The following is a 47,769-nucleotide window of genomic DNA, read 5'->3' as shown; positions in this document are numbered from 1 at the left end:
GCTTCAAGGGATTATGCAAATATAGTTTCCTGAGCTGAAAAAAACTAATATTGCGGCCTGGTAGTTCAGTTGGTTAGAATGCCAGCCTGTCACGCTGGAGGTCGAGGGTTCGAGTCCCTTCCAGGTCGCCATTAAAAGCATCAATGTGCTGGTGTAGCTCAATTGGTAGAGCAACTGACTTGTAATCAGTAGGTTGGGGGTTCAAGTCCTCTCACCAGCTCCAAAAAAATATTGACAAATCAAGAAATTATATTATAATATATTAAGTATCTGATTTGGAAATATGAGCGAAAAGCAAAGGCTTGATGGTTACGCGGGTGTAGCTCAGTGGTAGAGCCCTGGCCTTCCAAGCCAGTCGCGAGGGTTCGATTCCCTTCACCCGCTCCAAGAAAAATTTTATTTAATTATGGTGGATATAGCTCAGCTGGTTAGAGCACCGGATTGTGGTTCCGGGGGTCGTGGGTTCGAATCCCATTATCCACCCCATTTTCAAATTTGTGGCGCCATAGCCAAGTGGTAAGGCAGAGGACTGCAACTCCTTCACCCCCAGTTCAAATCTGGGTGGCGCCTCCAACTGTACTTTCGCACCCTTAGCTCAGTTGGATAGAGTGTCTGACTACGAATCAGAAGGTCGCGAGTTCGAATCTTGCAGGGTGCACCATAGTACAACCTTTGAAACAGAGAGCTTATAGCTCTTTTTTTATTTTTTGTAAAACCCCAAAAAATACTCAAAAATGCAAAAATGGGAACTAAATGGGAACTAATCAAAAAAACGAGATAAAGATCCCGTTTTTATATATTATCTCATTACTATTTGTATAATTGCAGAAAATTTCAGCCATTAAGTTAGTTGTAGATATTTCAGTTAATTACGTCAACAATTATGGATTATCCTTCTGATCAGAGCTCCATAAATTGCTATATTTAGCTTTTTCTCCATTTCGCCATGGTTCTGCACTCCTTAAGCATTAAACAAGTGTATTTGGCACTGGAATATATTAATGCTTATAAAATATCTACCTTCAAATATCGCAAAGCACATCTTTTGCTAGGTGAAATTATAGAAAGCTACTTTTCGAATTAGAAGTGACGAAAAGTAGCTTTCATTGCTTTTATTTTGATTTAAGATAGAGTACCGGGTAGTTAAATATTTGAAAATTGGTTTACGTGGCGTATACTTAGAAAATATTTTGTGATAAAAATTACAAAAGAAGCCTTGAAATACAATATACAGAGGAGTAAAATAGTATATGTGCAAATAAAAATAATGCTAATGAATTGAAGGGGTTTGATACATTAGTGCAGCGGGGGTAAGAAAATGAATGCAGAAAACGGATGTGACAATAGATTGAGATAGGTGCAGTTATCGTGGGATAGCTGTATTTTTGGTGAAAAATATTTTTTTGTTATGTGGTTTTTAGTTTCTATAAATTGTTTTGAGAAATTGAACGATTGTCGTTGTTTTTTTATGTGTAATTGATATAATTAGACAGTATGATTAGCTTTTAATTTGAGAAATTAAAGAGGTGCTAAATGGATGTAAGTTACAAAAGATTATGGAAACTTATTATTGATAAAGACATGACCAATGTGCAAGTAAGAAGAACTGCAGAAATAAGCCCTGCAACATTTACGAAACTGAAGAAAAACGAGACGGTTTCTATGGATATACTATTGAAACTATGTAAAGTGCTAGAGTGTCAATTTGAAGACATTGTTGAAATAGTAAGGGAAGAAGGCGAGGTCAAGCTATGATAGAAAAGTATAGTTCTGGACTTGTGGCAGAATCTTTTTGGTTTGTAGAATTCAAACAATTTATTAAATTGAGGGTTGAAGGAAGGTCATGGGATGAAATAAAGAAATTATGCCTAGAGGACAATTTGCTAGGAATATCTAAGCCGTATAGAGCCAAAAGAATATTTGGATACCTGAAGAATAGAGTGGAAGCATTGGATAATGGGATTTTAGATTTGTTTCTAAGCAGTGATTTAACAACGCAGAAGATTATAACTTTGATAGGTGCAGCAAAAGTCAATAGATTGTTTTTTGAATTTCTATATGAGGACTACCGAGAGAAGAATATCCTGGGGATTGAAGTTCTAACACCGAGTGATATCAATATTTTCTTCAAGAAGAAGCAAGAGCAAAGTGAAGACATTGCCGAGTGGACAGATGTAACCCTGAAAAGATTGAGAAGTACATATATGAATTTCTTAGTAGATGCAGGATTACTTACAGTTGTTGACAAGCAGCGAAAGATTACACCTCCCATATTGGATGTAGCACTTGAGAATTACCTGAAGGATAGTGGTGAAACAAATATGGTAAAAGCTCTAACGGGGGTAAGTTAATGTGAATAAACTAGAAGCTAGATTAAATAAATTAGAGGATAAAATCAAACAACCAAACTTCAGAAAGAATAAGGGCTTAGGCAATGAGGTTGGGTATTATGTGTTTGATTATCCTGCTGAATATGAGTTGCTTGTGCGTGAACGTGTTAAGTATTTGTCGAATAAGTATGAGAAAGGTATTCATGACTTCCATTTGGTTGTATTCGATTTATATGATTTGATTATGGACTTGCTGGAACAAGAAGGATTCATAGAGCTTTGTCAAGAGTTTGAGAAAACCAAGGGATTTCCTGAAATCACCAAGGCTGTTAATGAGATGCTTCGTATGGAGGAAGATAATCAGAATAACGAAGTACTGGCCCATATTAAGAAGAACACACCACCAGACTCGGTTGTCTTCTTAACCGGAGTGGGTAAGTGCTTTCCGATGCTTAGATCACATAAGGTACTCAATAATTTACATCAGTTTATTGATGATGTACCGGTAGTCATGTTTTTTCCGGGGCAATATGATGGACAGTCACTTGTACTGTTTTCCGAGATAAAAGATGACAATTATTACAGAGCGTTCAAAATAGTAGATTGAGAGGTAAAGGGTATATGTTAGTACAAAAGATGTTTCACAAACCGATTGATAGAGATATAAAAGGCGTTATTAAGGTAGGACAAGGCGATGATGAAAATGTTAAACAAGAACTGGAAGAATACGTTGTAACCAGGGAGCTGAACAAGCACTTTACAGATTTCTTCTCTAGTTATAAAAAAGGTATCGTTGGACATACTGACAAGATGGGAGTCTGGATATCAGGTTTCTTTGGAAGTGGTAAGTCTCACTTCTTGAAAATATTATCATACTTACTGGAAAACCGTGTAGTTGAAGGGAAATCTGCTGTTGATTATTTTATTGATGACCGCAAGATTAAAGATGAAATGGTTCTCGCAGATATGAAGCTGGCAGGAAATACATCCAGTGATGTCATCCTGTTTAACATAGATTCCAAGAGCGGCATGAGTGATACGCAGAATAACAAGGAAGCAATTCTTTCTGTATTTCTTAAAGTGTTTAACCAGCACTTAGGGTATTATGGTGCAAACCCCTTCCTGGCAGACTTGGAAAGACATTTAAGTGAAGAAGGTAAGTACGAAGACTTCAAGGATGCCTTCGCAAGCATTAGAGGTAAAGAGTGGGTTGATTCAAGACACCAGTTTAGATTCATTCAGGACCATGTATGTAAGTCATTGGTAGAGATTGATTACATGAGTATGGAAGCTGCAAAGAACTGGTGCGAAAGCTCCACGGGCATGTACAACATTGACATTATCACCTTTGCAAACAGGGTAAAGGATTATATAGATCAAAAAGGCAATAATCATCACGTTGTCTTCCTGGTGGATGAGATAGGACAGTATATTGGCGAGGACACAAGCCTGATGCTTAACCTGCAAACAGTAACAGAAGAACTTGGTGTCGCATGTGGCGGTAAAGCGTGGGTTATCGTAACAAGCCAACAGGATATTGATAGTGTTTCGAAGATTAAAGGTAATGACTTCTCCAAAATCCAAGGTCGTTTTGACACAAGGCTTTCACTGTCATCTGCCAATGTGGATGAAGTTATCAGAAAGAGAATACTAAAAAAGACTGAAACAGGCCGACAGACCTTAGGTCTGCTTTATGATGAAAAGGACACAATTATCAAGAACCTGATTATATTCAATGACGGAGTAGAAAAGAAACTTTATTCAGGCCGAGATAACTTCTCAGCCGTGTATCCGTTTGTGCCATACCAGTTTAATCTTTTGGCAAGTGTTCTTACATCTATCAGAACTCATGGTGCCAGTGGTAAGCATTTGGCTGAAGGGGAAAGATCGATGTTAGCCTTATTCAAAGAATCTGCAATGAAAATTATGGGTCAGAATGAAGGTGCTATTGTACCGTTTAATCTATTCTATGATGCTCTGGAGCAATTCCTTGACCACAGCCATAAGGGAGTTATCATTAGAGCCTATGATAATGAGTATTTGAACCCTGAAAAACAGGATGATTGCTTTGATGTAAATGTTCTTAAAACGCTATTTATGATTAAATACGTTAAAGAAATCGTTGCTAATGTGGAGAATATTACGAGTCTCATGGTATCGGATATTGATAATGATAGGATCGCTTTAAAAGACAAGGTCGAAGAAGCATTGAAGCGATTAGTGCGTCAAACACTTATTCAAAAAACAGGGGATATCTATGTATTCCTAACAGATGAAGAACAAGAGATAAACAGAGAAATTGAAAGTCAGAATGTTGAGATATCAGAGATCATTGGTAAAGTATCAGAACTGATTTTTGACGGATTGTATGATGAGAAGAAGTACCGTTATCCGGCATTTAACGGTCGATATACCTTTGCCTTTAATCAGGTAGTAGATGACAGACCTTATAAGGCTAATCAGAACCACGATATTACTTTAAAAGTACTGACACCAAATTATGATATGGGGATGGATGAAACCGCCTTGCGCATGATGAGCGGTCAAAACAAGCATGTCATAGTCGCCATGCCAGAAGATAAGGCATTCATTGATGAAATCAGATCTTCACTGAAGATTGAAAAATACCTGAGGCTAAATACTTCAAGTGTTGTGACGAAATACGAACAGATAAAAGAAGCTAAACGCGTAGAGATGAGAGAGCGTAGTTATAATGCAAGAATCTTCTTGGAGGAATCTTTGAAGCATTCAGAAATCTATGTAAATGGGGATAAGGTCCAGGGTGGACCAAAAGATATTTCCGGACGTATTAACGATGCCCTTAGTAAGCTAGTCCATACAGTTTTCCATAAGTTGACATATATTGATACGGCTACAAATGAAGCTCACATCAGAGCAATATTAAAAGGTCAGAAAAGTAATCAGATTTCAATTGATGGAGCTACTCAATCACCTAATAGATTGGCTCTTAACGATGTATTGGATTTTATTAGTCTTAACTCACAACGTCATGCTAAAACATCATTGAAAACCATTACGGAACGCTTTACTAAGGCTCCATATGGTTTCATCGAAAATGATGTACAGTGGTTAGTTGCAAAGTTGTTCAAAGATGGTGATATAAGTTTCTTTGTGAATAATGATGTGGTGACATTGCTTACTAAGTCTGAAGATGAAATATACAGTTACTTAAGCAGAAAAGGGTACTTGGAAAAGCTTTTGATTGAAAAACGTGAAAAAGCAAATGATAAGCAGAAGAAAGCAGTAAAAGAAGTTATGAAAGAAATGTTCAATGTTACATCAATGAACGATGAAGATGACTCCATAATTAAGAGCTTTCAGGAGTTTGCTGCTAGATTGAAAAATGATCTTGAGAAATTGGAGATTCATTACAAGAACGAAAAGTCTTATCCTGGAAAACATGTTGTAAAGGATGGCAAGAGTCTATTGCTTAATATAGCATCCATCAAGCACTCATCAGATTTTTTCAAGACGGTAGATGCTAAAAGGGATGAATTTCTTGACTTTGCCGAAGATTATGAACCCGTTAAAGCTTTCTTTAATGGGGAGCAGATAGGTATCTGGAACCGTACGCTGCGATTAATCAAAATCTATAACGAAAGCAAGACATTTATTGTAAATAAAGAAATTGAGTCTGTTGTTGCTGACATTAAGTCAATCATGAAAAAAGCATCACCATATAGTGACATTCGTAGATTACCAGAACTGCTAGACCAATATTCGGATTTATATAGTGAAATGCTTGATCAGTTGGAAGAACCGGTTCTAAATGCTATTAGTGCAGCACGTTCAAGAGTTGTAGAAGAGCTGGAAGGCAAAATGTGTAAGGAAACCTATTCTGCTATTGTGAAGAATAAGTTCTTTGAAATAGAAGAAAAGGCAAAGAGTTGTAATAATGTTGCTACTTTACAGAATATCAAGGTGGAAGCAGATGCCTTGAAAGTACGATTATTAAATGAGATCAATGCTGAAGAAGCACGCTTCATTGCTTCACGACAGGCACCACCAAGTCAAGAAATTGCAGTATCAAATCAGGGAACAGCATCTACTATAGTAAAGGAAGAAAAAGAGCCATTCCAAAAAGTGAAAATAAAACAGCAGAAAACAGTCAGTATCAAATCCATCAATTCAGAAACGACATGGAGAATTGAATCAGAAGCCGACGTGGAAAGATATGTTGATGCTTTAAAAACTAAGCTTAAACAGCGTGTGAAGGAAGATTTGATTCTGAATGTAGAATTCTAATGGAGAGTGCATCTAATGAGTAAGATTAGTATTGTAGAAAGTTATATAAATAATTGCGCCGAGGAACATACGATGGATTCTGCTAAAAAATTAGTGAATGACATTTTAGGTGTGTTTTCAAATGATATTGACGGATTAACTTCAAATTTGGATCTTTATTCTTATCGTCATATGAATGGTTCGACAACTGTAAATTATATTGGAGATGTATCGTTGCTCAAACGAAAACTTGAATTTTACAAGACATCTCTGATTGAAACAGAAAAGAAGAACGACCCTCTGTGGGAATTTAAGCAAATGTTTGAACAGGATCTTAAAAATCTACGATCAGCAAAGTCTGATATAAATAATAGTGAGACACCTGAAATTGCTAAGCAACAGCTATATAAGGAAATTACGGCTAAATATCACCCTATTATTCCGAATCTCGGGTCAGGCTTATATCAGTATTACAGTGAACAAGGATTTTATGATGAAGTTTCTGATGACTCATTAAAGCATAATTTGGACCAAATTTATCATAAATTAACCTCGTTTAAAGCAGTAGGGTTCCCAGGAGTGATCAAAGAAGCATCGACTCCATATCATCAAGTTCTTATTAATAACAATAGTAATGCTAATGCCAGTGCAACTGTTACAATATCAATTTCCAATACAATAGAATTAATTAACCAGTTGCCAGCTGATGTATTATCTGATCAGGAAAAAGAAGAATTAGAAGGAAAATTATCAGCGATTGAAGTGGCTAAAATAGGTGGAAACAAAGAAAAGTTAATGGGTAAAGTCGGTAGTGTTCTCAAGTATATTGCTGACAAAGGCATTGAAGTTGGAATTGCTGCACTGCCTTATTTAGGTGAAATATCAAAATTTATTAAATCAATGTAGTTTGGGAGGCATACGATGAACAAGACAGCTATTAAAAATTTTGCCATATGGGCAAGACGAAAACTAATTAGCGATATAACATATAAAGCAGGTCTTTTAGGTATTAGCGATAAAGGGATTTCTGAACCATTGCCTATATCTACAGATAATATCCAGTTTTTTGATATCGGTACTGGAAAACCTACAGAAATAGCTAATGAAGAAATAAAGCAAAGAAAGGCACTTGTAGCTCGAATTAGAGAGAAGGAAAGCACATCTGATTATGAAACTGCCTATCAGTATGTTGTAGAAGAAGTGGCTTATACGTGGTTTAACCGACTTATTGCAGTAAGATTTATGGAGGTTAATGATTATTTGCCCTCGAGAGTTAGAGTGCTTTCAAGTGAGGCTCAAGGGAAATCAGAACCAGATATCGTTACTACACCATTTGATACAGATATGGAATTCACAGCCTATGAACAAGATAGGATTATACAGTTAAAAGATGAGAATAAACTGGATGAATTATTCCGCATGCTCTTTATTAAACAATGTAATAAGTTAAATGAAGTGCTTCCCGGATTATTTGAGAAAACTTCTGATTATACAGAACCATTATTGAGCATCTCGTTTACTGATCAAGAAGGTATTGTTAACCATTTGATTAATGATATAGCAGAAGAAGATTTTACAGAAGCAGTTGAGATTATTGGATGGTTGTATCAGTACTATAACACTGAGCCAAAAGATGAAGTGTTTGCGCTTCTTAAGAAAAAGGTGAAAATTACTAAAGAACGCATACCTGCTGCAACGCAGTTGTTTACTCCTGACTGGATTGTAAGGTATATGGTTGAAAATTCAATTGGCCGATTATGGGTGGAAGGGCACCCTGACAAAGACTTAAAATCAGAATGGAAGTATTACCTTGAGGAAACGGAGCAAAAGGAAGAGGTTATAGTAGAACTTGGAAAAATAAGAGAAGATTATAAGAATCTTGATATCAAAGATATTAAAATCATAGACCCTGCTATGGGAAGTGGGCATATTTTAGTCTATGCTTTTGAAGTTCTTATGCAGATTTATGAAAGCCAGGGATATACACAAAGAGATGCGGCTACAACAATAATTGAAAACAATTTATACGGTTTAGATATTGATGATAGAGCTTATCAATTAGCTTATTTTGCAGTGATGATGAAAGCTAGAAAATATGATCGTAGGTTTTTAACAAGAGAGATTGTACCACAGCTTTATTCCCCTAAGAGTTATAAAAAGGGTCAAGAGCTTGGGTCACTTATAAATGTGGATACCCTTGAGCAAAAACCACAAGAACCAAAAGAATTAACAATTTTTAATTTAAACTGGGAGAAAGATATAAACACATGGAATTTCCGTAGATTATTATCTCAAAAATATGATGTAGTAATAACTAACCCACCATATATGGGTGGTAGAGGGATGAATGCAAAGTTATCTGACTGTGTAAAGAAAAACTATAATGACAGTAAGTCGGACTTATTTGCTGTGTTTATTGAAAAATGTTTGCAAATGGCAAAAGAAAATGCTTATACAGCTATGATAACACAGCACGCATTTATGTTTTTATCAAGCTATGAAAAATTACGTGGAAAATTACTTTATACTGATATTATAAATATGGCACATTTAGGTGCAAGAGCTTTTGAAGAAATTGGTGGAGAAGTGGTTCAAACCACATCTTTTGTAATGCGTAAAAGCAATATCAAAAACTATAAAGCAATCTTTACACGCTTAGTGGACTATAATAGCCAACAGGAAAAAGAAAAAGCTTTTTTAGCTAAAAATGATTTATATATAGCAAAAAAAGAAAACTTCTCCAAAATCCCCGGTTCACCAATTGCATATTGGGTGAGTGAGAAAATGTTGATGGCGTTTGATATTGGCGAGACAATCGGCAAGTGTACTGAATTTGATACAAAATTAGGAATGTCAACCAATGATAATGGTAGATTTTTAAGAAAATGGTATGAAATTGAAATTATAAACTTTGTCAAAAATAGAAGTAATAACGATCCCTCATCTTATAAAGAAAAATGGTTTCCGTATAGTAAAGGTGGAGGATTTAGAAAGTGGTTTGGAAATGTATTGGAAGTAATAAATTGGGAAAATAACGGTTACGAAGTAAAGGAATTAGCGTCTAAACTTTATGGAAGCTATAGTAGAACTTGTAAGAATAGTCAGCATTTTTTCAGAGAAGCAATTACTTGGAATTTAATTGCGAGCGGCACTTCAGGTTTTAGATATTTACCAGCTGGATGTGTTTTAGGGGATGCGGGACCTGTATGTTTTTCAACGCAAAATACATTGTATTTATTAGCTTTTCTTAATTGTAATATATCTAAAAAAATATTACCTATAATTAATCCTACAATCAATTGCAGTACTGGGGTTATTAATCAACTCCCTATTGTTATAGATAACAATAAAAAATCACAGGTTGAAATATTAACAACACAAAACATCTCCCACTCAAAAACCGACTGGGACTCCTTTGAAACCTCATGGGATTTTAAAGTGCATCCATTAGTGGAAGTGAGAGAAGGTAATAATCTTCAATCTGCCTTTGAAAACTGGGCGTTAGAATGTGATGAGCGTTTTAATCAGCTAAAAGCTAATGAAAAAGAACTCAACCGTATTTTCATTGACATCTATGGTTTGCAAGATGAACTCACAACGGAAGTTGAGGAAAATGATGTTACTGTTCGTAGAGCAGATTTAAAGAGGGAGATCAAAAGTTTGATTTCATATGCAGTGGGGTGTATGTTTGGTAGGTATTCACTAGATAAAGACGGCCTTGTGTATGCGGGAGGGCAGTGGAACTTGAGTGAGTACAGTTCCTTTATTCCTGACAATGATAATTGTATTCCAATAACTGACGAAGAATATTTTGAAGATGACATTGTTGGTCGATTTGTGGAGTTTGTAAAAGCGGTTTATGGAAAAGAAACACTTGAAGAAAATCTTGATTTTATCACAAAAGCATTGGGTGGCAAGGGAGATACTTCAAGAGAAGTTATACGAAACTATTTTATCAAAGACTTCTTTAAGGACCATGTAAAAACTTATCAGAAGCGACCAATTTACTGGCTTTATGATAGTGGAAAACAGAATGGGTTTAAAGCACTCATTTACCTGCATCGTTATACAGCTGATACTAGTGGAGTGGTTCGTGTTGACTACCTTCATAGGATACAAAAAATATATACAAGCGAGATAGAACGTATGCAGGATATGATTGATAACAGCTCAAATGCAAGAGAAGTAGCCCAAGCAGAGAAGCGAAAAGAAAAGCTAATAAAGCAATTAAAGGAAACAAAAGAGTATGATGAGAAAATTGCTCACATTGCACTAAGCCGTATTGCTATTGATTTGGACGATGGAGTAAAGGTGAACTATGAAAAAATCCAAACAGGACAAGATGATAAGAAACTCGAGATTTTAGCAAAGATATAAGAGGATGAAGGGATGAGTGAAAAAGAAGTAAATAGCAAAATACCAAAAGCTCCATTGTCAAATATATTAGAATTCGCTGATACAAAAAACATTGAAGAGAAAAGTATACATGCACAGTTACTAGAATTAATTCAGACCAATGATGAGTCTTTCAGTGATGTAGATATACAAAATATCCTAAGTAACTATATCTATGTTTCTGAGTGTGTCAGAGCTGATTTAAAAGAAATAGAGAATAGACTAAGTGAGTTGAAAAAACTTGATTCTATAACGCCTGCGGATGATGAATATGCACATAAAAAATACCGATACTTTGCAAGACTCAATAGAAAGGCACAAGCAGAGATTACCGATTTTTATAGCAATGACCTTCTTAAGTATGCTGTTGATAACAAAGCCTTGAAGTATGTGGAAAGAAAAGATGACAGATTAACAATGATGTTTCTTGATGGAAGATACGAGTATGCTCATTTCAAACGTTATTTTGAATATACTCATGATTTTAGTACTGAAGCAAAAATCCGATTTATACCAGGCGTAGAGCTTATAAAGAGAGAAGAAGTGATAACAGAGTACATTAGTTTAAAGAATGCTTCTATTGAAAAATACCATGCAGAGATTTTACGAATGGTAATTGAGAATAAATCTATTGAGTATGTTAGAGATATTGTTTCTACAAACCATTTTCTTGCAAGAAGAAGTGAAATCTTTGATGTTCTAGTTGAATTATTTAACGATGAAAGATATCAGTCATTTATTTCTTTGGCCGTTCTCCAACTTGAAGGTTTGTTTTATGATTGTTGTTCAATCATTGCAAAGAAGGAACTAGGTGACAAGGCAGGGACATTGATAGAAAAAGCAGAAAAAGTATATGGTGAAAATCGTGTATTTCAATTATCAATATATCCATATTTTGCATTTGAAGTTCCATGTCTTCGAAACGAAATAGCTCATAATGGAATTATTCTTGGTAAAGAATTACAGGTTATAGCTAATGAGATTGTTCTTGATTTATATTCAGTAACTTATTGGGCATGCCATTTAACAAATGAGAAATATATTCCGCTCTTGATGACAATGGATAAAATCAATGAAGATTCATCTGGTGATGAAAATGTAATAATGGAAGTAATGTTTTTAGAACTTTTCTCTAACTACCAAATTTCAGGAAGCGAATACCTGGAGGTTCTAGCGAAACCAGAAGTGTATAATAAGGAATTAAATTTTTATGATATGGAAGAAGGAAATGTAACAAAAAATAAGCTTAGTGAAACAATTACATTTTTATCTGAAAGGGTAAAAAGTAAGTCGTTTTGGGAACTAACTTACAAGCTCGTTGAAGAATATGGAAGCAAACATAAAAAAGGGAAACCATATGAATTGGTGGATTTCGCAATAAAACTAAAAAATACTTTTATGCCAAACTTAGTGAAAGAGTCTAAAGAAAAAGAAGCTTGTATTAATGTTGCAAGGTTATTAAAAACTTATGAAGATGTGGATAAAGAAATGGCAGGTGGAAATAAATGTCAGAGTTGAATCTTAACCAAATTACAGATAAATTAAATAGTGAATTCAATTCTGATGTTCGAAAACTGGTGTTTTGGTATGATGCAAATGCAGAGTTTGTTGCTGATATAGACGAGTTAGAACTGGTTAATGCAAAGATATTGAAGCTAGAACAAGACAACCAGTTTCAGGTAAAGAATCTACTTGAACGCAAAGATACCGAATCAAGTTATCTGATTTATGCACCGTTCTCTAAACCTGCATTAAGGGATAATCATTTGGCTGACACAATCAGGTACTCTAAGGAGTTTTTTGCAGATCGAGCTTCGTTGCTTGCAATTGATTTAGGTGTAGATGAGAAGTACAAGGAAGTTCTTCAGAAGTATATTAAGTTCTTTGCTGCGAAAGACCGTACACAGAAATTCTACGACCTTGAGATAGAGAACTTTAATAAACAAGTGATTGAAACAGCAATCATGAGTGTCCTGTGTAAGACGAAAGTGGTTTCCTTCGAAGAAATTGTAAGGACAATAATCATTTATAATGACCTTGTAAATAATGGATACTTACAGGACTTAGAAAAATATGGATTGATAGATTCATTCTGGGAAATGTGTGAGTCGACATTTGGATATACAGATGTTTCACCTACCTTGGAAAAGCTTATATATACAATGTTTGTGACATATACATCAAAAGTAATCGATTCTGAATTGCCTCAGTACTGGAAGAATTACTGTTCATATAAATCCGGTAACATCATTGCGTTTTTAGATGGATTAATGAACAGTCTTATATATCACCAAGACTTCGACCGTCTATCACATATGGTCTACCAGATGTTAAAGGGACAAGATGTTTTTGGAAGCATCACAGCAGAAGAAATGGTTGAATGTGAACTGTTTGAAAAGATTGATGTTCAAGTGTTGAAGTGGGCAATTGGAAGGTTAGTCGAAGAAGATACGGATGCGAAGCTAAACGGACATTCAATACCGGAAGTTTGTCAGTTAAGACGAAAAATGCACTTTGGAAAGAGCTATAATGCACATTATCATATCCTTGAGAATGCCTACCATATCGTTATGGCAGCAAACTACAAACCGGTGCAGTCAGTAGATGGATTGATAAAGCAATATACCGAAAAGGATTACCTGATTGATCAGAGATATAGATACTTCTACTATCACTTTGATTCAGTACTGAATAATGTTTCGTTTGAAGAACTTAGAGATCTTGTAGAGAATATTTATACCAATAGATTCTTGGACAGTATTTCAGTTGTGTGGAATAAGGCATTTACAGATGCTAATGCTACTACAGGGCTTGTTAAGCAACAGAAGTTCTACGATAGATTTATTAAAGGCGCCAAAGAACGTATTGTTGTCATTGTATCGGATGCCTTACGTTATGAAGTAGGGAAATCACTGCATGAAAGACTGGAAGAAGATGAGAAATGTACTGCAACGATTACACCGATTCAAAGTGTGCTGCCATCATATACTAGATTTGGAATGTCTGCATTGCTACCCCATAGAAAGCTGACAATGAGCGAAGACTACAAAGTTCAGGTGGATGGCAAGGTATGCGATGATCTTAAGTCCAGAGAGCAGATATTGAAGTCTTACGAACCTAATAGTCGAACAGTTCAGTTTGATGATATTAAGACAATGAAAATTGCAGAGCTTAAAGAAATATTTACCGGTCAGGAAATTGTATACATATATCATAACCAAATTGATGCCAGAGGTGACAAGCTAAATACTGAGAACGAGGTTTTTACAGCCTGTGAAGAAGCAGTTGAAGAAATCCATACAATGATTAAGCGTTTGACAAGTGCCAACAATATCCATTTTGTCATTACTGCTGATCATGGATTTGTTTACAAGCGTGATAAGTTAGTCGAAAGTGACAAGATTAGTGGATTCAAAAAGAATGCATTTGTCGGTCGTAGATATGTAGTAGATGATGAAGCTGTACAAGCAGAAGGAATTGCCAGTGTTAAGCTAGGAGATATTCTTGAGAATGATGATAGTAGAGTCATTTCAGTTCCAATTGGGAGCGATGTTTTTAAGGTATCCGGTGGTGGTCAGAACTTTGTTCATGGTGGCTCTTCATTACAAGAGATGATTATACCGGTTATAGATGTAAGAACGAATAAATATCATACTGAAACCAAAACCGTAAGTATTGGCTTAGTAAGCCTAGTGAATAAAATCACTAACCTCACTACGAATTTAGACTTTATTCAGTCAGATCCGGTTTCAGATATATTCAAAGAAACCAAATACAAGGTGTTCTTTATTTCAGATGATAATGAAAAGATATCAAATGAAAATATATACGTTGCTGACAAGAAGGATAAAGATGCAAGCAAGCGTATATTCCGTTTGAAATTTACTTTTAAGAACAAGAAATATGACAGAAATAGAAAATACTATCTCGTTGCTTATGATGAGAAGAATTCACTTGAAGTCATACGACATGAAATCCAGATGGACTTGGCTTTTGTTGATGACTTTGGGTTTTAGTAAATGCAGGAGGACAGCAGAATGAGGGAAGATAATGTTTTAGAAGAAGTGGATAATCCGACGGTTGTTCTTAACAAGAAGTTAAGACAGTTTTTTGATGGAAAGATTGTCCGTAAAGATTTAACAAAATCAATAAAAGAGGGTGCTAATGTTCCTATATATGTATTGGAATTTCTTCTAGGACAGTACTGTAGTTCAGATGATCCTGAAATTATTGAAGAAGGTGTCGGAACAGTTAAGAGAATCTTAGCTGACAACTTTGTTCGTCCGGATGAAGCGCAGAAAGTGTTATCAATACTTAGAGAAAGAGGAAGTTATACGGTTATTGATCGGATTACTGCCAAGCTTAATATCAAGCAGGATAGATATGAAGCAGAGTTCTCCAACCTTGGTGTTTCCAATATTTTGCTTTCGCCATCACATGTTTCAGACTATGACAGACTGTTAGTAGGTGGTATCTGGTGTATCGTCCAATTGGAATACATGTTTGATGAAGAAGATAAGAGGTCTAATCCGATTCTGGTTAGGAAACTAACTCCAATTCAGATGCCACATGTAGACTTAGATGAATACAAAGAAGCAAGGGCTGAGTTCACAACAGAAGAGTGGATGGACGTCTTATTACGATCTACAGGTATGGAATCTGATAAGTTTTCGGATAGAGAAAAATGGCTATTGTTGGCCAGAATGATTCCATTGGTTGAGAATAACTTTAACTTATGCGAACTGGGTCCAAGAAGCACTGGTAAGTCACATATTTACAAAGAAATTTCGCCAAATAGTATATTGGTATCCGGTGGTCAAACTACCGTTGCCAACTTATTCTATAACATGGCTAGAAAGACAGTAGGTCTTGTAGGTATGTGGGACTGTGTTGCTTTTGATGAAGTGGCAGGAATTACGTTTAAGGACAAGGACGGCATTCAGATCATGAAGGACTATATGGCATCCGGTTCTTTTGCCCGTGGAAAAGAAGAGAAGGCTGCCAGTGCGTCCATGGTCTTTGTCGGTAATATCAATCAAAGCGTAGACGTGCTTTTAAAGACATCACACTTGTTTGATCCATTCCCGGAAGCAATGGCTTATGATACAGCGTTTTTAGATAGAATGCACTGTTATGTACCAGGTTGGGAGATACCAAAGTATCGTCCTGATTTCTTTACTGATGAGTATGCCTTTATTACTGATTACCTTTCTGAAGTTATGAGGGAGATGCGTAAAGAACAGTTTGGTGATGTAAGTGATAAATACTTTAAGTTTGGATCAAACCTAAATCAGCGTGATGTAATCGCTGTAAGAAAGATGATATCCGGATTTACGAAGTTGCTTTATCCTAATGGTCAGTATTCAAAGGAAGACATTGCTGAAATCATGACCATATCATTAGAGATGCGAAGAAGAGTTAAAGAGCAGCTTAAGAAGATTGGTGGTATGGAGTTTTATGATGTGAATTTCTCATACGTAGACAATGAAACCTTTGAAGAGAATTATGTTTCGGTTATGGAGCAGGGCGGTGGAAAGTTAATACCTGAAGGCTTGACCAAACCGGGGCATATTTATACCATATCGAGAGGAAAGTCCGGGATGACAGGTGTTTACCGTCTGGAGACCCAAGTGTTACCAGGTTCGGGTAAATTTGAAAGAACCGGTTTAGGGTCTGATAGGGAAGCAAAAGAAGCAACGAATACTGCCTTTAATTACCTGAAGGCTAACGGTAAGTCAATCAGCAGCTCCGTCAGTACAACCACTAAGGATTATATTATCAATTATCAAGATTTGAACGGCATTGGAATGACAAGCAAGCTGACGCTACCATCATTGATTGCAATTTGTTCGGCTGCACTTGGAAAGCCAGCCCTATCAAGTATGGCGGTACTTGGAGATATTAGTATAAGCGGTACGATTATTAATGTTGATGAGTTGGCGAGTACGCTGCAGGTGTGTCTTGATAATGGTGCAAAGAAAGTACTACTGCCGATAACTGCAGCAGCCGATTTGGGCACCGTACCGTCGGATTTGGTAGGTGCATTTAGTTTGATATTTTATTCTACACCGCAGGAAGCTGTGTTTAAGGCACTTGGGGTTGAGTAAAATTATAACTAGATTAGGGAAAAATATTTCTGTAAGCTGTTCAAAGAAGATTAAGTACATTTGTGGATTGATTTATAAAAAGCGTAGAAAGTGTGAATCATTAAAATAAGTATGGAGGGAGCTTATGGCAATACCAGCAAGAAATGCACTTAAAGGTTATACATATCAACAATATGTATTCACACTATTTTTGGCCAAAATGGATGCATTGAGAAAAATAACTAGAATTGAGTCAGAGGCTGAAACAATAGGGAATTTTGATGACTTAATCATTTCTGAAGAAAAAGAATATAAAGTACAGATTAAGAATTATAAGGATATAACCAAGGATAGCATTGTTGTCTCAGACAATACAGTCAAGATAAACAGTAATGTAAGTAGATATAATAAAGAAGATAATAATGTATTTATTGTTAATACAAGCAATATTATACCCGACACTATGTTCATGGATCTACCAGCTACGATTATTGATGATATTGTTATTATTCCAATAACACCTGATAACATTGAAGATGTTTTAGACGAAATGTATAGCACAGAAGTTAGAGAGGTTCAAATAATTAAGTTTGCTTATAACCTAACCTCTTGCGCTGACTTTGTTGTGAAAGCGAATGACTTGCCTGAAAACATTAGGTTATCAATGGATTTAGAAGAAAACACAATACTTGTCAGGGAGCCCATCAAGGAAATTGAAGAAGGGATACTTTTGATTACGGGGAAACCGGGTTCGGGGAAAAGCCATTATGTTAATGAACTTGTTAAAAAGCATGACGAGGCTCTGGTTTATCGTTTTTGGATAAATTCGCAAGATGAAAGTCTAATGCAACGATTACAGTTTGATTCTTTTCTTAATGATATTGCTTTAGGAGTATTTGGAACTCAAAGAAGCTTTACTGTTGACAAATTAATAGATAAAATCATTAAAAATAATATTAAACTCATCATAGATGGGCTCGATCACATTGAAAACTATAACCCAAGCGAACTACATTTATATATAGATTTTATAAATTCATTAGCTGATGGATATATTATTGTTCTATCTAGACCGTTAAAAGCAACCGTTGAATGGAAATCAATGGAACTAACCAATTGGAACTTTGATCAAACAGCAATATATTTAACCATGGCACATAATATTCCAGATTATCAAACAGAGAAAAATATATACGATGTTGCAGATGGATATCCTATAATCACAAATTTCATAGCTAAGCATTACAAAATACATAATTCAATTAATATAACTTCAAAAATAAGCGATATTAACGACTATTATGCCACTTTGCTAGATAGTGTAAGTACAAAGTCTGTACTTACCATATTTGCTACTAATAATAGTTTCTTTTTGTATTCTGAAATTGAAGGTATATTGGCGGAACCCATATATATGACTGTGGTAAATGAGTTTATTAATGCATATCCATATTTGTTCAGATGCGTTATGAATCGTATTTCACTTATTCACGACAGTTTCAATACATATTTAAGAATGGAGTTGAATGGTTATTCAGATATTGAGGTAAAGACGAATAATTATGTAAAAGAAAGTATTTTAAAAGAAGAAGTGAATTTTATGGCTAGATTGTCTTCTTTTAATTTTGATGAAGATTTTTACAAAAGCATACTTATAAAATACAGTAATACAATATGTCTAGAAAACCTTTTAGATAGCACTCTGGACTATAATTCAATAACATCGTTTTATAATCAATTACAACGGCTTCTTGAAAAAAGGAAAGGCTATCTAGATATATATCAATACTACATGTTCGCAATGATTCATCAAATGGTTAATCGAAATGATTTGATCGGTAATGATGGTTTGATTTATCAGATTCTTGTTTATATGAATGAATATCATAATATTGAATGTGAGATCTTTAGCTCAGGTATTATGTGGCATACTTTCATTTTACTTCATTCGAACGAGGAGTCTGAATATAAGCGGTTTCTTAATAGCAAGCACTTCAGTTTAAACCAGATGTATGAAGCGTACGAAGCCTTTAAAAAAGAGCATGATTTTTTTGAAGTTAGGCAGTGTGCACCTAAACATGATGAAATATTTGAATCTCTTGAAAGTACCGATATTTATCAATTTGATAAGCAAGATATATTGATAAGGTACATGGTAAATATTTGGGTTTCTAAAGAGACCCAAAATGATTATTATCAAATTATTCATGAGTTTATTAGCCATGATGAAAAGACAGCTATTATTAGACTAGAACGTCTTATTGATAAATTTGCTATTGAAACACGGTGGGCCCATAGAATACTTACATCTGTAATTTATGAAATAAACGAATTGGGAGATCTGAATGAAGATAATATTTTTTATGGTATAAGTTTACTGGATCTTATATATGAACACGCTCCAAAGGGTTCTTTTACTACATGCAATTATGTACAGTCATATATACGGTTAGCTAATCATAAGAATGAAAAGATAGATATTTATTCAGTCAATCGATTTTGGGCTATGTATTATATGAGAAAGGACTATAGTATCTATTCTCTAGATGATGCACTTATATTATTCGAGAAGCATGGCCTGATAGATGAACGAACCTCAATGTCTATCATTGAAAAAGCAATGGAGCAAAGTGAAAAAGGAATAAGAAGTTTAATGAATAAGTATCTTGATGATAAAGACACGTTATTCATTAATAAATTAGATCAAGAGGGTTATTTTCGTTGTAGCGATTCTCCTGCTGACATTTTTAGTTTAATGCCTACGAATATCAATTGTGTATGTGAAAAAACCATAGGACATCGGCTAAGTGAGATATTAAGATATCATGGTTATGGGAAATCTATAGAGTTTGATGAAATACATAATGTTTTACTGAGTAAATATAGGGATAATATATTAGAGATAATTGCCTATTATGACTACTCTATTTATGGACAGGTTTCTGATAAAGAATTAGTTTCATTAATTGAAGACCATGATATACAGCTTATTAACTCATACAAAGATGAAAAAAAAGAATACATACCGTTTGAATATGGCAATATTCATGAAGAGGATATTGAGTTTATTAAATCAAACAAAATTAGTGCAATTGAAATGGCAAAATATACTGATGGCTGGCACACATGTCTTCCTTTGGTTGATTTATTCAAGATTTATTCTAAAGAAGTAATCCAACAAAATCATATGGAAATATTACATAATGCTATGTTTGCAAGGATATCAAAACTTGAATACATTGGAAACTGGAATCTATTGCTTGGTAATATCCTCTTGTTTTTTGATATATATAATATCGAAATAGACTGGAGTAAAATGCATAGTATATTTAAATGGTTCTTAAGAGTATCATTAATATATGATTTAGATGAGGAGTGACACTGCTGAATAGGAGTAAAAATCGAACAAAAGAGGTATCTGACTCAGCTGGGAATGATTAGTAGTGCCTTTGAATGACTTTGTGAACTATTGTGGTAATAATCAATGGTTGTAGAATATAACTATGAGTTATTGTTAAGGCTATGTAGGAAAAATATGAATTTAATAAGGAGTTATCATGATTCAAAATATTAAGTTGAGTAATTTTGGTGTTATTGAAGAACTTGAATGGAATAATTTAGGAAAGATAAATGTAATTGTTGGTGAGAATGGAAGTGGGAAGACTTTTTTGCTCAAATCCTTATATGCTTCATTGAAGACCATTGAAGTATATCGTAGAGGAAATGAAATGAAAAAAGATTCTGAATTACTAGTGGATAAATTGCATTGGACTTATCAAGTTAACAAGATCGGTGATCTTGTTATGAAAGGGGCGGATAATCCGCTAAAATATGAAATGAAATTCAATAACAGAGAATTTGAATTTTCGTTTGGAAAATCAGCAACCAAAAATATTACCAGAATAAGAAATAATGTTGATATAAGAAAAGAGAATTCCATATTTTTGCCTGCAAAAGAGGTTTTGTCACTATATGATGTTATTTTGGAAAGTCGTGAAAATGACAGATTGTTTGGATTTGATGATACTTATTATGATTTAGTAAAAGCACTCAAAATCCCCAAAAGTAAAGGCAAAAATTATAAGGAATTTGCTAAATCTAGAGAAATGCTTGATAAAATTATTGATGGTAGAGTTGAGTTTGATTCGGTAGATAATAATTGGTATTTCAAAAGAGGAAATCAAAAGTTTTCTATTCACTCAACTGCTGAAGGTATCAAAAAAATATCCATATTAGATCATTTACTTGGAAACAGATATTTGGATAAAGAATCAGTGATTTTTATAGACGAACCTGAAGCGGCAATTCATCCTAAGGCAATTTCACAGTTCATGGAGATTCTTAAAGTATTGACCGACAATCAGATACAGGTATTCATTGCAACTCATTCATATTTTGTACTAAAGAAACTTCATATAATTGCAAAGCGTGAAGATATATCTATTCCAATTATTTCACTAGATAATGAGGGGAATAGTTTTACTAGCGATCTTCAAATTGAAATGCCGGACAATGAAATAGTTAATGAATCAATTAGAATTTATGAGGAAGAGATAGAGGCGGATTACTAAGATGGATAAGATTGTAATTGAAGAATCAGGTATGAAGTTTGGTCCTTTTAGCAAGGAGAATGTTTATTATATTGAAAAAGAGGATGTGTACACCAAGCGGTTTTATGCATGTAAGATTTCTGAATTCTTTTTAAAGGCTGAAAATGACAAGGATGAGGTGTATAGTGTTGTCGAGGCAAAGAGCAGTTCTCCTAAACCGGGTTCAAAAGAACGGTTTCCGGAATTTATTAAAGAAATTAATGAAAAGTTTATTAATACTTTCAACATTATTCTTTCGTTAAGAGTTGGCAGGGATCATTTAAGTGAATTTCAAAGACCAGAATTTATAACAAGGGATGATTTGGGTAAAGTGGTAATCAATTTCATTTTGGTTATTAATGGACACAAGAAAGAATGGTTACCTCCTTTAAGAGACGCACTTTACAAGGAAATGAAGGCATATTTATCAATTTATGATATAAATATATTAGTTATGAATGATGAGCTGGCTTTAAAACACCGTTTGATAAGTTGAATGAATTGTGTTGAATTGGTATGGATCTAGAGGGTGCAAGATATGGAGTATAAAAAATTCAAAGAATATATTCTTGAAAATTTTCAAGGCAAAAGAGTTGATGAAAAGGCTCTCAGAGCAGTCTTTAAAGGTGAATATGACGAATACTATAATACTATGAATCATCTAGTTGATGATTCAATAATAAAAGCAATCAAGAGATCCGGGCCGAACGGTCTCAAACCAACTCTGCATAAAAGATATCAGGTTTTAAGAGTTGAGAAGAAAATTGATTGCCACACAGATGAAATCAAAGGATTACATCCTGTATTTAATATAGACGGTTATCTTGCCAACACTTCAAAATACATATCAGAGAGAGATACTGTTCTTACAATTGATAATTTCATCAGGAAGAATGGATTTCTTATAGATGATCCTGCTTCAATTAATGAAAGGTCATTCCAGATTTTTGGGAAAGAAAAAATGATTAGATTGGATTCGACTTGTAAATCCGTCTTTAGTTTCAATAGAAGTCTTGAGAATTACTTGAATATGTACCACACACCAGAACCATTTTTTGAACATTCCATTGATTCTGAATACAGTGAAAACCAAATAAATGTATTGATTATTGAAAATAAGGATACTTGGTATACACTTAGAAAACTACTTAACAAAGGGAATGATTCAATTTATGGTATCCGCTTCAATTCCTTGATTTTTGGTGAAGGAAAGAAGATAATCAGGAAAAGAGATTCTTTAACAGAATTTGCCATGTCATATTATGACCAAAGTCTTCCTGGAAACTTTTATTATTTCGGTGATCTGGATATGGAGGGGATCGAAATATTTGAAAATTTAGTTAGGGTAAACCCTGAGTTAAAGATCAACTTATTAAAACAAGCGTATTTGGATATGATTGATGAATCTGTAAAAGCCATAATGCCGGATTGCAGTGAAGATCAGCAACCAAGTCAAGGAAAGGTATTCTTCAGTTATTTTACTGAGAAACAGGTGACGTGTATGAAAGAGCTGTTGGATAAAGGTAAATTTATACCGCAGGAAATATTGCCATACGGGTTATTAAAAAAGAAATTAGAAAAGAGAAGTTAGTATGATGGAGTTTTTGGATAAATTTGAGAAACGAATGGAGTGGATTGGTGTTGTAGATTCAATTGTCAATCGTAGAGGCAGGGATACAAAAATTGAAGGAAGGTTTCAGGGGAATGACCTTACCAATATTATTGTATCGGTGCTTTTATTTGTCATGGAAAAAACTCTGGAGGAAAACAATGAATGTGATTCCGGGCATATTGAAGAATTTATTGATGCACTGCTCCGGGAACATTATGAATTGAAATTAAGTAGAGCTGAGCTCAAGGAACTTAGTGGTTATATTATTAGAGATATCCTTCAAAATAACGGAGAAAGAAGGACATATAGTGCCTTTAATTATTCTAAGAATATGAGGGAAGACATACCTGTTCGTTTAATCGCTGACAAGATTGTTGTCGAAGGTGATAGCAGAAAGTTGAATTATATGCTGACAAATCAAGGATATGATTTTCTTTTTAGGACCAGAGAGGTTGATGAAGAAATTCAACTGACAATTGAGCAGTTAAAGTTAAAGGAATACGTTAAGCGTAAAAAGTTTTCAAATGCCGTCAGACAGAGCGTTGAGCTTATTACCTATGTAAGACAGAAGAAGAAAGAAGTGGAGAACTTCATCTTGTCTATACGACAGAATATCAATGATGTAGACATTGATAAGTATGAGCAACTATTAAAAGGAACCTACAGCATGCTTGATGATGAATATGAAACCATGAGTGACATTCGAAATATGACTCAGCAAGCAGGAGATAAGATAAAAGAAGAATTGGACCATAGTCATCAAATGGAGGATAAGCTGACAAAAGCACTAAGGGAGATCAGAGAAATAAATTATAACCTCGGCGTTGCCATCAGTGAGCAGAGAAATCTTATTTTGAGTCGCCATAACCTGAGTGATCTATATATGGATACCATTAAACGCTCCTTTGAATATAGCTTTGTTAAGCGATTCAATATAGAAGAGAATATACTTGAGCCTTTAGAAAATTATGAAAACGTATTGGATCAATGTATTTCCTTATTGGAACCCTTGTTTCTACCTCAAATAAAAAAGCTGTTGAGCATTGATCAAATATACAGTCAACAGATGATTTTCAAGGATTCTGAAGCCGATATCCCACATTTTATTAATACTGAAGAGTATGAGGATGAGATTGAAAACCAGCGTATATTGTCGATTAGCAAGAAACATGTGAGAATTACAAGACTGCTATTTGAAGAAATCTGCAGCTGCCGTAAAATTACCCTCAGTGAGATTATTGATGTTTTAAAAGCAAAGGACCCAGATGAATTTTTAAACTTAAGCCGGGACAGGCAGCTATATGGAATAGCATTCAGGTTATTTGATATTGAAACAATTAAGTTGGCAGACTTTTATTCAGGTAACAATAAAGTGATTATGGGTGCCAGTGAGAATTTCAATCTTGAACGGTGTTTGTTGGAGATTGAAGAGCAGGTTGACGGTATAAGGGGGATAAATGCTGTAAAAGTCGAGAAGATAGAAAATGAAATTACTGAAGTTATTGAATACGAAGATAACGGCATGAAAATACGAGAAGAAATTTGTATGTCTGATTTATTGTTTGAGGTGGTGGACTAATGGAATCAATGAAAGCAGCAATAAAAATTTTTAAGGAATTGGTATTAAACGGTGAATTGAGTAAAAAAGATAACTTTGATTTATATAGTTCTTTTATTGAGATAGATGTTCAAGAGGTTTTGTCCATGTTTGAAGAGGAGTTTGAATGCAAATTCTTGAATTTTGATGATACGGTATACCTTGTTCCCAAGCTTGACGGGTTCATTTTGGGCCAAAAACCGGCAGAATTTAGACAATACTTCGGGAGCAATGCGAAGCTAAAAGATGTTTATTTAGGATATTACATTATAATGTACATCTTATATGAGTTCTACAGTGGAGCCAATAGAGATCCCAAAAAAGTGGACTTTATCCAAATAAACCATTTGATATCAAAACTTGATGAACGGTTTACCCGATTGGAATCATTGGATGAAGAAGAAACCAATGATTTGGAAGAAGAGTATATGATCAATATTCAGTCTTCAGTTAAGCTATGGAATGCTCTACTTACAGACCATGAAACGAAGCAAAAAACAAAATACAATATCATAAAGAAGGTCTGTAAAATATTAGAAGATCAAAAGCTTGCCTATATCGTTGAGGAACAGATTAGAACTACAAGCAAACTTGATACGTTAATGAGACAGTATTACCTGCATGCAGATAGACTGACAAGTATAAACAGGGCTTTTGAGAAAGGAGCATTATAATATGCCGAAAATAAATAGACTCCGTATAACAAATTTTTCATACAATAATAATCGCAGACACATTATAGATGAAACCTTCGATTTTTATAATGGGGAAAATGCACTCCTTAGCCTTGCCAATGGTGGGGGAAAATCTGTTCTGGTACAGACAATCTTGCAGCCTATCGTACCAAAAACAAAGCTTTTAGGCCGTCCTATAAGTGATTTTTTTATTGGAAAGAAAGATCCGGCTTATATCATGATTGAATGGCTTCTTGATGACGGAGCCGGTTATTTACTAACCGGAATCGGAATTTCACCTACAATGAACTATAATCCAAATGCAGAAGAGGATAATTTGAACCTGCGTTTTTACACATTTAGCCATCATTATGAAGAAGGAAATAAATATGATATTAAAAATATACCCATAACAGAAGTAAAGAACAACGGTATTGTCGTTGCCGGATATAATGATATCAAGAAGTTGCTTAAATCTGAAGAAAACAAGGGGAATTATGATATCAATTATTACAATTCCACAAAAGACGAACAAGTGACATATGAGCGCAGACTGAATATGTACAGTATATCCAGGAATGAATGGAAAGAATTAATGGTCAGCATTAATCAAGCTGAGCATGGCGTTTCGGAAGTGTTTGCAAAGTGTAAAAGTTCAAGACAAGTAATGGAGCAATGGGTCATTAAGTATATTGAGAAGGTCTTGGACAAATCAACAGAAGACAAAATGTCAGACCATCAAAAGCTTGAGGAAATGATGGTTCAAGTTGCAAGTTCAGAAGTGGAAAATGAAAGTTTTATTCAAGAGTATGATGAAATAGAAAAATTCAAATATGATCTTACAAAAATTGATGAAGCATCTAAAGAAATTTGTGGGCTGCTTGATGATGAAGATAAAAAGAAAAAAGAACTAGTTGGAATTTATCATTTCTTTTCAAATAAAATGGAAAAAATGATAGCAGATGAAGAACAGATGAAAGGTGAAGTAGAGGTCAAGGAACGCGAAATCCAGCATATTGATCTAGAAGAGAAATCCTATGAAATTCACAAGATTGATAATGAAAAAGATGAATTGACAGAGAGACTTGGACAAATCAGAGAAGAATTAGGTAAGGTCAATACGGCCATTGAACAGCAGCAAAATGAATTGAAATTACAGCAGGGAGCTCGTGAATATGAAGTCATAAAGGAAAAAATGAAAGAGGAAGCCGAACAGAAAAAGCTACTGGACAATGCAACAAAAAATCAGGAAGACCTCTTGAAAGAAATGAGTCAAATTGAATATTCATTGAAGTGCCTGTATTCAAAACAAATTGAATCCTTAAGAGAAGAAATTAATAAAAATGAGGATGAACTAAAAAAATCCAAGGCAAAAAAAACTGAAATATCTGAACAGGTAAATATAAAGAACAAGGAAGTGAATAGACTAAGTACCAGGAAGGGCGGATTGGAGGCTAAAACAGAAGATTTTCTCAAATATGAGAGTAAGTTGCTTGAAGAGCTTGGTATATCACTACCAAGAAACCCACTGTTGGGTGAATTGAACCAAGAAGATATTAATGAAGTAATTAATGTCTATGATACAAAGCTAGAAGACCTTGATTTAGAACATGAAAGGGTTAAAAAGAACATTTCTGAGTGTGATGATCAAATAAAAACTGAAAACAAGCGTTTGTCAGATATGGACCAGAAAATAAGAGAAGAGGAAAATGAGCAATTTAGTAACAAGAATGCGATTGCCCAATATGAAGACGAAAAATCCAAAGTTATAAAAATTATTTCAAGGTATTGCAATAATCAATTTTCTGTCTTTGACAAAGAAGTCATAGTGGCCTATTTGCGAAATTCTTATGAAGAGTGGACACGTAAGGCTGTTACTACTGATATGGAAATCAATGAGCTATCTAAGATGATTAATGGTATTAAAGAAGGAATAAGTTATCTCCCTGCGACCTTAATCAATACATTACAAGATAATAATTTTGCTGTATATACAGGAGAGCAGTACTTGAGGGAATTATCCAGGGCAAATCGTGAAAAAATTATACTAAAAAACCCCTTGCTCCCTTACGGTTTAATTGCAACAGAGAAAGAACGGGAAATAATTGCTGAATTAGTCGAAGATATAGACCTAAGTCAATTGGTTCCCCTTTTTAGTCATGCAGACAAAGAAATGACGATAGAAGATAATGACAGGCAGATATTGAGTAATCCATCACTGTTAAAATATGACAATGATGGAATGGATACACATATCCAGAAAATTGAGAAGCAAATAGATGTCTTGAATAATGAAAAAAAAGAGGCTTTAGAGGTTGCGGAACAATACATCAATGCCTTAAAAGTGGTGAATGATTTTAAGTGGTCACTTGAGGATGAAAAAGATTTTTATAAAAACCGAAATGAGATTTCTAATCGACTTGGCAAAATGACTGCTGAGCATAGTGAGCTGCTGGAATCAATAGAACAATTAAATAAGCAACTTAGGAATTATGAGGACAAGTGTCGAGAATTATTAGAGGATAAAAAGAAATGCCTAAAGAATAGTGGTCTGTTCAAGGACTACTTAGATAAAGATAATGACTACTGTCTTAAGAATAAGGAATTGCTGAAAATTGTAACTGTAATAGAAAAGTTAAATAAAGAAATTACCAACCTGAGTAATGATGCAGAGAGGTTAGGTAATAGTATTGAGAATTCAAAGTTTGATCAGTCATTAAAAGTAGAAAAGTTAAATAGAATTGAAGATAAATATGATCTTTATAAAGAGGCTGCGGATGAAATAATCATTGATGCAACATTGGAGGAACTTGAAGGTATGCTAGAAGCCTGTAAGAAAAATGTTTCAGATGATGTAACAGTGATAGAGGCGCGGCTAAAAGGTACTATTAAAGACATAGGCAGATCGACAGATAATATAAGACGTCTTGGATTGAATTTGGAAGATGTACAAACTGTCGTATATTCTGCTAGAATTGAAGAAGAATTGCAGGATGAAATTAATCGATATAATGAATTGAGGGAAAAGCATGATAAGGATGAGAGGAATACGGAAAATAAGATAATAAGACTGGATGAAGCAAGGAAAATCAAAGTTAAAAGTCTCAATGGAAATCATATTTTGGATAGGAGTGAGATTAAAGGTGACTTCAAGAATAGACTGGAAAAAATAAGAACAAGTATTAGGTCGTTAAGAGATAAAATTAACAGGTTGACTAATCAAAAAAATCTTTTGAATATTCTAAACACACGTATAGAGTCGAAAATTGAATCGGTAGCCCAATTACAATATGAGCAGGATGTAGAAATCGAGATTAATGAAAAGACTGAAGGTAGAGTTAAAGAGTTAATTGAGCAATTTGGCGATTCAATAAAGAATTCAGGCGTTTCAATTAGTGCATTTGATAAAATTTGTAAAGCAGTAAAAAGTGCTTATGCAAATACTGTTTCCAATACGGTGGAGGAAGCAATTAAAGGTATATATTCACAGATTGATAATCTGACACGTAACTATGAAAAATACTATTATTTGACTGAGCGTATATCCTTTTATGATGAATTATTAAACAGTACCCTTAAGCTTATGCAAAGTAAAATTGATCAGCTTAAGCATAGCAAAAATGACTTGATTGAACATGCTTACATGGAAGCAAAGAACGTTTATGATGAGATCCCAAAAGTTGTCGATAACTCAAGCATTGAGTTTGATGGGGTTAAGAGAAAAATACTTGATATACAATATGACAAGATACAAAGTGATGAAATTGCCAAGGAGAAGATCAAGGACCATATACTTATCTGCCTGGAAAACATAACAAATGAAATCAAGAAAAATGAGGAAGAAATTAGGATAAGAAAAAATATTAACAAGGTTCTGTCAACTAAAGAGTTGCTAAATGTCATCAGTAATCTTGAGAACTTTAAGGTAAAAGCCTACAAGGTGGATATTTATGAAAAGAACAGGCATATGATGTCATGGGAGGATTTGATTGTTAAGAATTCAGGTGGGGAGAAATTCGTCGCCTATTTCTCTTTGTTGGTTGCACTGATTTCATATAGCCGTAAAAATACTCAAGCAGTTGACTTATTCAAGAAAAAAGAAGAAAGTAAAGTTTTGATTATGGATAATCCATTTGGACCAATAACATCAGGACACTTGCTGAAACCAATGTTTGATATCGCAAACAAGTATGATACTCAACTGATTTGCCTGTCAGATATCAAAGAAGGTGCAGTAATCAATAGCTTCAATCTGGTTTATAGCATTAAAATTCGCCAGAATATGATGAGACAGGAATATCTGGATATTGAAGAAAATAATTTTGCCGGCTTGAAAGTAGATGAAAAGCTTGAAAAAGCTTACCTGTACAGCAGGGCAAGCCAGATAAGTTTGTTGGATGAGTAGAGGAGAAGACATGAGATTATTTGTGATTGGTAATCGATTTGATTTGGCTCATAACATGAATACAAGGCATTCGGATTTTCGAGACTATTTAGAGGATGAGGAACTGTTAAGTGTTATCCTGAAAAGAAATATGATAACAGGACGAATTCGACGGGTTTAATGAATAAATTAGGTACCTGTAATACAACTATAACTTATTATGACAATGATAATAAATATTGGAATTTCAATAATTTTATTACATGTATCGGTTTATACCGAACAATTTAAAACGGTTTAGTAGCATTACTCCAAACCGATGAGAGGGGTAGGATATGAACAAAGAACAATACACTAACAGCAAAACTATAATAGATTTCATCGAATGGGTAAAGCCAAGAATATCCGGAGAAATAGAATTTAAACATTCTTATACCAGCAACAAGACAAAGCTTTATTGGTCCTGTAATTCTATTTACAATGCCTATGAGAATTATTCATGGCCATTTACATGTATTTTGCCAAATGGCAAGAAAATCAAAGGTAAGAGCTTTGGACAAAGTGAAGTGTTGCTTGAAAATATTGAATTTGGCATGAAATCTGCGATAATGAATAAGAATGCCAAAGACCTTCTATTGTATTCAAGAAGTATGCTTGATTGGGGAGGCGTTTTACGCAGTAACTATAATAAACTTGAGGATATGGGTGATCGAATAATTCAATTCTATGAGTTGGCTTCACGTAAACTGGATCCGGAGAGTGTAAATACAAGGGATAGTTTTGAAGGAATCATTATGAACTCGGGTTTTACCAAGTTGTATTCACTGATAATTGATGACTTCGTGATTTATGACAGCAGGGTTGGAGCTGCACTTGGCTTATTGGTCAGATATTATTTGGAAGATAGGGATATTGGTGTAATACCTGAAGAATTGAATTTTTCTTATGGCAATTCAAGACCTACAAAGTCAGATGTCGGACCTATTAATAAACGAAATCCCAGTAGCAGAAGATATAAGTTTACCCAATTGGCCAATAACGGCAAGAAGCATATTAAGAATAATATATATGCAAATTGGTTGTTGGGGGAAATTGCAAAAGAGTCTGAATTTAGCTCAGAGAAGAATCCAATCAGAGCATTAGAAGCGTCATTGTTTATGATTGGTTATCAGGTTAATACCGGAGAAAAACTTCCGGAATAGTGTGACTTGATTATTAATTCATATTCCTTTATGAATGCAAAAACAACTTACCGTGTGGATTTAAATACATAATCAGATTGTTGGATTGGTAAGAATATTAGAGGTTGATATGGCAAGGATAGTGTTTATAGATACGGAAGTGAATATGGATACCGGAAGAGTTGCCGACTATGGTGCTGTAGATGAATATGGTGCAGTTGTCCATACAGGTATTGAGGACGACTTTATTTCTTTTATTGGAGATGCCGATTACATATGTGGACATAATATTCTAAAGCATGATTTGGAATACATAGGAAGATCAAAAGCTAGACTAAAGGAAAAAGAAGCCATTGATACACTTCATCTATCACCACTGCTATTCCCCAAGAATCCATACCACAAGCTGGTCAAGGATGATAAATTACAGACGGAAGATCTGAATAATCCTGTAAATGATTCTATTAAGGCCAAGGAACTGTTTTTTGATGAGTTGAATGCATATAATAACCTGTCTCAGAATATGAAAGACATCTTCAATCTTCTCTTAAAGGATTCAAATGAGTTTAAGGGTTTCTTCAAGTATGCAAATATGAATCTCAAGAAGCCCAGACTGGCATTTTGGAAAAGCGACAGGAAAGAAAAAGACATCTTGAAGTTAATGGAGGCAGAGCTAAGGGGCAGGATTTGTGAGAATGTTGACTTAAAAGAATTAGTTGAGACCAGTCCCATAGAATTAGCATATGCAATAGCAGTGATCAGTTCAGGTGATGACATTTCAATAACACCCAGGTGGGTTGTAAAGTCATATCCCCAAGTGGAAAGAGTCATAACAATATTGAGGAGCAAGCCATGTAGTCTGGGATGTTCATATTGTCGTTCAAAACTAGATCCAACCCAGGGTCTTAGAGATTATTTTGGATATGAGAATTTCAGATCCTTTGATGGAAAAGAATTACAGAAGGAAGCAGCTTCAGCGGCAATGAAAGGAAAGTCTTTGCTGGCAATATTTCCAACGGGAGGAGGCAAGTCAATAACTTTCCAAGTTCCGGCACTCATGGCCGGCAAGGCTTCAGGTGGACTTACTGTAATCATATCGCCACTTCAATCATTGATGAAAGACCAGGTGGATAATCTTGAAACAAAAGGTATTACTTGTGCTGTCACTATTAACGGTCTACTGGACCCTATTGAAAGGTCGGAAGTTATTAGAAGGGTTGAAAATGGAGAAGCAAAACTTTTGTATATTTCTCCTGAATCCCTTAGGTCCAAATCAATGGAACGACTTCTCTTATCAAGAAAAATTGAAAGGTTCGTAATAGATGAAGCCCACTGTTTTTCAGCATGGGGACAGGATTTTAGGGTCGATTACCTATATATTGGTGAATTCATAAATAAACTCTGCCAAGCCAAGGGTCTAAGGGAAATGATACCGGTATCTTGTTTTACTGCAACTGCAAAGCAGGGTGTTGTAGATGATATATTTGCCTATTTCAAGGATTATACTGGTGCTGAAATGGAGTTTTTCTCCGCCAGTATTTCAAGGAAGAATCTATCCTATAAGGTGATAGAGTGTAAAAAAGCAGATAAGTATGACCGCTTAAGGTTATTGATTGAGGAAAAGCAAAAACCTACAATCGTTTATGCATCCAAAACCAAATTGACAGTAGAAATTGCAGACCGCCTTAAAAGTGATGGTTATAATGCTGCTGCTTATCATGGCAAGATGGAGAAACAGATAAAAAACAAGAATCAAGAGGACTTCATAGAGGGCAATATAGATATTATGGTTGCCACATCAGCCTTTGGCATGGGTGTTGACAAGTCCGATGTCGGTCTGGTTATTCATTATCAAATATCAAATTCCCTGGAGAATTATGTACAGGAAGCAGGCAGGGCCGGGAGGGACCAGACCATCAATGCCGAGTGTTTCATTTTATATGATGATAATGATCTTAATGAACACTTCAATATGCTGAATCAAACTAAGCTAAGTATCAATGAGATAGGTCAAGTTTGGAAAGCAATAAAGGATGTAACCAGGTCCAGAAAAAACATCACACAATCAGCACTTGAAATTGCCAGAAGAGCCGGTTGGGACGACAATATTTATGACCTGGAGACCAGGGTGAAAACTGCTGTCACGGCTCTTGAGCAGGCAGGTTATATTAAGCGCGGCCAAAATTCACCTCGAGTATATGCAGACAGTATTTTAACCAAGAGTGTCATGGATGCCCAAGCCATTATAAGAGCTTCAAAGAACATAGCTGAAGAAGATAAGGATTTGGCTGTTGCTATGGTTGCCATGTTGATTAAGGGTAAAAGTAGAAAAACCGAGGACAATGAAACAAGGGTTGACTATATAAGTGACCGTCTGGGAATTGACATTAAAAGAACCATCAGGATAATTATGTCATTGAGAGAAGAAAGGATACTGGCTGATGTTAAAGACTTATCTGCCTTCTTAAACGACGAAAGCAGTCAACAAAAATCAGCCAATCTCTTGAAATGGTCTGGAGAACTTGAGGGATTCTTAATTGATAATATTAGTCAAGACGGTGTTTATAATATTAAAGCCCTTAATGAAAAAGCGGACAAGGAAGGCCTTAAGAAGGTAACAACAGACAAGGTCATAACCTTGCTTAATTTCTGGGCCATCAAGGGCTGGATTAAGAAGGAGACTTCAAGAGGTGATAAAAACCACATCAGGGTTGCTTTTAAGAAGGACCATGATAATTTGGAAAAAATCTATAGAAATAGAATGAGTGTTTCCGATTTTATTCTGAATTATCTATACAATAAGAACTCAAGTGATGATAAAGCCTTTGCAGTGGAGTTCTCTGTGAATGAATTGAAAGAGGAATACAATTACGCAAATCAGTTGTTTGGTAAACAAGTAAGTCTCAAGGATGTGGAGGAGGCGCTGTTTTATTTATCCAGGATAGGTGCATTAAAGATAGAGGGTGGATTTTTAGTCATTTACAACCGGATCAATATTCAAAGACTGGAACTTGATAATCGAATAAAATACAAAATAGATGATTACGTGACTCTGGATACTTATTACAAGCAAAAGGGACATCAAATTCATATAGTGGGTGAATATGCCAAGAAGATGCTCAATAATTATTTAGGTGCCTTGAAGTTTGTGGACGACTATTTCCACTTACAGTACAAATCTTTCTTAAAGAAATACTTTGGCGGGGACAAAAGGGACATGATAGATAAAAATATTACGCCAAAGAAATTTGAAGACTTGTTCGGCGCCTTGTCAGTGGCCCAATTATCAATTATAAGAGATAATGAATCCAAATATATCGTTGTTGCTGCAGGTCCCGGCAGTGGGAAGACAAGGATATTGGTTCACAAGCTGGCATCCTTGCTCTTGCTGGAGGATGTAAAACATGAGCAGTTGTTGATGTTGACCTTTTCAAGGGCTTCTGCCATTGAGTTCAAGAAAAGACTCAAGGACCTTATCGGTGGTCCAGCCAATTACATCGACATAAAGACCTTTCATTCATATTGTTTTGATTTACAAGGAAAGGTTGGTGATATCGACAGGTCTGGAAGTATAGTTGCCGAGACAGGACAAATGATAATGAAGGGAGAGATTGAAAAGTCAAGAATAACAAAAACCGTAATGGTGGTAGATGAAGCTCAGGATATGGACAAAAATGAGTTTGAGTTTATCCGGGCAATGGTTAAACAAAATGACAACATGAGAATAATTGCTGTTGGCGATGATGATCAGAACATATATGCCTTTAGGGGATCAAGTTCTCAATACATGAAAAGGATTTTGAATGCATCGGATGCAAAAATGTATGAGTTGGTTGAGAATTACAGAAGTAAGCCTAATTTGATAAAGCTGTCAAATGGCTTTGCATCAACAATCGAAAACAGAATGAAAAGCATGCCCATTCTTCCCGTAAGAAAGGATGACGGGGAGATTACATCTTGTTTTTATAATCACTCAGACCACATGATAGGAAATGTTGCCGACTCGATTCTCAAGAAGGACTGGAGTGGAAACACCTGTATTTTAACCAATACAAACTTTGAAGCCTTGCAGGTGACCGGCCTGTTGACTGAGATGAAGGTAAAGGCAAGGCTGATTCAATCCTATGACAACATTAAGCCCATAAATCTGAATGAGATCAGGTACTTCTTAAGCAAATTACACATGGATGAAGACCTGCATATAATTGATAAGACACAGTGGTTGAATGCAAAGAAATCTTTGTTCAGTAAATTTGCCGCCAGTGATAATTTGGATACCATAAGAAGAATGATTAGTGATTTTGAAGAAACATCCGGCAAGGTAATGTACATATCGGATTTGATGATTCATTTTAGGGAATCCAAGTTGGAAGATTTTGTTGGCACAAGTGATCAGGCTTGTTATGTTTCTACAATTCATAAAGCCAAGGGTAGAGAGTTTGACAATGTCCTGATAATGCTTGACAGATTTGATGCTAATAGTGAGGAACAGAAGAGAGCCTTGTATGTTGCTATGACCAGGGCAAAAAACAACCTGGAGATACACTACAAGGATAATGAACTTCATAATATTATCGACCTAATGGGCCAAGGTGTGCACCACTTGTCACCATCCAAGACAGATGATAATCTGTCAAAATTGTACCTGCCCCTTTCCTATAAGGACGTTTTTTTGAGCTATAGCTATGAAAAGAAAGTAAGTGGTCTGCTTGAGAATCTTGTTGGTGGTGACCAGCTGATTGTAGATATGAATGGTTGCTATGATAGGGAGAAAAACCAGGTTTTGATATTCTCCAGGAAGTTTAAGAATGAATTACAATCATATTTGAATAAAGGATATGCTTTCTCCACTGCCAGAGTCAGACATGTTGTCTTTTGGAAATCAGAGGATGCAGAATATGATACTAGAGTGTTGCTTCCTATTATTGAACTTACAAAAAAGTGACGTTGGTAGCTGGGCATGACAAATAACTTTATGAGTTTTGAGACGGTAGTAAACATTGGACTTTCAATGGATTTAGAGACGAAAACCAGGAGGTATTAAATGCCATTTGAAATAATCAGAAATGATATAACCAAAGTACAAGTGGATGCAATAGTAAATGCAGCCAATAAGTCTCTGCTGGGTGGTGGAGGAGTTGATGGAGCGATACACAGGGCTGCAGGCAAGGACCTCTTGGCCGAGTGTCGTAGCCTTGGTGGATGCGAGACCGGCCAGGCCAAGATCACCAAAGGATACAAGTTGCTGGCAAAGTATGTCATCCATACTGTCGGACCTGTATGGCATGGAGGCAACTGTAAGGAGCTTGAATTATTGGCATCCTGCTACAGGAATTCACTTGCACTGGCAAAGGAATACAAGCTTGAAAGCATTGCCTTTCCTCTAATTTCTGCCGGTGCATTTGGCATGCCAAAGGATAAGGCCCTCAATGTAGCAATGTCTGTTATTGGTGAATTCCTGATGAATAACGACATGATGGTTTACATGGTGGTTTTTGACAAGGATGCAGTAGTGCTGTCGGAGAAAGTCTTCAAGTCAATAAAGCAGTATATTGACGACAGGTATATCGAAGACAATTTATTAAAGAATTCAGCCAATGTGTACAGAGGTGTATTCTCGGAAACAGTTACTGTTTTTGAATCCAAGCGAAAACTGGAAGACCTGGTTAATCAGACGGAAGAAAGTTTTTCTACAATGCTGTTGCGACTTATAGATGAAAAGGGTAAGGATGATGTAGAAACCTATAATGGAGCCAATGTTGACAGAAGACTTTTTTCAAAGATTCGAAATAACATTGGCTATAAGCCTAGCAAGTATACGGCAGTAGCATTTGCCATATCACTGGAGCTGAATCTTGATGAGACCAAAGACCTCTTGATGACTGCCGGCTATGCCCTTTCCCACAGCAGCAAATTCGATATAATCATTGAGTATTTTATAGAAAATGAAAACTACAATATCTTTGAAGTCAACGAGGCCCTCTTCTATTTTGAACAAAAAACCCTTGGTTGCTGATTTGTCTCTTTTCATGCGACCTCTGCCTTTAGGAGAAATGGTATCCTTTAATCACAATAAGAAATGATTGAAGGAGGACAAAGAAAATGAAAAAGGGATTAACGGAACTGGTTTTTATACTTGACAGAAGCGGATCAATGAGCGGACTTGAAAGTGATACCATAGGTGGCTACAATTCCTTGCTTGACAAGCAGAAAAAGGAAGATGGTGAGGCGGTGGCAACTACTGTATTGTTTGACGACAGGTATGAATTGCTCCACGACAGGGTTGACTTGAAGGAAATTCAACCAATAAGTCACAAGGAATATTTTGTAAGAGGTACTACTGCCTTGCTGGATGCAGTGGGAAAAACAATCAACAGGATATCATATGTACACAAGCATATAAGGGAAGAAGACAGACCTGAAAATGTTATGTTTGTAATAACTACAGACGGCATGGAAAATGCCAGTCGTGAATACACCTACAAGAATATTAAGGACATGATCAGCAGGCAGAAGAAAGAATACAATTGGGAATTCATATTCCTTGGCGCAAACATTGATGCTGAAGCAACAGCTGAGAGTATTGGCATTAATAGAGACATGGCAGCAAGCTTTGTTTCTGACAGCAAGGGTACAGAGCTAAATTATGACGTCATTGGAGAAGCTGTCAGCTGCATGCGTGAGAACAGGTCTGTGTCCAGGGACTGGAAGAAAAGGATTGATGAGGATATGAGGAAGAGGAAGAATAAATAGTGAGGGGGATTTGATATGTTGGGAGCTATAATTGGCGATATAGTAGGATCAAGATTTGAAGTTGAAAATATCAAGACAAAGGAATTTGAGTTATTTACGGATGAGTGTCTTATTACTGATGATAGTGTAATGACCATGGCTGTAGCAAAAACATTGATTGAGCTTGAACAAATTTGGAAAAATAAAGCTGATTTTACTGGTGATGAATACTTTAAGGAAGTAGAGAAACTTGCAATAAAGAATATGCAGGAGCTTGGAAGAATGTACCCATTACATGGATTTGGGGGTATGTTCTTGCACTGGATTTTCACTGAGAATCCAGTGCCATATAATAGTTTTGGAAACGGGGCGGCAATGAGGATAAGCCCCGTTGCTTTTGGTGTTTCGGATGAAGATGAAGTCAAAAAGTTGACTAAAGCAATAACCGGTGTGAGCCACAACCATGAAGAAGGCTATAAGGGCGCTGAGGCTACGTCTATGGCAATATATATGGCTATTGAAGGATGCAGCAAGGAAGAGATTAGGAATCGAATAAGTGAAGAATATTATCCGCTTGACTTCAAGATTGATGATATCAGGGATGATTATGAATTTGATGTGACATGCCAGGGCAGTGTTCCACAAGCAATTACTGCATTTCTTGAATCAGAGTCTTTTGAGGATGCAATAAGAATAGCAGTGTCCGTAGGTGGGGATAGCGATACAATAGCTGCCATTGCAGGATCAATTGCTGAGGCTTATTATGGGATTCCTGTAGAATTGAAAAGAAAAGCTGTTACTTATTTGGATGATTATCTTTTGGGTATATATAAAGAGTGGTATGGGTTGGGTGTGTAAATTCAACCTTGTTGTGTAATTTATCTGCAATCAATGGTTTTTTATTGTGACTGATGATTATTAGTGATACAATTAATGTTGAAATATGCTGAATGGGGATTGGGTATTATAGAGTGTTTCAAGGGAAGAATGGTAGAGACTATTGAGTATACGAGTATATTGAAGAAAAATTTAGTATATAAGGAGAATAGCATGAATGATAATAATTACAACATAGAACCTGAGATATTATTGAAAGGATTAAATGGTAAACTATGGAAAACTTATGGTAAATGCAAAGCCTTAGGTTTGATTAGAAACAACGGTGATGAAAAAGAGTTTACTGATAAATTTAAAAACATATTAAAGAGAAGTTTCATAGCAGAAGCTTTCTATAACAAGTATATGATCGCTGTTTCAGGGACGCAGGGTGTGGGGAAAACAACCATGATGATGAATTTATATGAAATCCCTGATGGATATCTTCCGAATGTTATAGGAAGAGGAGAAAAAGCTGTAGTGATGATTACTGAAAAGGATATTGATGAAATTAAGTGCTACACAACTAAGGTTGATATAGAAAACGAGAGTAATTTTACAACAAATATATTATCAAAAGAAGAAATGTATAATGGATTAATTAATCCTGCATCTGATGTTATCTATTATGAGTTGGTTGTACCAAAGAGATACTTTCCACATGGAGAATGTTCTTTTATTTTGCTTCCTGGAATAGAGGATAATGGGACAGCAGAAGATGATTTTACAAAATATGTACTTGAACAGGCATCAAATACAGTATTTGTTTTTTCATCTACAAAATTAGCACAAGAGCATAATATGAAATTGATGAGTAAAGTTTTAGAAGAATTCAAATATGATAAACCAATCTTTGCGCTTTCTTTTTCAGATCAAGACAACTCAGGTACTGATGAGCTCAAAGGATCTTTCAGTGAGGATTACAATATTGATGAAGATAGAATTATTAAAGTTGGTACAGACCCAGTAGTTATGGAAGAGTGGAGACAAGAAATTATCAGGTCAATAAATTCTTATTCATCATTACAAAGAGCAGGACGAGAAAGACAACTGACTAACATAAATGATATGATACTGGATGACCTATTTACATTATTGGACGAAATCGATGACAGGATATATATGAATAATATCAAAGATCCTAGTGCTGGGGAAGTGGATAAAATATTCAATTGGATGGCAGATGTAGCAATTAAGGTTAAAAAAGATTTATATGAAGAAATAGATAAGGAGATTCGAGATATAAGCAAGAATGCAATAGAAGAGGTTTGTACAAAAATTGATAAAACAAAAAAATTACATAGGATTATATATAGTATTGATAAAAATAGGAAGTATATCAATCAACTGAATGAAAAGATTGATGAGAGTTGGGAAAATAACGATAATAATAAATTGTTGAGTGACTGCATTGAGAGAGTTAACAGTAAGAGAACCATGTTTTATCCACCTTCAATAATTGAAAATGAGAAAAACCAAAGAATTGTGGACTCTGATGATTCAACTGTTGAAATTCTATCTAATTTAATGAATGTTGAATCGCAAGAAGTGATAAATGTAGGAAGTAGTATAAAACAGGAGGTTAAGAAAATACCATATCTCTCTAATGAAATTATTAGAATACAATATTTGAGAGATATTGGATTGTTGAAAAATGAAGACTTTGATGTTTCAAATGAAGTTATGGGATTAGCACCAACTTATGGTGAATATAATTTAATTGATGAATTGAAGTATGCTTCAGAAAAAAGAGGAGCAGTGTTAAAGGGAATAGGGGTTCTAATGGGAGTAGATGCATTGGATGGTACAATTAATGTTGTACCAGCAATAGCAGAATCTATTGGACTGCATATATCGTCAACAATGGCAACTGCATTATTTGGAGGGATAGGAGCAATTGGTTTATTTGTTAGTTTGAGGAGAACATTGAATGCAAGAGAAATTGCAGAGATTGAGTATTCAAAAGAAATGATAAAAGCTATCGGTGGCAAGTATAAAGAAAATACTGTTAAATTATATGAAGATTATTTTGATAGATTTAACGATTATTTAAGAGAAAAGCTTGAATTGCGATATCATTGTGAAGAAAAGGATAATTTAGTATTCGGTATAAAACTATTCTTATCTGATATAAGATCTTATGGAAGAAGGATATTAGAAAATGGACAAGATCATCCGTTCAACTAAAGAGGACTTGATAAAAAACAGATTAGACTGGGTAAATAAAGCTCATAAAGAATTTGTAGGGTTACTGAAAGATGATTATTTAAGTGAAATAGTAGAACGTCAGGAAAAAGGTGAGACATATACTGTTGTATATGGTAGGGCACAGGTTGGAAAGACATCACTAATTTTAAAACTGTTGGGAATAAGAGATGACAGTTATGATGTAGTTTCCAAAGTATTGAGAGGTGGAAGAAAGATTGGTGAGTCATCCACAGTAACTACAATGATTTACTGTAAATCATATGACAATAAATATAGAGTGAAGTATGATCAAGAATATAAAAACTTCACTGATAATAAAGAAGTTGAGGGTTTCTTTTCAAAATTAAGAAATAAGATTACCGACAATTCTTTTAGGAATGAAAAGGAGATTGAGATTATGATTCCTAAAAGATTTTTCTATGACAATAGTGATGAGTGTGTAAATATTGTAGACTTACCAGGTATAGAGTCTTCTGATTCTTCAGAGAAAGAAATAGTAAATGAGCTTTATAGAAAATATTTACCCATGTGTGGCAAAGTATACATAGTAGAAGAAATTAATCAGATACTGTATTTGAATAAATTGAATAAGACACTATTTTGGACAGATTATCCTGACAAATATAGAATTGTATTAACAAAGTGTATTTCCAATGATTCTATAAAGAAAAAAATAATGAGTGTCGATAAATTGAATAAACATTCTTATTTAAATCTAATTTATGCAGAGCTTGAAGGAACTTTTAAAAAAGATATGAAGAACAAATGCTATCCGGTTGAAGTTGGCAAATCCTTCAACGAGCTAAGAGAAAATAATCCAAATGTTTTTGAGAAAACAGAAAGTATAATAAATGAATTAATAAACGAGTTGAGAGAAGATGTTTGCATCTCTCTTTCTGATTTTAACCTTTTTACTATGAACACTAGAATTAGTAGTCAATATAGGGAAAACATAGAGAAAGAAAAGCAGAAGTTTCAGAAAGAGTTGAAAAAAATAAATAATGTTATTAAGGAAGTGGAGAACGATAAGAAAAAATGTGAATCTGTATCCAAAAATCTAAATAGAGATATTGAGAAACTAAAAAGCAAAGTTAATGAAACGGCATTAAATATAATGATAAAAAGTCCTATTAGATTCAAACCTTTTACAGAAGTTAATGGTAATAAGGGTATTAAAAAGAAAGATATAAAAAACCTTTTTGAAGAGTATGAAAAAGAATTTAAAAGAAATTGGAGAGAATTTTCAAAGAAATCATTTGAATCAGTAAAATCAGATGATGAAAAAGTCCATTATATAAATAAGATTTTATCGGATTTGCCTGTATTAAAAATAAGTTTTGAAAAATTAGATATAAACAAGACTATTAACATTTTGAATGCGGCTTCAAATGAAATAACACGACTTATAACTGGTAATGTAAGTTGTAGATTCAAGTATGGAATGTTTGATTCAAAAAGTAAATTAATTAGAAAGTTTGAATCAGAAATAGAAACTATGGAAGAAGAGTTGTCAAAGCAAGTAAATAAAATTATTGAAGAAATAAATAGATTAAAATTCAGTATTAAGAAAAATATTGACGATAGAAGAAGTGAGTTGAGGGATTGTAATGATTTAATAAACAAAAAGGAAAAATATATCAATATTAACATGAGAGAACGAAGTAATATTGAAAAATCCAGAGATGAATTTGAGCTTAGAACAAAAAAAGAGTTAGAAAACCTTAATAATAGGACGTTACTAATTGAAAAAGAATTTAAGAATAATCTTATTGAATTAACCAATTCTTTGAATGAATCAAAAAATGATATAGAATCAATCAATATATTAGAGAAAATTAGCTTTATGATTATGGATTATTCTTATCAACAGGGAGAGTACAATGCAAGATAGTAGCAAAAACAAAATTCTTGAAGAATCATTATCTGACAATACTAGAGAGTCTCTTAAAAATTTGTATAAAGATATCTTTGTAGATGAATTATTTAAGGAAATCGGAAAGAAGTTTGAGGGTGAATTTGAAAAGAATAAGAAGCTTTCGGAAGATTCACGTAAGGCAATCACCAGTAGATTAAAACGTACAGAAGAAGAAATCAATAAAAAATTCAAAGAAGTTGATGAGTTTCTTGATAACAGTTATAAAATCAATGAGAAGACATATGCCAATGTTAAAAGTATGGTTGAAGAAATAAACATACTAAAAAATGGAATTGAAAGCATAGGTCAAAAAAATATGGAGATTAGTAAGCGTTGGAATAAGAAGTGGTTACTAATCTTAAGTGTACTGATATTGGATTTTGTGGCTTTAGTTTTGATATTATTGAAAATATGGGGAATAATATGAGGATTTTCAATATGATAAGCGTAGTAAATGGTATTGAGATTTTTGAGATACATGATTTTATACGTTGCTTTATGAATACTAAAGTTTACAACCGCAATAAATTTGCTAAGGCAATTTCCGGTTTCTGGATGTACCAGAATTAGCCGTAGAAGTAGAGTTCTATTAAACAGTAAGCAATTAAATCGAGTATAACAAATAGATTGATTTCTAAATCACAATTTGAAAAAGCACTTTAATATGTGCCTTTGAAAAGTACAACACAATTACAATAGTTGCAGGGACCATCATATCTGTATGCGATTCTAATGGATCCCAGAATCAGAAGGATGAAATGGTAATAAACTTATCCCAAACCTCATAGAATAGAGGGTTTTAGTTATTTATAAACGAAAACATAGATTGTGTAATCAGCCCGACGAATTTATATCTGTCTTTAAAGTATAACCAGATATTCAATTTGAGGCTTAGAATATTAATTAGAAAATGATTGGTAGTCACTTTCAATTTCTTCCTTATTATATAGGGATAGTATTTTGTATACAAAACTGATAAGAGTAAGTTTATATTTATCTCACTGAAATGAGGCTTATGGCATTTTTTTTAGTTTTTGTAAAACTGAAGATTGCTATTTGCAAACAAATCATTTGACATGTTAATTTGTTTTTTATATAATCTTGATAAATGAATAGTAAATTTTAACTTCACTTATAAATAATGTTCCGACAAAGGCAAACTTACTGAAAGGTAAGGACGCAAAGCTACAGGTCTAAGGAATTTTCTATGACGGTTGAGCTACCGAAGAGACATAATTAACATTGTAGATAGTCGAGAAGGATATTTGAGTGAAAGTTTCCTGATTAGCGGGAAGCATATTTGAGGTTCAATATTCAATTTTAATGGAGGTCAGTACAATGTTAAATGATGAAGTGTCAATAAATGAATATAACGGTTTGAAGAATGTTAACAAATTATATGAAGATTTAGACATATTGATGAATGATGAAGATATAAATGAGTTTACTGCTTTTGTTTTCGAGGTTACAAATTTGAGTCGGATAAATAAGTTCAATGATTATTCTATAAGCAGAAAATCCATACAATATACTATTGATATTGCCAAAGAGATATTTGATAAGTGTGAACCATATTCTTTATGCAACAATGAATTTGTTCTAATTTTAGAAGAATCAAATATTGATGCTACATACAAAAAAAGCATACAGTTCTTAGAAATATTTAACAATCCGATTTTGATAAATAACGTTCCAATTAATTTGGAGTTAAAAAGTAGTATTCTAAAATATCCAATACATGGAGATAAAACTGAAATATTTTGTAATAATCTTAGCAGATCATTGCTGCAAGAAGGTAGGGAAATTGATAATTTATCAATTTTCAGCAATTCACTAGCAGATGTTTTTCAAAAGGAACATTCTATAATGTGTGAAATATTTCATGCTCTTAATAATAATGAGTTAAGAGTTGAATATCAACCAATATACAATATGATTGATGATGTAATTATTGGTGTAGAAGCATTATTGAGATGGGATAGCCTGAAAATGAATATTGGGGAAATAATTGATATAGTTGAAAGGCATGATTTAATTAATTATGTAACAAAATGGGTCGCTAAAGAAGTCATTAAACAATTATCTGAATGGAAAAAGAAGGGTATTACAACAAAAGTATTCATTAAAGTATCATCTGAAGACCTTAAAAATGATTACTTTTTAAATTATTTAGTGAAAAGTGTTGAGAAAAGTGATATAGAGTCAAGTATGTTAGGAATTGAGTTAACTGAAAGGTGTATATATAATAATATTAGAAGCATAGAGGTTCTTTTAAATAAGTTTATAAAACATGGATTTGAAATCTCACTAGACAATTATGGAACTGGGTATAATTTACTTAGAAATGTATTTAAGTATCCTTGTCACAATATAAAGATAGATAAGTTTTTTATAAGTAATATCGAGAATGATGCTGCTTATTCATTTATAGAAGGTGTTATTAATTCAGCAAAAGAATTTGATATTAATGTTTTTGCAGAGGGTGTAGAGACTGAAACTCAATTTATGATTTTACAATCTTTGGGATGTCAAGTCATTCAAGGATATTATTTCAGTAAACCGCTAAAACCTGAAGATATTAGCAAACAGTTAATGCTAGCAAAAGAACAATTGTTATAAAGAATAGTTTGCTAAGGAGAACTATTGACAGTTGCTAATGTGATTATAGAAGATTTGAGCCAGGATAATTCCTGGCTTATTTATTTTTTTAGCATAAGCGTATTGTGTAAATATTTGCCCTAGTGGCATAGTAAGAATGACCGATTATTTTTTGAATAGATACTTTATCGGCTCCAAAAGCGGCTGGTCAGATTATAGTCAACTATTTACAGAGAGCTTGTACCAGGTAGATAGGACTTCCTTCTCCTCAAATCCTGTTTTAAGATAAAGTTCGTATGCAATTGTATTGGAATCTGCTACCATCATTTCGATTGCTTCAACTCCCAGGGAATAAAGATATCCCATTGTCTGGTTTAGCAGCATCTTGCCATATCCCTTGTGCTGACATGACGGTTTAATACCGATTGAATCTATCCATCCCTTCTTGCCGGTAATCCTTAGTTCGTAAACGCCTACGTAACCGCATTGGGTATCAAGCAATCCGTATTTATTGTTGTCATGATCATCCAATAATTCATATGCTTCCTTTACAGATAAAGAACCTCCATTGGGAGTATTCAGAAAGGAAGAAGTCATTATTTCAGCAAATGCGGGAGCATTTTCCTTGTTTAGCGCAACCAGGTTGTCGTATTCATACTCGATACTTCTATTATGTACTAATTTTATAAAACTATATGAACGTATGAAGTTGGATTCCATTACTGAATCTGCAAGAAAGAAGTTATGAGGTTTCAAACCAAGAGTTATAATGGCAGCCCCCGCATTTTTGCAAACAGAAACTGCATCCTCAAGCAAGTATCCGAAAACTTTCAAGGACTTGTCTGAAACATTGATTTCTGTAATATAGCCTTCTTTTTTTAAGCTTATTTCTGAAGTTACAATTCCTATGGAACCGATGAACTTGGAATTTTCATAATAGAATTTAAGATTTTCACCTTTTTCAAAGGTGCCGCCAGTAAGATATTTCTTTCTATCTTCAATATCTCCATAATACAGGCTTGTTGAATGACTGAGTATGAAATTTAGCGCTTCTTCCTTAAGTCTTTCGTCTAAAGATGAAAAGGATACTATCATAATTGCCTCCATATTAATTAGTTAATGCCATCCGTTAAGATTGATCCGGATGGCATTTGTTTACATTTATATTTTATCAGCAGACTGTAAGTCTTATTTCCTTATATGTTTTTTTTGAAATTGTTGCTATGTTTTCCCTGTCACATGATTTACAGTAGAAGGTATATGTAACTGATAACTCGTCCTCGCTTATGAGCTTGGCATAACTTATGTTTCTGTCGAAAGAATGTACCTCGGAATGAATAGAGTGCTTGTTGTTTTTATTGACTGGTTTCCATTTGATTTTCTCATCACAACATTTACATTTTTTGATTCTGACCCTGTTCATCTTTTCCTCCGACTAAATTATAAATCTCCAGTATATCGAGTTCGTCTAATTTTCAATCAGTTGAATCATTCCGACCGAATAAATAAAAAAATCCCAGCACAATAGAAGGGAATAGCACGTAATACATATAATCATGTCATGCTTGTAGACAAAGATATTAATGAGCTACCCTGTATATTCACAACAATAAAATTATAACATTTAATATATGAGATTTCAAGAATGGCAGGTTTGTAATGAGAATAAATTATAAGATAATATAAACTTATTGTTGACAATGATGTCATTAATCCCTATAATAGAAAAGCACTCTAAAAAAGTGCTGTGAAAGATGGCTTGAAAATAAAAACTGTGAAACCGAAAAACAACGGTTGACAAATGAAGATAAAGTCATTATACTGATAAAGCGTCTCGAAAGAGAATGTGGAAAAAGTCAGAAAAAGTCAGAAAAAGTTAAAAAAGCAGTTGACAAAACGAAACACAGTCGCTATACTATTAAGGCACCTTAAAAAAAGGCTGCAGGAAAGATAGTAAAGAACAAGTAAAAAACTTGTAAAAAAGATTTAAAAAAACTTGAAAAAACAGTTGACACGGAAAAGTAAGAGTGGTATACTGAACAAGTTGTCAAAACAAGCAACAGCAACGGATACAGCAAAGAACCTGGACAATAGAATAACACATAGTCAACGTAATTCTTAGAGTTAATTATGTAACAAACAAAAGTAATTTTGGGACTTTTTTAATAAGGAGAAGTCAGTGTAAGAAATGAGTTAAAGGCGAAAGCCTTAAATAGAGATTTTAAACGAGAGTTTGATCCTGGCTCAGGACGAACGCTGGCGGCGTGCCTAACACATGCAAGTCGAGCGGAACTGATAAAGTTTACTTTAACAGTTTAGCGGCGGACGGGTGAGTAACGCGTGAGTA

28 protein-coding genes, 6 tRNA genes, 1 rRNA gene and 1 riboswitch are annotated in these 47,769 nt (G+C 34.4%); of the genes, 33 read left to right on the top strand and 2 right to left on the bottom strand.

What is annotated here, in order from left to right:
• The first annotated feature begins 54 nt into the window (after window positions 1–54).
• The 32 genes from BUB05_RS15505 (at window position 55) to BUB05_RS15350 (ending at window position 45,443) form a co-directional block, all read left to right on the top strand.
• Window positions 55–131: transfer RNA gene (locus BUB05_RS15505), tRNA-Asp, on the top strand.
• Window positions 132–147: 16 nt separating this feature from the next.
• A tRNA-Thr gene (locus tag BUB05_RS15500) sits at window positions 148–223 on the top strand.
• Between the two features lie 90 nt (window positions 224–313).
• A tRNA-Gly gene (locus tag BUB05_RS15495) sits at window positions 314–387 on the top strand.
• A gap of 22 nt (window positions 388–409) precedes the next feature.
• A tRNA-His gene (locus tag BUB05_RS15490) sits at window positions 410–486 on the top strand.
• 13 nt (window positions 487–499) lie between these two features.
• Window positions 500–573 (top strand) — tRNA-Cys (locus tag BUB05_RS15485).
• An 11-nt stretch (window positions 574–584) separates the two neighbouring features.
• A tRNA-Arg gene (locus BUB05_RS15480) sits at window positions 585–661 on the top strand.
• 872 nt (window positions 662–1,533) lie between these two features.
• On the top strand, window positions 1,534–1,755 hold the full coding sequence (locus BUB05_RS15475) for a helix-turn-helix domain-containing protein (protein WP_073050528.1): 222 nt from the start codon (window positions 1,534–1,536) through the stop codon (window positions 1,753–1,755).
• Window positions 1,752–2,351, top strand: a complete 600-nt coding sequence (locus BUB05_RS15470) for a DUF1819 family protein (RefSeq protein ID WP_073050527.1) — start codon at window positions 1,752–1,754, stop codon at window positions 2,349–2,351. The genes BUB05_RS15475 and BUB05_RS15470 overlap by 4 nt, the downstream gene beginning before the upstream one ends.
• 1 nt (window position 2,352) lies before the next feature.
• Complete coding sequence (locus BUB05_RS15465; protein WP_073050526.1) at window positions 2,353–2,937, top strand: DUF1788 domain-containing protein; 585 nt, start codon at window positions 2,353–2,355, stop codon at window positions 2,935–2,937.
• 14 nt (window positions 2,938–2,951) lie between these two features.
• A complete protein-coding gene (gene brxC / locus BUB05_RS15460; RefSeq protein ID WP_073050525.1) occupies window positions 2,952–6,596 on the top strand; it encodes a BREX system P-loop protein BrxC in 3,645 nt (1,214 codons plus the stop codon).
• A gap of 15 nt (window positions 6,597–6,611) precedes the next feature.
• Window positions 6,612–7,481, top strand: a complete 870-nt coding sequence (locus BUB05_RS15455; RefSeq protein ID WP_073050524.1) for a hypothetical protein — start codon at window positions 6,612–6,614, stop codon at window positions 7,479–7,481.
• A gap of 15 nt (window positions 7,482–7,496) precedes the next feature.
• On the top strand, window positions 7,497–10,952 hold the full coding sequence (pglX, locus tag BUB05_RS15450) for a BREX-1 system adenine-specific DNA-methyltransferase PglX (protein WP_073050523.1): 3,456 nt from the start codon (window positions 7,497–7,499) through the stop codon (window positions 10,950–10,952).
• 12 nt (window positions 10,953–10,964) lie between these two features.
• Window positions 10,965–12,488: a hypothetical protein gene (locus BUB05_RS15445; protein WP_073050522.1), complete on the top strand. Its 1,524-nt coding sequence runs from the start codon at window positions 10,965–10,967 to the stop codon at window positions 12,486–12,488.
• Window positions 12,476–14,986: a BREX-1 system phosphatase PglZ type A gene (gene pglZ / locus BUB05_RS15440; protein ID WP_073050521.1), complete on the top strand. Its 2,511-nt coding sequence runs from the start codon at window positions 12,476–12,478 to the stop codon at window positions 14,984–14,986. Before BUB05_RS15445 ends, pglZ begins: the two co-directional genes overlap by 13 nt.
• A 21-nt stretch (window positions 14,987–15,007) precedes the next feature.
• Window positions 15,008–17,077 carry a protease Lon-related BREX system protein BrxL gene (gene brxL / locus BUB05_RS15435; RefSeq protein ID WP_073050520.1) on the top strand — a complete coding sequence of 690 codons (2,070 nt, stop codon included), beginning with the start codon at window positions 15,008–15,010 and terminating at the stop codon, window positions 17,075–17,077.
• A 124-nt stretch (window positions 17,078–17,201) separates the two neighbouring features.
• A complete protein-coding gene (locus BUB05_RS15430; RefSeq protein ID WP_073050519.1) occupies window positions 17,202–20,435 on the top strand; it encodes a hypothetical protein in 3,234 nt (1,077 codons plus the stop codon).
• A 178-nt stretch (window positions 20,436–20,613) separates the two neighbouring features.
• Window positions 20,614–21,627 (top strand): AAA family ATPase, encoded by a 1,014-nt coding sequence (locus tag BUB05_RS15425; RefSeq protein WP_073050518.1) that lies wholly within the window; start codon window positions 20,614–20,616, stop codon window positions 21,625–21,627.
• 1 nt (window position 21,628) lies between these two features.
• Entirely contained in the window at window positions 21,629–22,141 is a 513-nt protein-coding gene (locus tag BUB05_RS15420) for a hypothetical protein (RefSeq protein WP_073050517.1), read from the top strand.
• A gap of 42 nt (window positions 22,142–22,183) precedes the next feature.
• On the top strand, window positions 22,184–23,236 hold the full coding sequence (locus BUB05_RS15415) for a Wadjet anti-phage system protein JetD domain-containing protein (protein WP_073050516.1): 1,053 nt from the start codon (window positions 22,184–22,186) through the stop codon (window positions 23,234–23,236).
• 1 nt (window position 23,237) lies between these two features.
• A complete protein-coding gene (locus BUB05_RS15410; RefSeq protein ID WP_073050515.1) occupies window positions 23,238–24,836 on the top strand; it encodes a hypothetical protein in 1,599 nt (532 codons plus the stop codon).
• The gene (locus BUB05_RS15405) at window positions 24,836–25,528 is read left to right on the top strand and encodes a DUF6063 family protein (RefSeq protein WP_073050514.1); all 693 of its coding nucleotides are present in this window, start codon (window positions 24,836–24,838) and stop codon (window positions 25,526–25,528) included. The genes BUB05_RS15410 and BUB05_RS15405 overlap by 1 nt, the downstream gene beginning before the upstream one ends.
• Window position 25,529: 1 nt before the next feature.
• Window positions 25,530–29,933, top strand: coding sequence for a CCDC158 family protein (locus BUB05_RS15400; protein ID WP_073050513.1), 4,404 nt, complete (start codon window positions 25,530–25,532; stop codon window positions 29,931–29,933).
• The gene (locus tag BUB05_RS19020) at window positions 29,926–30,093 is read left to right on the top strand and encodes an AbiH family protein (protein ID WP_094763001.1); all 168 of its coding nucleotides are present in this window, start codon (window positions 29,926–29,928) and stop codon (window positions 30,091–30,093) included. The genes BUB05_RS15400 and BUB05_RS19020 overlap by 8 nt, the downstream gene beginning before the upstream one ends.
• A 154-nt stretch (window positions 30,094–30,247) precedes the next feature.
• On the top strand, window positions 30,248–31,114 hold the full coding sequence (locus BUB05_RS15390; RefSeq protein ID WP_073050512.1) for a hypothetical protein: 867 nt from the start codon (window positions 30,248–30,250) through the stop codon (window positions 31,112–31,114).
• A 109-nt stretch (window positions 31,115–31,223) separates the two neighbouring features.
• Complete coding sequence (locus BUB05_RS15385; RefSeq protein WP_073050511.1) at window positions 31,224–36,038, top strand: RecQ family ATP-dependent DNA helicase; 4,815 nt, start codon at window positions 31,224–31,226, stop codon at window positions 36,036–36,038.
• A 99-nt stretch (window positions 36,039–36,137) separates the two neighbouring features.
• The gene (locus BUB05_RS15380; RefSeq protein WP_073050510.1) at window positions 36,138–37,109 is read left to right on the top strand and encodes an O-acetyl-ADP-ribose deacetylase; all 972 of its coding nucleotides are present in this window, start codon (window positions 36,138–36,140) and stop codon (window positions 37,107–37,109) included.
• Between the two features lie 86 nt (window positions 37,110–37,195).
• Window positions 37,196–37,846 (top strand): vWA domain-containing protein, encoded by a 651-nt coding sequence (locus tag BUB05_RS15375; RefSeq protein ID WP_073050509.1) that lies wholly within the window; start codon window positions 37,196–37,198, stop codon window positions 37,844–37,846.
• Between the two features lie 15 nt (window positions 37,847–37,861).
• Window positions 37,862–38,683, top strand: a complete 822-nt coding sequence (locus tag BUB05_RS15370) for an ADP-ribosylglycohydrolase family protein (protein WP_073050508.1) — start codon at window positions 37,862–37,864, stop codon at window positions 38,681–38,683.
• Window positions 38,684–38,875: 192 nt separating this feature from the next.
• Window positions 38,876–40,888: a hypothetical protein gene (locus BUB05_RS15365; protein WP_139258036.1), complete on the top strand. Its 2,013-nt coding sequence runs from the start codon at window positions 38,876–38,878 to the stop codon at window positions 40,886–40,888.
• A complete protein-coding gene (locus BUB05_RS15360) occupies window positions 40,863–42,800 on the top strand; it encodes a hypothetical protein (RefSeq protein ID WP_073050506.1) in 1,938 nt (645 codons plus the stop codon). Before BUB05_RS15365 ends, BUB05_RS15360 begins: the two co-directional genes overlap by 26 nt.
• A complete protein-coding gene (locus BUB05_RS15355; protein WP_073050505.1) occupies window positions 42,790–43,251 on the top strand; it encodes a hypothetical protein in 462 nt (153 codons plus the stop codon). The genes BUB05_RS15360 and BUB05_RS15355 overlap by 11 nt, the downstream gene beginning before the upstream one ends.
• 717 nt (window positions 43,252–43,968) lie before the next feature.
• Window positions 43,969–44,051, top strand: a riboswitch (cyclic di-GMP riboswitch).
• Window positions 44,052–44,162: 111 nt separating this feature from the next.
• Complete coding sequence (locus tag BUB05_RS15350; RefSeq protein WP_073050504.1) at window positions 44,163–45,443, top strand: EAL domain-containing protein; 1,281 nt, start codon at window positions 44,163–44,165, stop codon at window positions 45,441–45,443.
• 198 nt (window positions 45,444–45,641) lie between these two features.
• On the opposite strand, the gene BUB05_RS15345 is transcribed toward BUB05_RS15350, so the two are convergent.
• Window positions 45,642–46,517, bottom strand: coding sequence for a GNAT family N-acetyltransferase (locus tag BUB05_RS15345; RefSeq protein ID WP_073050503.1), 876 nt, complete (start codon window positions 46,515–46,517; stop codon window positions 45,642–45,644).
• A gap of 76 nt (window positions 46,518–46,593) precedes the next feature.
• Entirely contained in the window at window positions 46,594–46,845 is a 252-nt protein-coding gene (locus BUB05_RS15340) for a hypothetical protein (protein WP_073050502.1), read from the bottom strand.
• Between the two features lie 798 nt (window positions 46,846–47,643).
• Between BUB05_RS15340 and BUB05_RS15335 the strand changes: the two genes are divergently transcribed.
• Window positions 47,644–47,769, top strand: a 16S ribosomal RNA gene (locus BUB05_RS15335); the annotation flags it as partial.

This window comes from Dethiosulfatibacter aminovorans DSM 17477, assembly GCF_900142005.1.
Classification (GTDB): domain Bacteria; phylum Bacillota; class Clostridia; order Tissierellales; family Dethiosulfatibacteraceae; genus Dethiosulfatibacter; species Dethiosulfatibacter aminovorans.
The sequence above is the reverse complement of the archived record's forward strand: the minus strand, read 5'-3'. Positions and strand labels throughout refer to the sequence as shown.

Excerpts from the sequence above, each read along its gene's own strand:
- BUB05_RS15415 (WP_073050516.1), top strand. The coding sequence starts at position 22,184 with ATGGAGTATAAAAAATTCAAAGAATATATTCTTGAAAATTTTCAAGGC.
- BUB05_RS19020 (WP_094763001.1), top strand. The coding sequence starts at position 29,926 with ATGAGTAGAGGAGAAGACATGAGATTATTTGTGATTGGTAATCGATTT.
- BUB05_RS15430 (WP_073050519.1), top strand. The coding sequence starts at position 17,202 with ATGGCAATACCAGCAAGAAATGCACTTAAAGGTTATACATATCAACAA.
- BUB05_RS15420 (WP_073050517.1), top strand. The coding sequence starts at position 21,629 with ATGGATAAGATTGTAATTGAAGAATCAGGTATGAAGTTTGGTCCTTTT.
- BUB05_RS15340 (WP_073050502.1), bottom strand. The coding sequence starts at position 46,845 with ATGAACAGGGTCAGAATCAAAAAATGTAAATGTTGTGATGAGAAAATC.
- BUB05_RS15345 (WP_073050503.1), bottom strand. The coding sequence starts at position 46,517 with ATGATAGTATCCTTTTCATCTTTAGACGAAAGACTTAAGGAAGAAGCG.
- BUB05_RS15445 (WP_073050522.1), top strand. The coding sequence starts at position 10,965 with ATGAGTGAAAAAGAAGTAAATAGCAAAATACCAAAAGCTCCATTGTCA.
- BUB05_RS15470 (WP_073050527.1), top strand. The coding sequence starts at position 1,752 with ATGATAGAAAAGTATAGTTCTGGACTTGTGGCAGAATCTTTTTGGTTT.
- BUB05_RS15375 (WP_073050509.1), top strand. The coding sequence starts at position 37,196 with ATGAAAAAGGGATTAACGGAACTGGTTTTTATACTTGACAGAAGCGGA.
- brxC (WP_073050525.1), top strand. The coding sequence starts at position 2,952 with ATGTTAGTACAAAAGATGTTTCACAAACCGATTGATAGAGATATAAAA.
- pglX (WP_073050523.1), top strand. The coding sequence starts at position 7,497 with ATGAACAAGACAGCTATTAAAAATTTTGCCATATGGGCAAGACGAAAA.
- BUB05_RS15410 (WP_073050515.1), top strand. The coding sequence starts at position 23,238 with ATGATGGAGTTTTTGGATAAATTTGAGAAACGAATGGAGTGGATTGGT.
- BUB05_RS15360 (WP_073050506.1), top strand. The coding sequence starts at position 40,863 with ATGGACAAGATCATCCGTTCAACTAAAGAGGACTTGATAAAAAACAGA.
- BUB05_RS15425 (WP_073050518.1), top strand. The coding sequence starts at position 20,614 with ATGATTCAAAATATTAAGTTGAGTAATTTTGGTGTTATTGAAGAACTT.
- BUB05_RS15405 (WP_073050514.1), top strand. The coding sequence starts at position 24,836 with ATGGAATCAATGAAAGCAGCAATAAAAATTTTTAAGGAATTGGTATTA.
- BUB05_RS15365 (WP_139258036.1), top strand. The coding sequence starts at position 38,876 with ATGAATGATAATAATTACAACATAGAACCTGAGATATTATTGAAAGGA.
- brxL (WP_073050520.1), top strand. The coding sequence starts at position 15,008 with ATGAGGGAAGATAATGTTTTAGAAGAAGTGGATAATCCGACGGTTGTT.
- BUB05_RS15390 (WP_073050512.1), top strand. The coding sequence starts at position 30,248 with ATGAACAAAGAACAATACACTAACAGCAAAACTATAATAGATTTCATC.
- BUB05_RS15350 (WP_073050504.1), top strand. The coding sequence starts at position 44,163 with ATGTTAAATGATGAAGTGTCAATAAATGAATATAACGGTTTGAAGAAT.
- BUB05_RS15370 (WP_073050508.1), top strand. The coding sequence starts at position 37,862 with ATGTTGGGAGCTATAATTGGCGATATAGTAGGATCAAGATTTGAAGTT.
- BUB05_RS15385 (WP_073050511.1), top strand. The coding sequence starts at position 31,224 with ATGGCAAGGATAGTGTTTATAGATACGGAAGTGAATATGGATACCGGA.
- BUB05_RS15455 (WP_073050524.1), top strand. The coding sequence starts at position 6,612 with ATGAGTAAGATTAGTATTGTAGAAAGTTATATAAATAATTGCGCCGAG.
- BUB05_RS15400 (WP_073050513.1), top strand. The coding sequence starts at position 25,530 with ATGCCGAAAATAAATAGACTCCGTATAACAAATTTTTCATACAATAAT.
- pglZ (WP_073050521.1), top strand. The coding sequence starts at position 12,476 with ATGTCAGAGTTGAATCTTAACCAAATTACAGATAAATTAAATAGTGAA.
- BUB05_RS15355 (WP_073050505.1), top strand. The coding sequence starts at position 42,790 with ATGCAAGATAGTAGCAAAAACAAAATTCTTGAAGAATCATTATCTGAC.
- BUB05_RS15475 (WP_073050528.1), top strand. The coding sequence starts at position 1,534 with ATGGATGTAAGTTACAAAAGATTATGGAAACTTATTATTGATAAAGAC.
- BUB05_RS15380 (WP_073050510.1), top strand. The coding sequence starts at position 36,138 with ATGCCATTTGAAATAATCAGAAATGATATAACCAAAGTACAAGTGGAT.